Origin of the sequence: Haloterrigena salifodinae (assembly GCF_003977755.1) — an archaeon.
Lineage (GTDB): Archaea > Halobacteriota > Halobacteria > Halobacteriales > Natrialbaceae > Haloterrigena > Haloterrigena salifodinae.
The window spans coordinates 947154-1002319 of sequence record NZ_RQWN01000001.1 but is presented as its reverse complement, the minus strand read 5'-3'; the positions used below and the strand labels follow the sequence as shown (position 1 = coordinate 1002319).

The window sequence follows — 55166 nt, the reverse complement described above, 5'->3', positions numbered from 1 at the left end:
TGGCCAAGCAGTTCGCGGCCATCCAACACGGTCGGCGCAAGCCGACCAACAGCCTCTGGGTCGTCCCACGGGAAGAGATCGGCGAGATCGACTCCGAAGACGTCGCGTTCGGCGGGACGACCGACAAGAGCTACCGGTGGGCGACCGCGTACAACACGACCGGGAAAGACGCGAGCGAGGTCGTCGAGTCCGAAGACGAACAGGCGACCGCCGAACGACAGCGGGGTGACGACTGATGGCGGCGAACCTCGAGAACCCCGACGAACTCGACGAGCGCGAGCGGACGGCTCTCGAGACGCTGCTGAAGCGGCTGGCCGACGACGAGTTCGTGCTGGCCGAGCGCTACACCGAGTGGCAGGTTCGCGCGCCCAGCCTCGAGTCGGACCTCGCGCTGGCGAACAACGCCCAGGACGAACTCGGCCACGCCCGCCTGTGGTACGACGTCCTCGGCGACATCGGCCTCGAGGAGCGAGACCTCGTCTACGAGCGCGATCCCGGCGACTTCCGGCACAGTACGCTGGTCGAACTCCCCTACGAGGAGGGCGACTGGGCCGACGCCGTCCTCCGATCGTACCTCTACGACGTCGCCGAGGACCTCCGGCTCGAGGCGCTCGTCGACTCCGCGCACCCGAAGATCGCCGACCGCGTCGGCAAGATCCGAAGCGAGGAGGAGTACCACCTCGAGCACGCCCAGAACTGGCTGGAGCGGCTCGCCGACGGCGGCGAGGGTCGCGAACGCCTGCAGGACGCGCTTGATCGGCTGTTCCCGTACGCGTTTACGCTCTTCGAACCCGTCGATCCCGACGTCGAAGACGATATCGTCGACCTCGGGCTTCGCGACGCGACCCTCGAGGAACTCGGCGAAGAGTGGCTGTCGATCGTCGTCCCGTACCTCGAGTCGCTCGACCTCGAGCTACCGGTGGACGGGCGCGCGGGCGGCGATACCGACGAGTTCGCGTTCGAAGTGACCGAGGACATGCTCCCCGAGGAGCGCGGTCGCGACGGGACCCACACCGACGCGTGGTTCGACCTCTACGATGAATTCACCCACACCTACCGCGAACTCGGGCGCACCGAGACGACCAGAATCATGGACAAACCAGAGTAATGAGTAGCAATATTCCGGACGACACCGACGCCACGCCCTGTGCCTACACCGACTACCGCGAGGGGGAGTCGACGGCCGACCTCCCCGCGACCGGCGACGACGCGACCGGCCTCGCGGCCGACGTGTGGGACGTCCTCTACGGGATCGAAGACCCCGAGATGCCGATCAGCATCGTCGATCTCGGACTGCTCTACGGCGTCGACGTCGCCGACGGGATCGCGACCGTCGACATGACGCTGACGTACTCGGGTTGTCCCGCTCGAGACATGCTCACAGAGGAGGTCAAAGCCGCGGTCGCCGCCGTCGACGGCGTCGAGGACGTCGAGTTGCGACTCGTCTGGAGTCCGGAGTGGACCGTCGAGATGGTGACCGACCAAGGCAAAAACGACCTCAGGGAGTTCGGACTCAGCATATGAGACGGGATCTCGATCCGAGCGTCACGACCAGCGGAGCGGCGGAGGGCGCCGAGTGTCCCTACTGCGAGTCGACGGATACCATCCGCGAACACCCGAAAGGACCGTCGCTCTGCCGGTCGATGCACTACTGCAACAGTTGCGAGCAACCGTTCGAGAAGTTCGAGTAATCGGTCCTCGAAAGCGTTGGCGAGCGAAGGATTTTGGTATTCGATACCGTGATCAACTGCAAGATCCATGTCAGAGACTATCCAGCACACTCGTCGGGAGGAGCTGCGGGAACTGCAATCCGAACGACTCCGCGACATCGTCGCGTACGTCTACGATAACGTCCCCTTTTACCGAAAGGCCCTGGACCAGGCCGGCGTCGCGCCGTCGGATCTCGAGCAGATCGACGACGTCCGGACGCTCCCGTTCACGACGAAAGAGGACTTCCGCGACGAGTATCCCGACAGCCTCTTCGCCGTCGACGACGCCGACATCCGACGCATTCACGCCTCCTCGGGCACGACGGGCAAACCCAAGATCGTCGCCTACACTGAGAACGACCTCGAGCTATGGGACGAGGTGATGGCGCGGTCGATGGACGCCGCAGGCCTCGATCCGGGCGAGACGTTTCAGAACGCCTACGGCTACGGGCTCTTTACCGGCGGGCTCGGCTTTCACGGCGGCGCCGAAACGTTCGGGGCGACGGTGATCCCCGCAAGCGGCGGGAACACCCAGCGCCAGGTCGAACTCGCGCGCGACCTCGAGAGCGATGCGATCGGCTGTACGCCGTCGTACGCGCTCTACTTCGCTGAGACCGCCGCGGAGATGGGCGTCGATCCGCGCGAACTGCCGCTCTCGACGGTGCTCTACGGCGCCGAACCCTGTACGGAACCGATGCGCGAGGAGATCGAAGAGCGCCTCGATGCGACCGGTATCGAGAACTACGGGCTCTCCGAACTGATCGGTCCGGGCGTCGCCGTCGAGTGCCACGAGGCCCAGGACGGGATGCACATCTGGGAGGATCACTTCTATCCTGAGGTCGTCGATCCCCGCACCGGCGAGGTCCTCCCGGAGGGCGAGGAGGGCGAACTCGTGCTCACGTCGCTCACGAAGGAGGCCCTACCCGTGCTCCGCTACCGCACCGGCGACCTCACCACGCTCACCACCGAGGAGTGTGCGTGTGGACGCACGATGGTTCGAATGGACGGCGTCACCGGCCGCGCAGATGACCTCATCATCGTGCGCGGCGTCAACCTCTACCCGAGTCAGATCGAAGCCGTCGTCCTCGAGTTTGAGGCGGTCGCGCCCTACTACCGCATCGATCTCGATCGCGAAGAGAACCTCGACACCCTCGAGCTCACGATCGAACTGGAAGACGGATTCGACGGCGACCGCGACCGGCTCAGAAGCGAGATCCTCGAGCGACTCCAGAACGCGCTGTCGTTCACTCCCGATGAACTCGAGTTGGTCGAGTCCGGAACCCTCGAGCGAACGGAGGTCGGGAAGGTGAAACGCGTCTACGACCACCGCTGAAGCGGACCGCGTCCGCCGCCGGCGCCGAGCGCGTCCCGATGGACGTCACCGACTCCACTTTTAATACGGTTCGTGAGACAGTACCGTGCATGGATATCGAAGCCTTCTTCGAGGGCATGCCGTTCGCCTCCCTGCTCGGGATCGACGTTACCGATTGCGAGGACGGCCACGCCGAGGGCCGCCTCGAGATGAGCGAGGACCTCTCGTGGAACGAGGATCGGTTGATGGCACACGGCGGCGTCACGTTCACGCTCGCAGACACCGTCGGCGGCGCGGCACTGGTCTCGCTGGTCGAGCAACCCGTCCCGACGATCGATATGCGGATCGACTACCTCAACGCCGGCACCGGCGACCTCTATGCGGAGGCCGACGTCGTGCGCTGCGGGAGCGACGTCGGCGTCGTCGACGTTGACGTCTACGCCGAAGACGACGGGGAGTCTTCCGAAGACGGCGACGCCGTCGGGACGCACATCGCCAACGCGCGCGGGGTCTACAAGACCGGCTGATCGCCGGGCGTTCCCTCCGCACTTCGTTTCGTCACGTCCGGCTGTCGATCCAGCCGGCCGGCCGTTCTACTCGAGTTCCGGAGCGACGTCCTCGCCGAGCCGATGGACACAGTCGATCATCTCGTCGGTGTCGACGCCCGGGTAGTACGTCCGGAGGATGAAGTGAACGTCGTCGCCGAGCCCCTCGCGATACCGCTCGAGTTCCTCGACGACCTGTTCCGGCGTGCCGAAGATGGCCTGCTCTTTCAGTTCCCGCTTGCGCTCGACCTCGAGTTCGTCGACGGACTCGCCGGAGAAGATCTCCGCGTACCGCCGCTGGAGATAGAAGTAGCCGTCCCGCATCGCCTCCCAGGCGTCTTCGCGGGAGTCGCCGACCCAGCCGTGCTGGAGGACGTAGATCGTGAAGTCGTCCTCGAGGCCCTCCTCCTCCTCCCGGACGCGGCGGATGTCCTCGACGCGCTTGCGGACGCCCTCGACCGAGAGCGCTGAGGGGGCACACCACGCGTCGCCGATCCGAGCCGCCCGACGGACGGCCGGCTTCGCGCCGCCGCCGAGCATGATCGGGACCGTTCCGTCGACGGGCTTCGGTGTGACCGAGATGTCCGTCGGCACGTCGTGAAACGTGGAGTCGTAGCCGAGATCGCCCTCGCTCCAGGCGCCCCGGAGGAACGGCACGAGATCGGCGAGGCGCTCGGCCCGTTCGTCCCGCGGGACGTCGAAAACGTCGAACTCGTGCGGGTTCGATCCGATCGCGAGTCCCAGCGTCAGTCGGCCCTCGGAGAGGAGGTCGACGGTCGCGGCGTCCTCCGCGAGCCTGATCGGATCGTACAGCGGCCCGAGCGCGACGCAGCTCCCGATCTCGAGGTCGTCCGTCTCGGCGGCCATCGCCCCGAGCGCGGGCATCGTTCCCGAGAGGTAGCCGTCCTCGGCGAAGTGGTGTTCCGAGACCCACGCGCTGTCGAGTCCCGCGGCCTCGATTTCGCGGGTCAACGCGAGTACCTCGTCGTACAGGTCGCTCGCCTCGCGGTCGTCGTCCGGCCGCTGCTGGGCGGTGAACAGGCCCGTCCCGAGTTTCATATGCCCGATATCACGTGGAATCGGCTTAATTGTTGGTGAGCCAGCAACTGGTTGTGTACCGGTTTGGATTCGTTCGTTGCGTCGCCGATGTGACCACCGCGAAAGCCCCTGGCACGCTCGACCCTCCGGGGCTTGCTGCGGTCCTCGCTTCGCTGTGGTCCTTACTGCGCCCGGGAGGGATCGACCGCGCCAGCCCCTTTCCTTCCCACCCGTATCGACTGGTCGGGCAGGCCACCGCGGATGGGATTGTGGTGTTCTCGAGCCATTCGTTCTCGAAACGAACGACTCACGCTTCTGTTCATAGATCACACGACGAAAACACCCGTTCCGGTGCGACTAGTGATCGATGACGGTGATCTCCTCGACCGGCCACTGGCTCAGGATTTCGACGCCGTTCTCGCGGACGACGACCATCTCCTCGACGCGAACGCCCTGCCGACCGGCCGGCTCCTGGGTTTCGACGGCCATCGTCATCCCCTCCTCGATCTCGATGGGGTAGTCGGGCGAGAGGCCGCGCCAGACCAGCGGCACCTCGTACAGCTGGAGTCCGAGCCCGTGGGCCCAGTGGTTCGTCGTCAGCTGCCAGTGCTCGTCGGCGTCGTAATAGTCGGCGTGCTCGCCCTCCATGTCCGGGAACCCCTCGGCGATCTCGTCGGTCGTCGCGCCGGGTTCGATTCGCTCGAGCACGTCGTAGAGGTTGTCTCGAGCCGTCTCGTACGCCTTCCGCTGCTCGTCGGTCGGCTCGCCTATCGAGAAGGTCCGGTAGTAACACGACCGGTAGCCGAGGTAGCCGATATTATAGAAATCGGCGTAGACGAGATCCCCCGGCCGGATCGCCCGGTCGGTCGTGTTCGCCTGGTGTTTCGGCCACGTGTTCGGCCCGGAGGTGAGGTAGCCGCCGCCGACGAACGCGCCGTGGCGCCACAGTTCGCGGACGGCCTCGCCCCACACTTCTGTCTCGCGCATTCCCGGCTTCGCGGCGTCTTTGATCGTCTGGAATCCCGCTTCGCAGATCGACGCGACCATCCGCAGACACTCGATCTCGTCTTCGGTCTTGACCTTTCGGGCGTCCTCCATGATCGCGTTGCAGGCCTCGACGTCGGTCTCGAGACCGCGATCCTCGAGGGCCTCGAGCAGTCCTCGGTTGCCGACGTCGACGCCAAGTTTCTCGTCGGCGACGCCGTACTCCTCCATGGCCTCGTAGACCGTCTCGGCCATCGTCGAGAGCAGGAACTGCCGAGCCGACGGGCTACCCGAGGCCCGCGGAACGTTCCCGAGTCCCGGACAGGCGTAGCGGACGTCGTGCAGCCAGGGGCAGTTGAACCGCTGATTGCTCGCGTGGTCGGCAGTGTCCCAGTGGACGATGTCGCCGTTCTCGGTCAGGAGCGTGTAGTGGTCTGCGCCGCTGCCGCCGGTCATCGCCAGTCCGGTGACGTACCGGATGTTGGGGTCCGAAACGAGCAGCATCGCGCCGAGATCCGTCTCCCGGAGGCGCTCGAGGGCTCGTTCTTTTCGAGTTTCTCGAAGTCGCTGCGTGTCGATCCGTTGCTCCCAGTCGACGGCCTGCGTGCCGCGCGTTCCCTCCATGAAGTCGCGCTCGTAGAACGTCATGCGGTGACGTATCACTGCGACTCACTAAATCGTACCGCTGGCGGCGATCGGCGACGGCCACCGGGCTATAAGATCAATCGCGTGCTACGAACGAGCATGCCAATCCCCGGCTACGATCCCGAAGACATCGACGAACAGCTCGAGGCGCGTCTCGACGACGGCGAGATCGAGCGCAAACTGAGCGACTCGGAACTCGAAGCGTATCGCGGCGGCGACGCAAACCTGATCGACTTCCTCGACGAGGCGGAGATCGAGCGGGTCCTCGAGCGCGGGGACGGGTCAAACTGAGTCAAAATCGACGAATACGGTGGACTAGACTGGGTCGAGACTCGCTTCGTCGCGCAAGACGTTGATGTACTTCCGGAAGCCCGACTCGAGATCGTACTGGACCTCGTACTCGAGATCCTCTTGAGCTTTCGTCATATCGAGGTTCTGCGTCCAGGGGAGTTCGCCGTCGTCGGAGACGTCGACGTCGGCGTCTGGCACGATCGATTCGACGGTCTCTGCGGCTTCGCGGACCGTCGCGAGCACGCCGCGGACGTTGTAGACTCGCTGCGTCAAGTCGTCTTCGGGCGTGAACGCCGCCTTCCGGAACGCCTGGGCGATGTCCTCGACGTGCTGCCAGTCGATCGCCTGATCACCGTACTCGACGCTGTAGGACTCTCCGAGGGCGGGTTTCTCGATGATGTTTGCGAGAAACGCCGAGCCGCCGGTCTCGCGGTAGGGGCCGTAGGCGACCGTCGGCCGGAGCGCGACGTGGTCGAGGCCGTAGTCCTCGTAGTAGACCCGGGCCTGGTGTTCGTTGTACTCCTTGGTCGCGCCGTAGAGCGTGTCCGGATAGACGAGTTCGTCTTCGTCGATCCACTCCGCGTCGTAGTTGTGCGGCGGGGCGTAGACCGCCGCCGAGGACGCCCACGCGACGCGCTCGATCTGATCGTCCAGCGTGCGTGCGGCCTCGAAGACGTTGTTCGTCCCCATGACGTTCACGTTGGCGGCCGCGCGCGGATTCTCGCGCGCCGTCGTCGTCAGCAGCGCCGCGAGGTGGATGATGTGGGTCGTTCCCGTCTCCTTGACCGCACGGATCACGTCGGTCGACTCGGAGACGTCGCCGCGTCGAACCTCGACGTCGTCGGCGACGCCGAGTTTCTCGAGGATTTCCGTGTCCGTCGAGAGGTCGTACGCGACGACGTCGTGGCCGTGTTCGAGCAGGTCCTGTACTACGTAGGAACCGATGAAGCCGGTTCCGCCGGTTACCAGTACGGTAGCGTCGGTGTCGTTCATGTGTCTGTAATATGTCGATGGTTCACGTATAGGTTGGTGATCGTTCGGGTCGGCCGCGTGGGCAGCCGTTAGGCGTCATCACTCGTGGAGCCCCCCGACCGACTCGTAAAACGAAGAAGCCAGCGTGTCGGCCATGTCCTCCTCGCGGTCGATTCGCACGTCGATGACGTGAGGGACGTCGGCCGCCTTGCCGTCCTCGAGCGCCGCGGCGAACGCCTCGGGGTCGGTCGTGCGCGTCCCGACGGCGCCGAAGGCCTCGGCGGCTTTCACGAAGTCCGTGTCGTGGAATTCGACGCCGGCGATGTCGCCGTCCTCGCTCTGCATCTGTCGGACCATCCCGAGGCTGGTGTCGTTGAGGACGACGAACGTGGGCGCGACGCCGTATTCGACGGCGGTCTCGACGCTGTTCATCGTCATCGAGAAGCCGCCGTCACCGGCGACCGCGACGACGTCCTTGTCCGTCGTCAGCGCCGCCGACACCGCGGCCGGATTCGCCCATCCCATCCCCCCGACGCCGCCGCTCCCGAAGTAGGTGCGGACGGCCGGGGTCTGCAGGTAGTACAACAGCCAGAACCGGTTGTTGCCGGAGTCGGCGGTGACGATCGTCTCCTCGTCGACGACCGCTTCGATCTCCGTGACGGCGCGCTGGGGTTTGATCGGCGTCGAGTCGTCCTCGCACTCGGGGGCGGTAAACCACTCTTCGGCCGTCGCCGCGCGTTCCATCGCCCAGTCGTTCGACGCGTCGCCGGCGTCGGCGAGCGCGGCGAGACTCTCTTTCGCGTCGCCGATGAGGCCGACGTCGGCGGGGTAGACCCAGCCCGCGTTGCGCGCGTCGACGTCCGCGTGGACGATCGTCTGCTCGTCCGGCCGGATGAACTCCGGTGCCTGCCAGTTCGTGTCCATCGGGTTCAGCCGACAGCCGGAGACAAGCAACGTATCGGCCTCGCTGACGACCTGATTCGCACCTTCGTGCCCGAACGACCCTATGACGCCGGCGGCGCGGTCGTCGGTCTCGGGATAGGTCGATTTGCCGAGATACGAGGTGACGACGACGCAGTCGTACGCCTCGGCGACCGCCGCGAGTTCGTCGTAGGCCTGTGCGGCGTGGACGCCGTTGCCCGCGACGATCACCGGCCGCTCCGCTCCCTCGAGCGCGTCGACGGCGTCGGCAACGTCCGACGCGGACGGCGCGGCGTCCCACGTCCGGGTTTGGGAAGCGGCGTCCCACGCGGTCGGCGTGGGATCATCGGGAACGTCGTCGGTGATCGCGTCGCCGTCCAGGATGATCGCGGTCGGACCGGGACGGCCGGCGACGGCGTGTTTGAACGCAAGCTGCGTCGAGCGCAGGGTTTCGACCGGCGTGCGCGGAAACCACCACTCCTTGGATACCCCGTCGAGGATCGAGGGGAGGCTGAACCCGCCGTAATCCCCGCGGGCTTGCTGGTACGGTGCTAGCGTCGAGTACTCGCCGCGCTCGGAAGCTTCGGTGAGCACGACCATCGGCGACGAGGACAGTCGCGCCTCCATCTGACCGATCATCCCGAGGCTGCCGATCCACGGCCCCTGTCCGGCGAGAACGCCCGGCTGTCCCGTGAACCGGCCGTAGGTCTCCGCCATGACGCTCGCCTCGCGCTCGTCGCGCGGTCTGACGAGGTCCACGTCGGATTCGGGAAGGTGATCGAGCAGTTCGATGACTCGGCCGCCCGGATAGCCAAAGACGTACTCGACGCCGAGGTCTTCGAGCGTCTCGACGAGTGCGGACGCGGTCGTCGTCATTCGTCGGCGTCCACGTGCACGGTCTCTTCGACGACCATTCGCGGCCCCGCGCCGGGTGCGGTGAACTCCGCGGCGTCGTCCATGACCTCCTGGCCGACGTCCGACTCGAACGCCTCGTTCATGGCCCGTCCGTCCTCGAACGCGAGCTCGAGGACGCCGTCGTACTCCGCGTCGTCGGGGTCCGTCGGAACGGACGTGCTGTACCGTTTCAGCCCGGGGAGTTCGCTGGCCATCTCAGTGTGGTCGCCCCGCCACCGTTCGACGAATTCGTCGTGGCTGTACTCGTCGTTACGGACAAGAAACTCGACCAATGTTATCATGCATCAATACTGTTGCCGTCCGCCGACTTTGTTCTACCGGTGCGGTATAATCCCGTTGATCACGGTGACCGTCCACACGCACCAAATAACTATGTGCGTCGGCCGTCGTTTCCACCGCATGTCCGAGATGCCAGCGATGCGCGTCGATCACGTCGGGATCGCCGTCGAATCGATCGACGACGCCGAAGCACTGCTGTTCGTCCTCGGCTGCGAGAAGATCCACGAGGAGTCCAGCGAGTACGGTGCGTTCACCTGGGCGACGTACGTCCTCGGCGACGCTTCCCGGCTCGAACTCATCGCCCCCGAGGACGGCTCGGAGTCGTTCCTGACCGACTTCCTCGAGCGACGCGGTTCCGGCCTCCACCACGTCACACTCGAGGTCGGCGACCTCGAGCAGACGGTCGACGTTCTGGAAACGTACGATGTCTCGGTCGTCGATCACGCTGCGTTCGATCACTGGAGCGAGGCGTTCGTCCCGCCGTCGAATCCGACCAGTGCGTTGCTCCAGTTCATGGAGTACCACGATGGCTACGCGGAGCACCGGGAGGCAGGCCACCGGTTGTTCGTCGGCGGCGAGTCGCTCTGAGGAAGCAGTGAGTCCGCGCTCGAGTGGTCGTATTCGACTGCCGCTATCGTGCGTACTGCACACAGCCCACACAATTTATGCCGCTGTACGGAAAACACGCCGGTGATGTACAAACACGTCGCGCTACTGGTTCGCCAGGACGGCCTATCCCACGACGAGTTCGTCGACTACTGGCGGGAGAACCACACCCCGATCGCCCGCGAGATCGAGGGAGTGGTTCGCTACCAGCAGGTGTTGCCGACCGAACCGGACCACGCCGAGTTCGACGGCCTGGCCGAACTCTACTTCGAGGACCTCGAGGCGCTCCACGACGCGCTGGGAAGCGAGGGCTCGCGCGATTACGATCCCGAGAAGGGGAAAGCGAAGGAGGCCCGCGAGGACGTCGACAACTTCCTCGCGGTCGAGGAGCGACCGCGGTTCATCGGCGAGGAGATCGTCCAGAAGGACGAGGTCGACGCCGATACCGACGGGTTCTACAAGCACTCCGCGTTTCTCGTCCGACAGGAGGGAATGAGCCACGAGGAGTTCGTCGATTACTGGCAGGAGAACCACACCCCGATCGCCCGCGAGATCGAGGGCGTCGTGAAGTACAACACGGTGATTCCGACCGATCCCGAGAACGCCGAGTTCGACGGCGTCGCCGAACTCTACTTCGAGGACCTCGAGAAACTGTACGACGCGCTGGGCAGCGAGGGCTCGCGCGACTACGACCCCGAGAACGGGAAGGCGAAGGAAGCCCGCAAGGACGTCGACAACTTCCTCGCGATCGACGAGCGGCCTCGGTTCATCGGCCGCGAGCGCCTCGTTAAGGCCGAGGAGTGATCGCATGTCTAACACCGACCGCGACTTCGAGAGTCAGGTCCGCGACGCGCTTCCCGAACTCGAGCGGATCGACGACGACGACCTGCGCGAACGGGTCGTCGAAGCGTGGGTGCTCGGGTTAGAGCGCGGCGGTTGGCGAGACGTCGAGGACATCCCCTACGCCTGGAACATCCACGAGGTCACGAACGTCGAACACGTTCGCGGCGTCGCGCGTATCGCGCTCGAGACCGCCCGCGAACAGCGGGCGTTCCACGGCGCCGACCCCGACGTCGACGTGATCGTCGCCGCGTGTCTCCTCCACGACGTCGGCAAGTGCTATGAGTACCCCGACTTCGTGGACGACGAACTGCTCGCCGACCCCAATCCGCGATACGTCAGTGAGGAGATCCCCCACTCCATCTCGGGGTACGCCCTCGCCCACGAGGTCGGCTGTCCGCTCGCCGTGCAACGCGCGATCCCGCACTTCCTCGGCGAGGTCCCCACGCGCACGCTCGAGGCCGAACTCGTCAAGAGCGCGAATTCCGCGTCGTCGAACGCCATCACGCAGGCGACGATGGGGATCACGCTCCAGGAGTGGGTCGAGAAGTACTCCCAGACCTCGTAGTCGTTCGACCGCCCCGGCGCGGGTTCGCCGAATCGAACCGGGAGGCGTTCGAACAGCGGGAACAGCTTTTTGCCGATTCATCACGATTGCCAACGCATGGTAAGCGAATCCCAACACAGGCCGGTCGAAACCGTCGAGACGGCCTTCGACATCGTCGACGTGCTCAAACGCGACGACGGCGCCGGGATCACCGACATCGCCGACGAACTCGGCCTCGCGAAGAGTACGGTTCACCGGCACGTGAAAACACTCGAGTCGCGGGGGCTGCTCGTCCGGGAGGGCGATGTCTACCGCATCAGTACGTGGTTCCTCGACTACGGCATTCACGTGCGCAACCGCCACCGGTTGTACGACGTCGCCAGACCCAAAGTCGACGAACTCGCCGCGGAAACCAACGAGAAAGTCTGGTGTGTGATCGAAGAGCGCGGAATGGGCGTCCACATCTACGGCGCCGAAGGACGACACTCCGTCAAGACCCACGCGCGGATCGGACAGCGGACGTATCTCCACCAGTTCGCCGCCGGCAAAGCCATCCTCGCGCACCTGCCCGACGACCGCATCGAGTCGATCCTCGAGGACTACGGCCTCGCCGCACAGACCGACCAGACGATCACCGAGCGCGACACGCTCTACGACCAGCTCGCGACGATCCGCGACAGAGGATACGCGTTCAACCGCGAGGAATCGGTCATCGGCGTCCACGCCGTCGGCGCCCCGATCAGAAACGAGTCGGGGACGGCCATCGGCGCGATCAGCGTCGCCGGCCCCGCGAACCGACTCCGCGACGACCTGATGACCGAGGAACTTCCATCCCTCCTGCTCGGTGCGACCAACGAAGTGGAGATCAACCTCGCCCACTCGTAGCGGCCCATCGTCGCTCGCTCGTCCCAGCGCTCACCCTTACCCACTCGTCTCGTCACCGAACTCGGTCCAATCTCTCGTCACTGAACTCACCGACTCGTCTCCGTCGAACTCGCGCTCTCTCCCGCCGGTTCGACGCCGACTCATCGCTATCGCGTTCGAATCTTTCGAACGGCATTCCGCATACATCGATCTTCGATGTCAGATACTTCTCGTATTCGGCGTCTCGAGTGCTAGTTCCGAGATTCCGCCGTCAATCCCACGATCCAATCAACCTGGACTTACAGCAGTATCGGTGTAATATATTGCTGTGAGAGATGTCGGATTACAGAAGTACCATTGTAATTCAATTGGGCGCGTTCGCGACGGCGGTTGTTTCCGTAATTCGAACGAGAGTGGAGAAGTCGGTTCCCCGAGACCCGAGCAACTCGCTCGGTAGACACGAGTCGATAGGTAGCACTCCGTGGCAAGGCGATCGGATGGCGCGGACTGACGGCCCGCAGACGGCCGACGGACTACAGATCGAGGAACTCCTCGGCGTTCTCCCAGAGGATTTTCCGCTGGATTTCCTCGTCGAAGTCGAGGGCGGCGAACTGCTCGAGCCATGGTTCCGGCTCGAGCATCGGGTAGTCGGTCCCGAACATGACCTTGTCCGCGAGGAGGGACTTGGCGTACTGCAGCACCTGCTCGTCGATGTACCTCGGCATCCACCCCGAGAGATCCATGTAGACGTTGCCCTTCTGCTGGCAGATCGCGAGCTGTTCTTTCTCCCACGGGTAGGCGGGATGTGCGATAAGAATCTGGAGATCCGGGTAATCGGCCGCCACGTCGTCGATCAACATCGGGTTGCCGTACTTGATCTTCAGGCCACGACCGCCCGGAGAACACGCGCCGAGGGTGGAGTTTCCCCCGTGAAAGACGACGGGAACCCCGAGATCCTCGATGGTCGCCCACAGCTCCTCGTGCTCGGGGCCGGATGGGTCGAACCCCTGGGCGATCTGCTGGAACTTGAACCCGGAGAGATTCAGATCCTCGACGCAGCGGATCGCCTCCTCGACGCAATCGTCTTTGAGCGGATCGACGGAGCCGAACCCGATGAAGAAGTCGGAATACTCGTCGCGGACCTCGGCGACGTAGTCGTTCGGCACGGGAGGATTGCCTGTGTTCGTTTCCGCGTCCCAGCCGAGCAACACGGCCCGGCCGACCCCGGCCTCTCGATACTCCTCGATCATGTTTTCGTACGTGTCCGGCTCGAGGTCGGCGCCGAACCGATCGGCCGCGTCCCGCATCATCTGTCCCCCCGCGTCGTGGAGGAACTCGCTGGTCGGCTGGTGAGCGTGTGTGTCGATCGCGCGCGACTCCTCGAGTACGGTGGGAGAACTCATACCACAAGCGACGTGAGGACAACATATGTATTTTCCCACGAAAGACGAATTCAATCGAACACAGGCACCGGCGATCGACGGTCTACTCGCCAGCGACGATTGTCGAATATGTTATGTTAGGGCCCTACGATCATATGGCTGGTATTTCTGGGATAAATTTCCCCATAATTCCCGCAGCGGAGCTAGAGTATCCCTTGGCCTATTTTAGGGCATTTATCCTCTCCAACCACTTTTGGAGAAGACGACGTTAGTTGGACCCCATTCGTCCGGGGTTATCGGGCCCTATATGCCCTCTATTGCGTATTTCACTATATGTCCTCCATAATGAAACCATTCCTATATATTTGAGTACATCTATGAATAGGTGTTTGATGGTAGTTGTAGGGCGTATGTTGTTAGACACTCCTCTCGAAGAGGACCGACCGATAGACGATCAGTTCGACTGAGCATATCGCTCCGGATACGTGACGAGAGTCGACGATTCCGATAGAGTGCGAAACGACTGACGCGCTCGAGCGTCTAGTCCGTAGAGAGTCCGCGAAGCGACTCCTCGCCGATCTCCTCGAGGACGTGCTCGTGAAACGCCTGCAGGGCGGCGCTCTCGTCTTCGGCGAGAACGACGTCGCTGGCCGACAGCGTCGCCAGCCCGAACGCTCGCGGCGTCGGCGAGTCGAGCAGCGTGCGTTCGACCGCGATCTCGCCGGTTGCGATGTCGCCGACGATTTCCTCGATCTCCGTGACGTTGAGTTTGTCCTCGAGGATTTCGCGGTAGGTCTCTTCGATGACCGCAAAGTCCTCGAGGTCCTCGGCAAAACCGAGCAGCATCTCGCTCGAGACCTGCTGTTCGCTCGCCGATTTCTCGTAGCCCTTGTAGCGCTTTAAGATCATCAGCGAGCGGGTCGCGTTGATCCGGAAGTACCGCTGGAGGAGGTCAGTGCCGGAGAGCGCGCTCCGAAGATCCTCGCGGACGTCGTCGGCCTCGAGGTCCTCGAGGATCCCCTCGACGTCGACCTTCCGATTGAGGGGCATCGAGAGGACGAACCCGTTGTCGGCGACGGCGACGCGAACGTTGGCGGTGGCCTCCTGGGCGCATCGGTAGGCAAGCAGCCGCGAGAACCCGTCGTTGAACTTCCGGCCGTAGGCGGAGTGGACGTAATAGTGGCGCTCGTACTCGTCGCGGTCCCGGACGACCTCGATCGCGAGGCGGTCGGTCGTGCTGACGCTCTCGTTCCCCGCGTACCGGAGCTGGTGTTCGAACAGCCGCGCGATCGCACGCACGCTGTCGTCGTCCAGCGGGAACTCACGGAGCCACGCGCGGACTCGCGGCGGACCGCCCGCGTCGTAGCGCTCGAGGAGATTGCCCTGGAACGCGAGGATCTCCCGCCCGAGATCGTAGGAGAGCGGCAGCCGCTCGGAGTACCACGAGGGGACGGTCGGTCGCGCGCTCGTGCGGTCGACGTAGACCTTCGAGCCCCGTCGGTACCGATACTCGAAGTGGTCGCCCCCGAGGACGAAGACGTCCCCTTTCTCGAGCGTGTCGAGGTAGTTCTCGTCTAACTGCCCGACCCACTCGTCGCCGGCGCGGGTCTTGACGTCACAGGTGAAGGAGTCGGGAATCGTCCCGATGTTGGTCATGTAAATGACGCGAGCCAGCCGGCCGCGCTTGCCGATCAGCGGCCGTCCGACGGGGTACTCCTCGTGGTGGTGCTCGCCACTGGGCGGATCGTTCTCGTCGCACCAGATCTTCGCGTAGACGTTCTTGTCCTCGAGGCCCGCGTAGTCGGCGGTGAGGTACCGGGCGAGCGACTCCCACTCCTCGTCGCTGTAATTCCGGTAGGGGTAGGCCCGCCGGAGGATGCCGACCACCTCGCTCTCGGGCCGAATCTCGGCGATGGCCATCCCGTAGACGTGCTGGGCGGCGACGTCCTGTGCGTTCTCCGGGATCGAGACGGAGTCGACGAACCCGTCCTCGGCCTTCTTGAGCATCACGGCGCACTCGAGGAGTTCGTCCCGATCCAGGGCGATGACTCGACCGGTCACCGTCTGGCCGACGCGGTGACCCGCGCGGCCGACGCGCTGGAGCAAGGCGGCGACGGACTTGGGCGAGCCGACCTGCACCACGAGGTCGACGTGGGGCATGTCGATCCCCAACTCCAGCGAGGTCGAGGAGGTCACCACGTCGAGGCTTCCCTCCTTCAGCCGCTTCTCGACGTCGTGGCGGACGTCCTTCGAGAGGCTGCCGTGGTGACAGCCAGAGTTCTCCTCATCGTAGGCGTCGAACCCCTCGCGCAGGTTGTGCAACACCCGTTCGGCGCCCGAGCGGGTGTTCGTAAAGACGATCGTGTTCGTGTGCTCCTGAATGTGCTCGTGGAGCATCCGGTAGAATCGCTCCTGAACGACCTCGCGGGGCGTGTGGATCAGGTCGTCGGTCGGACACTCGAGTTCGATGTCGAACTCGCGGGCGAAGCGGGCGTCGACGATTTCGTAGTCTCTCGATGGCCCGCCGGGTTCGTCCCGTCCGACGAGGAACTCTGCGACCCCCTCGAGCGGTTCGATCGTCGCCGAGCAGCCGATCCTGGTGATGTCGTGGTCGACCATCGCCTCGAGTCGCTCAAGGCTCACCGACAGGTGGGTCCCGCGCTTACCCGCGGCCAGCGAGTGGATCTCGTCGACGATGACGTACTCGACGGTCCGCAGCTTCTCACGGAATTTCGGCGAGTTGAGCAGAATGGCGAGCGTCTCGGGCGTCGTGTTGAGGATGTGGGGCGTCTCCTCGAGCATCTTCTGGCGGTCGCTCGAGGAGGTGTCGCCGTGGCGGATGGCGTGGCGGATCTCGCCCATTTCCGCCCCGTCGTCCCGCTCGGCGACGACGGATTCGATCCCTTCGAGGGGCACCTCGAGATTGCGGTGGATGTCGTTGGCCAGCGATTTGAGGGGTGAAACGTAGAGGCAGTAGACGGAGTTCTCGAGGCCGTCCTCGGTGTCGCGGTCGCGTTCGTACAGGTAGTTGATGATCGAGAGGAACGACGACATCGTTTTCCCGCTCCCGGTCGGCGCACAGACCAGCGTGTTCGTCCCCTCGTGGATCTTCGGGATCGCCCCCTGCTGGGGCGGCGTGAAGAAGCCCTCGTTCTCGGGAACGTACTCGCCGAACTCCTCGAGCCACCACTCCTGGACCGCCGGCTCGAGGAGGTCGAAGACGTCACGGTCCTCGATCGTGACGGCGTCGGGATCGAAGGGGAGGGCGTCGTCGGCGATCGGCAACTCGAGGCCGTCGTTCCCGCTCATTACCGTCGTCTCCGGGGCCGGTATGTAAGAGAGTTTGGACAGCGAGGTGAAAGTGAACGTGTTCGAATGGATCGAGGCCGGCGACGGCGTGGCAGTCGCAGGCCCTGTGTATATATCGTCGATCGGCGACAGACCGAACTGGAGGAAGTGCGACCGTCCTTACGGAACTGCGGAGTTGGACGAGTCGATTAGCCGCCGTATCCCGGCGCTCGAGCCGTGGGGTCGCCACTTCGGACAGCCCGTACTCAACCCATACCATGACTCGACTGACTCGTCGTCGACTGCTCGGCGCGCTCTCGCTTTCGACCGGCGCGGGCGCGCTGTCGATCGCGGCGCGAGAGTACGGTCCGTTCGCGTCGGATTCCGAGCCCGATTCGGACGCCGACGCGGTCGCGTTCGATCCAGCCATCGACGGGTTCGGGTTCGATAACTACGCGACGCCCCCCGAGTCGCCGTCGCCGAGCGAGCTCGTCTCCCGGAGCGACCTCCGAGATCGCCTGGCATCGGTCGTGAGCCCGTCGTTTCTCGACTTGGGCGGGCGCTCGTCGGACGGAGCGCTGCGGTCGGGGATCGGCGCGATCGTCGATCGGCTCCTCTCGAACGCCGACTGGTTGTTCGGAACTAAGGGGTACTGCTACGGCATGGCCGCGGTCGCGCAGTGGTACGCCGAAGTACCGGCCGCCGTTCCCGTCGACCGGGACTCGACCAGCGAGATCACTCAGATCGACGTGCCGGTCGACCGATCCGCGACGCCCGTGCGGGACGATATTGAACGGTTTCACCGAAGCCAGTTCACCGACGTCGACTCGTGGGTACAGCGATTGCCGCTCCTCCGTCCGGAACGGATCGACTACCGGTCGCAGGCGCGCGAGCTCCGCGCCGCGATCGACGAGTACGGATCAGCGGGGGTGACCATCACCGGTGCAAACGTCGTCGAGGGTCACTACGTGCTCCTCTACGCGTACGACAAGGGCGATACCGACGTGACGTTCGCCGCCTACGATCCGAACATCGCCGCGGACGAGTACGCGACGGCCGCGACGTCGCGGACCGTCGGGATCGACACGGCCGCCGGCGAGCCGGTGCTCGGTTCGTACGCGGAGACGTTCGATCGGTTCCTGTTCACCCGCGAGGACCGCGTTACGAACGAGCAGGCCAGAGCGGACAGATCGGAAGAGAGTCGATAACGCCGATCGGATCACGTTCGGGGCGCCGTCGCTTATAGCACCGTCACGGCGTCCACGCCGCGAGTCTCGTAGTTGCTCATCGCCGCTGGTCGATCGGAGACGGCAACGTTTCGTGAGTTACGATATCGGCCCGCATTTTTCGTTTCGAGCTTATAGGCCGTCAAGCGTCCGATTTAGTACTTCGATTACAGTTGTTGCATGTCTAACAAACATGATCAACCATGTATATTTGGAGGCTATATTTCCCATCCCTCTTATAAGAAAGCAACTATTCATATAATGGACAGTTGACACCCGGTCTGTGAATCGACGAAACGCTCTCGCCGCGGGAACGGCGACGATACTGGGAATGGCGGGATGCTTCCATCCGACAGGGTCCAGCAACGGTGATGACGACCCTGAACAGGATTCGAGCCCTGAACGGGAACCGAGAGACGGACGAAACGCTCCTGAACGGACCGGCGACGCGGGGATGGTCGTCTTCACATATGACGATTCGAAGATCGAAGACTACACGATGACGTACCCCGTTCACGAGCGATACGATGTCCCCGCGTGTATCGGCGCCTGTCCCGATCTCGTGCAGTCGTCAGGCAATTTGAATCCGCACCACGTCGGAGAACTGCACGACGCCGGGTGGGAGGTAATGTCACACACGAATAGACATCGATCGGTCGGACGGATTCGCCTCGAGTCCGACGCGGAGGCCGGCCATGACCGAATCTACGTCGAGACGAATCGCCACGGCGATCACGTGGGCGATCCGATCGTACTGTTCGACGGCGAACGTACGGTCGAGGCGACGGTCGCCGGGAAGGGCTCCGACGACAAAGGCCAGTACATCCGCCTCGAGGAGCCGATCGACCAACCGCTCGATGCGACCAACCCCGCGTACGTCCGCTACACCGAATCGTTCCTGCGGACGATCCTCGCCGATTCGAAGCGCCGAATCGAAGACTGGGGGATCGACGTGACCGGGTTCGTCTACCCGTACGGGCGCACCGACGGACTCGTCGAATCCCTCATCCCGGAGTACTACGACGCCGTCCCGAACTACCGGACCGGCGTCGGTGGGCTCAACCCGATCGACGACCTCGAGCCGATGCAATTGCACCGTCGGTACATCGAAACGGATCGATCGACGCCCGAAGAGATCGAGACGTTCATGGCGACCGTCGCGTCCGAGGATGTCCTCGGAATCGTCGGCGGTCACAGCGAGTACGATACGCTCCCCGCCGAGCGGATCGAATTTACCATCGAGACGGCCCTCGATCACGACCTTCGAATCGTCACGCTGCAGGATGCGCTGACCGAACTCGGCTATCTCGACTGACCGCCGGTCGACCCGTCGACCCGCGAGCCGAACGCTGACGCCGCTCGGTCACTCGCTCGCGGACGAAAACGCCGTGACGACTTCGAACCCCTGTGTCTCGTAATCGCTCATCGCCGCGAGCCGATCCGAAACGTCCTCGAGTTCGACGCGCCGCGTGACCAGTTGCTCCGGCTCGAGCCGGCCGCCCTCGATCATCCTGAGCAGTTCGTCGTACCTGGAGGGCGGCATCCCGCGGGAGCCGACGACGGTGACGTCCCAACGGGTCATCTCGTCGACGGGCAGGGCGACTTCCCCCTTCTCGGCGCTGGTCGTCAGCCCGATCTGGACGTGTGTGCCGCGGATGCGGAGGCAGTCGACGCTGTTGCGGCAAGTTTCGGCGCGCCCGAGGGCGTCGACGGAGACGTGGGCACCGCCGTCGGTGATCGCGTCGATAGCGTCCGGGACGTTCTCGCCGTCCTTGAGCGCCGAGGCATTGATCGTCTCCTCGGCGCTCAGATCGGCGGCCATCTCGAGGGGCTCCTCGCGGACGTCGACGGCGATCGCCCGGCCGCCCAGTGCGGTCGCGATCTGGACCGCCGCGAGGCCGAGGCCGCCGCAGCCGTGGACGGCGACCCAGTCGCCCGCGTCGATATCGGCCCGGTGTGCGAGCGCGTGGAACGCCGTGACGTACCGACAGCCGAGCGCGGCGACTGCTTCCGGGGAGACGCCGTCGGGCAGCGTCGTGACGTTGAACTCGGCGTGGGGCACGTGGACCTGCTCGGCGAACGCGCCGGGGACGCTCGACTCGAACCCGAGCGCGTAGCCGTCCTCACAGACGTTGCCGTGGCCGTTGCGACACTGGTAGCACGACCCCTCCCCGAGGTTGAACGGGACGGCGACGCGGTCGCCGACCGCGAGCGCGTCGACGTCGTCGCCGACCCGCGCGACCCGACCCGCGGGCTCGTGGCCGAGGATCTGTCCGAGCGGCACCTGATCGTCGGCCCACTCCCCGTGTCCCTGCCAAGCGTGCCAGTCGCTTCGACAGATGCCACAGGCCTCGACGTCGACGACGACGCCGTGGGGCGCGAGTTCGGGCGGCTCGACCGACTCGATCGACAGTGGTTCGCCGTAGGCCTCGAGTACAGCAGCGCGCATACCGCCGCCAACGAGTGCGGGGGAGGTAATGGCTCCGACAGCGGCGAGTCGGACCCCCTGTCGCGGCGCTCGACTGGGCTGCCCAGAAGACTACGCTTATCGGACAGGCCGTGCGAGAGGATCGTATGCGCGTCACCTTTCTCGGAAGCGGCAGCGCGATGCCGACCGGCGAGCGGTTCCAGACCGGTATTCTGGTCCAGGATGAGGGCCGAACGCTGCTGGTCGACTGCGGATCGGGTGTCCTCCACCGCCTCCAGCAGTCCGGCGTCGGCTACGAGAACGTCTCGACGGTCCTCCTCACGCACCACCACCTCGACCACGTCGCCGACCTGCTCCCGCTCATGAAGGCCCGCTGGCTCGCCGGCGAGGACCACCTCGAGATTGTCGGGCCGCAGGGGACGAAGTCGCTGGTCGACGACCTGCTCGACGTCCACGAGTACATGCAGGGGAAACTCGACCTGCAGGTCCGCGAGGTCGTCGCCGGCGAGTTCTCGGTCGCGGGGTTCGACGTTTCGGCCTACGAGACCCGTCACTCGTTGCCTTGTCTCGCCTACCGGTTCGGCGATCTGTTTACCTTCAGCGGCGACAGCGAGGCCTTCGCGGGGCTGGCAAACTTCGCCGACGGGTCGGCCATCCTGGCCCACGACTGCTCGTTCCCCGACGGCGTCGACGTCTCGAACCACCCCACCCCGGAGACGCTCGGTCAGGCGCTAGCCGGTAACGAGATCGGCCGCGTCTACCTGACCCACCTCTACCCGCACACGGAGGGTCGCCACGACGAGATGCTCGAGTCGATCGGCGCCCGCTACGACGGGGACGTCCGGTTCGCCGAGGACCTGAAGACGATCAGTATCGAGTAGCCGATCGGTCGGTGTCTGTTTTCGACAGGTGCCGGTCAACGAGCAGCCGGATCTCTACGATCTGGGCTGGACGAATGTTCTCTCACACCTCCAAAACGTGGGAGTTGGGACTGCCTCCTCCCTCTCGCTACCCGTTTGTATGCGTTCCCGTTTGCGTGTTGTCAACGCGCAGGTGTTCGCATCCGAATACGTTTATACCCCGAGTTTGTAGGATCATAACAACAGAATGGTTTCCAGACGATTGTCGGACGATATTGGGGGGGAGAACGGATGAACGCGCCGGATCGTATCGCGGACGCAGTAACGAATCATTCCCGGATCGTCATCGTCGTCCTCCTGTTGCTGACGGCGGCCGTCGGCGTCGGGATGCCGATGGTCGACCAATCCTCGTCGCTCGATCAGTTCGAAAGCGAGTCCCAGGAGGCGCAGGCCCTCGAGCGGATTCAGGGCAACTCCGAGGGCGGGACCGACCCCTATTTCGCGACAGAGGGTGAGGAAAATACCACCAGCGTCCAGGTGATCGTTCGCGGCGACGGCGACAACGTCCTTGCGCGGGAGTCGCTGGTCTCCTCGCTCGAGTTCCAACAGGAGCTTCGAAACGACGAGTCGATCAATTCGACGCTGGCGGAGAATCGGTCGATCACCGGCGTCGAAAACCTCGTCGCGTTCACCGCGATCAGCGGCGATCTCGCCGAACGCGAGGCAGTACTCGAGACCGGACTCAACGACACGCTGGAACTGCAACGCGAGTACCTGAACCAGACCGCCGCCGGCAACGAGCAGGCCGCGGCCGAGACCGAAGCCGAAATCAACGCGACGATCGAGCAAACGGCCGAGTCGGCGGCGCTCGGCGACGAACGAGCCGCCGAGTACGAAGAGCTGGTCCAACAGGCTCGAGAGGTCGAATCCGGCCGCTGGGAGATCGAACAGGAGACCGATAACTACGAGGCGAGCGAGGAGTACCGGAACCTGACCGCGACCCTCGAACAGCTTCGCCTCGGCGCGACGACCGGGATCTTCGAAGCCGAGTACACTCAGCTTCAGGAGGGGACGGTACCGCTTGAGGACCAGCTCGAGGCCCTCGAGAGCCTCGACGACGAGGAGTACGAGCGGGTCGTCCAGCAGACGCTCTCCGACGGCGACGGACAGGAGAACGTCGCGCTCGCGCTGATGCCCTCGTCCTACGAACCGGGCAGCACCGAGGCCGAGACGCGGATGACGTCGGTCACGCAATCGACCCAAAGCGACGCGGCCGGCGGCGGAATGGGCGGCGGTGCCGTCAGCGATCGGATCGTCGAGAGCCAACTCGATATCCGCGACCTCGCGAACGCCCAAGACGAGGACTACATCGTCTTCGGCGGCGGAATCATCACCGACGAGATTGACCGGTCGATGGGCGACAGTCTCGCCATCGTCGGTCCGTTCGCCCTGCTGTTCGTCGTCGTCGCTCTGCTGATCGCCTACCGGGACCTGATAGACATCGTCCTGGGCGTCGTCGGAATCGTCGCGGTGCTCGTCTGGACGTTCGGCTTCATGGGCTGGGCCGATATCGCGTTCAACCAGATGTTCGTCGCGGTGCCGGTCCTGTTGATCGGGCTCTCGATCGACTACGCGATCCACGTCTTCATGCGCCACCGCGAGCAACGCGAGGAGGACGGACAGGCCGGTTCCGTCCGCGGCTCGATGAAGGTCGCGCTGGCCGGCGTCGGCGCCGCGCTCATCTGGGTGACGGCGACGACGGTCATCGGCTTCCTCTCGAACCTCGTCAGTCCGATCGGCCCCATTCGGGAGTTCGGGATCGTCAGCTCCATCGGTATCGTCGCCGCGCTGATCATCTTCGGCGCCCTGATCCCCGCGATGAAGGTCGAACTCGACGAGTTCCTCGAGTCCCGCGGCTACGACCGCCGTAAGCGGGCGTTCGGGACCGGCGGCGGCCGCTTCAGCGAGGTGCTGACGGTCGGATCGACAGCCGCTCGGAAGGCGCCGCTGGTCGTTCTCGCCCTCGTGCTCCTGCTCTCGATCGGCGGAGCCTACGGCGCGACCCAGGTCGACACCAGCTTCCAGGAAGAGGACTTCCTCGCGGAGAGCCCGCCGGCGTGGACCGACAACTTGCCGGGCGGAATGAGCCCCGGCGAGTACCAGGCCAAGGACGATCTGAACTTCGTCAATCAGCACTTCCAGCGCGAGGACAGCCAGGCGCAGATCCTCGTTGAAGCGGACGGCGGCGGCGTCGACGACCCCGAACTGCTCGAGCAGCTGAACCGGACGCGCGACGAGGCCGCGGCGAGCGACGTCGTCTACACGATGGCGAACGGCGAGGCCGACGTTCAGGGTCCGCTCTCGACGATGGAATCGGTCGCTGCGCAGAACGAGTCGTTCAACGAGTCGTTCCGGGCGGCCGACACCGACGGCGACGGCGTCCCCGACGAGAACGTCTCGGCGCTATACGACCAGCTGTTCGAGGCGGACGAGGAAGCCGCGAGTCAGGTCCTTCACCGGACCGACGACGGCGAGTACGACGCAACCCGCATGATCGTCGGTATCGACGGCGGTGCCAGCGCCGCCGATACGACCAGCGAGATGCGAACATTCGCCGACGACGTCGAAGACGGCAGCGACGGCCGCTGGAGCGCCATCGCCACCGGCGACCCGGTCGTCAGCCACATCGTCGAACAGGATCTGCTCGACACCGTCCTCGAGAGCCTCATGATCACGCTCGTGGCCGTGTTCGTCTTTCTGTCGGTCGCCTACTGGGCGACCGGCGACAGCGCGGCGCTTGGCGCCGTGACCCTGCTGCCGGTCGCCTTCACCGTCAGCTGGATCCTGGGGACGATGTACCTTATCGGCATGCCCTTCAACGTGCTCACGGGGATGATCACGAGCCTCACGATCGGGCTCGGCGTCGCCTACAGTATTCACGTCAGCGACCGGTACACGCTCGAGCTCGAGCGCCAGGGCAACGTCTGGTCGGCACTGCGGACGACCGTCACTGGCACCGGCGGCGCGCTGCTGGGCAGCGCGGCGACGACCGTCGGCGGCTTCGGGACGCTCGCCTTCGCGATCCTGCCCGCGTTGCGCCAGTTCGGGATCATCACCGGGCTGACGATCACGTACGCGTTCCTCGCGAGCGTGATCGTCCTCCCGTCGCTGCTGGTGCTGTGGACGCGCTATCTCGGCCCCGACGTCTCCTTCGACGGGCCGGGTGCGGCCAGTCCCGCGGCGGCCAGCGACGGCGGCACGCCCGCCGAAACGGACGCCTCGGATACCAACGGAGGGTCCGACGAGTGACGAACGACGAGAACGAGGCCGTCGACGCCTTCGAACGTCTCGGGCTCACCAGCTACGAGGCCAAGGTCTTCATCGCCCTCCACCGGCTGGGGTCCGGCACGGCGCGAGACGTCGCCAGCGTCACCGACGTCCCGCGCTCGCAGGTCTACAGCGTCGCGGAGAGTTTGGAAGACCGCGGGCTGCTCGAGGTCCAGCAGGCGAGTCCGATCCGCTACCGACCGGTCAGTCTCGAGGAGGCCCAGCAGACCCTCGAGGAGCGGTTCGACCGCGAACGGGAACGGGCGTTCGACTACGTGGGCTCGGTCAGAAAGGAAGCGACGACTGAGGAGACCCAGGAGGACATCTGGACCGTCCGGAGCCGCGAGCGCGTCGACGACCGCGTCGTCGACCTCCTCTCGCAGGCGACGGGCAAGATCGTCATCGGGACGCGGCTCCCGGAACTGTTCACGGAGTCGATCGAACGGACGCTCGAGGAACAGGCCGCAGCCGGCGTCTCCGTGCTCACGGTCAGCCGGAACGACGAAATCTGGGAGCGGATCGACGCCATCGACGGCGTCGAAATCGAGACGCCGCCCGCCTATCGCGAGGGGGACCAGCGATCGGGACGGATCGTCATCGTCGACGACGACGGTATCCTGTTGAGCGTTATCGACGACGACGGCAGCGAGACGGCGATCTGGAGTTCGGGTTCGTTGTTCGCCTCCGTGCTGATCCAGTTGATCGAAGCGAGCGACGCGATGCGAGGCGGATCCGAGTGAACGGCGGGTTGACGAACGTCCCGCGCGCGTCGAGATCGAACCGCTACGACGCTCGGTGAGGCCCCTACTTATTGGTATCTGCCGGTGAACGGCACCCATGGGCGAGACCGAACCACCCCGCGATCGGACGGCGGTCGATCCGGAGGAGGCGTTCCAACTCCTCGGTCACGAGATCAGGGTTCAGATTCTGCTCGCGCTCTGGCGGGCATCCGATCACGCCCTCGGATTCTCCGAACTGTACGACGCCGTCGACGTCGACGACAGCGGTCAGTTCACCTACCACCTCTCGAAACTCGAGGGTCGATTCGTCCGCCACGCCGACGAGACGTACGAACTGCTGTACGCGGGGCACCGAGTGATCGACGCGATTCAGAGCGGTGTCTTCCACGAACTCGTCGATCTCGGGCCGGCAGAACTCGAGACGGACTGCATCGAGTGTGGGAGCGTGCTCACGTTCGTCTACCGCGATCACGTCGCCCGCGTCTCCTGTTCGGACTGCGAACGGGTCTGGCTCGAGTACCCGTTCGACCCTGGCGGCGTCGTCGAGCGATCGATCGAGGAAGTCGCAATGGCGTTCGACCGACGGACCCGCTACGTCTGGAATCTCGCTGGGGACGGGATCTGTCCCGTCTGTGCGGGCGACGTGCAGAGTCGATTCCTGACCGACGTGCCACGGGAGGACCACTATGCGGCCGACCACCCCGTCACCGTCCACCTCGACTGTCGACGGTGCAGTTTCTTCAGCTACGTCCCGGTCGGCGGCGCGGTCCTCGACCGGCCCGCGGTCGTCAGTTTCTTCTTCGAACGCGGGCGCTCGCTCCGTGACGCGCCTGTTTGGACCCTCCCATTCGTTGTCGATGGGAGACGCGTCGAACGCCGGTCGATAGATCCGTGGCGAATTCAGGTTACCATTACCGCAGACGACAGCACGATTCGCCTGACGCTTGCCGATCCGGGAACGGTCGAGTCGATAGACGCGGTCGAACCGTGACGCGGGCTATCCGTTTCGCGACGATCGACGACCCGTGGGACCACTACCATCGGCCGGGCGGCGGCTTCGCTCCGTGTGAAACGGATTTCAGTAACGCCACTAACTGAAATATAATTCAGATTATATTTATTGGCGCGCGGCCCGTTGCTTCGGACGTCGACGGACTATCCGATCGATGATCCGAATCATGCAACTCGATTGTGAGCAACCCGAGGAGAACACGGGCACGAGCGACCGTTCCGGACGAGAATCTGCCACCACCACGGCGCGGTACTGGTGTCGGATCCGAAAGCTGGAGTTGACTGCGCTGGCCGCCAGTAGCGTCCCGTAACCGACGCGATCGTTTCGCTGGCTCGGTGCGCGAGGTGTGGCCGCTCGAGGACTACGAGAACGGTTTCGAACTCGTGTATCGCCGAGCCTTACTCGAGTCGGTACCGTAACAACGCCGCGATCCCGCCGAGATTCGATAGCTGTTGACCGGGCGGAAACTCGCTCGAGAAGACGGTCACATCGCCGCCTTTCTGTTCGGTCGTGCGGACGATTTCGTCGACGCTCATGGCCCACTCGCCGTCGGGACCGCGCTCCTTCTGCAATCGGTCGTCGAGGACGAGCAGGCGCTCGATCGCGCCGAACTCGGCGGCCTTTTTCACCTGTTCCGGGCCGTAGGCGGCCTTGGCGCCCTCGGCCATGCGACGGGTGAGCTCGTCGATGTACTCGGCCTCGCTCTCGATGCGGGTCTCCTGTTGGACGTCGGCGACGGCGCCACGTTTGAGCACCTCGTGGACGCCCCGGTCCCCGACGCTGGCCGTGTCGACCATCGTGATCTGCTCGGCGAGTTCCGATTCGTTCTGCTCGATGTGCTTGTAGGCGTCCTGTTTCGTAAAGCCGGGTCCGGCGAGGATGATCGCGTCCGCGTCCTGGCGTTTCAGGACCGTCGCGAGTTCCTCGAACAGCTCCGAGCGTCCGCGGGCGTATTCGCCTTTCCCCGTCGTGCCCGTGATCGTCGCCCGCTCCTCGGTGCCGTACTGGGCGACCGTGTGAACGTGGGCCTGCCCCTCCTCGACGGTCGCGATGGCGACGTCGGGGTTCTCGGTGGCCTCCTCGGCCTCCTCGAGGCGGGCCTCCTGGTCCGGTTTGAAGCGCTTCTCGATCGAGAGCTCGTCGCGCTCCTCGACGTTCAGCGTGTGGTGGAATCCGAGCTGGTCCTCGCGCGAGCAGGCAACGATCTCGCCGCCGACCCGCAGCCGGTTGGCGAACTTGTGGAACTCGACGTCGTCGACGGCGATGGCGACCCACATGTGCTCGCGCTCGCCGCCGGTGTCGCGCATCTGGTCGTCGTTGCGCTGGATCCGTCGGGTCGTATCGCCCGCGACGCGGTCGCCGGGCTCGAGGACGTACTGCAAGTGCCAGAGGTCGTCGACGCTCTCGGGGACGACCGTCACCCGTTCACGCCCGCCCTCGACGTGCTCCCGGTCTTTGATCTGCATGGGCGTGACTTCGCGGGGTGTGGGTAAGTGGGCTGCGATCCTCGAAACGCCGTTGCCGCCCGGGTCGCTCCGTCGAACGGGCGCTCGAGTCCGTGCGACCCTCGACGGAACCGTGTCGCGGCTCGTCGCCTCGGCCCGCTGTACCACCTCTTTTGTATCCGCCGCGCCTCGGAACGAATAAGCGATGACCTCCGAGACCGGGCCGACGCCGCCGTCGGAACGTATCGTCGGCCTCGACGTACTGCGGGGAGTCGCCCTCCTCGGGATTTTGCTGGTCAACATTCGGGTGTTCTCGATGCCGTCGGTGGTGCTGACGAATCCGACGACCTACGGCGACCTGTCCGGGGCCAACTACTGGGTCTGGTTCGCCGGCCACGTCTTCGCCCAGCAGAAGTTCCTCACGATCTTCACGCTCCTGTTCGGCGGCGGCGTCGTGTTGTTCACCCGCAGCGCCGAGCGGCGCGGACGATCCGCGGTCGGCTTGCACGTCCGCCGCTCCGCGTTGCTCGTCGCCGCCGGCCTCGCACACGCCTACCTCCTGTGGTACGGCGACATTCTCGTCGCCTACGGGATCTGTGCGATCGCCGTCGTCATCTTCCGGGACCACGAGCCGCGGGATCTAGCGACCTTCGGCGTCGTCCTGCTGGCGATCCCGTCGCTCATCGAGGTGGCGTCGGGGCTCACCATGGATCCGGCCGCGATCGCAGACTCGTGGCGGCCGGCCAAATCGGTTCTGCAGTCCGAGATCGAGGCCTACCGCGGCGGCTGGATCGCCCAGCTCGACCACCGGGCCCCGACCGCGTTCCAGCGCCAGACGTCGGGCTTTTTCGGCTACAGCGCCTGGCGCGTCGCCGGCTCCATGCTGCTCGGAATGGCGCTGTTCAAGTGGGGCGTCCTGACGAACGACCGCTCGTCGCGGTTCTACCGCCGATTAATCCTCGTCGGGGCCGCAAGCGGGCTCGCCGCGATCCTCGCCGGCGTCTGGTACATCGAGGCCAACGACTGGTCGGCCGGCGCGGCCCTGTTCTGGCGGCAGTTCAACTACTGGGGGAGCGTCCCCCTCGCCGGCGCGTACGTCGGAATCGTGATGTTGTTCTGCCGGTGGCGTCCCGCGGGATTCGCGACCCGGGCGCTGGCCGCCGTCGGCCGGACCGCCTTCAGCAACTACATTCTGCAGACCGTCCTCGCCACGTCGATCTTCTACGGCCACGGGCTCGGGCTGTTCGGCCGGCTGACTCGAGTCGAGGCGCTCGGCGTCGTCCTGCTCGTCTGGGCGGTGCAACTCCCCCTGTCAGTCCTCTGGCTACGGTACTTCCGGTTCGGTCCCCTCGAGTGGCTCTGGCGCGTCCTCACCTACGGGGAACGCCAGCCGCTTTTGAACGACCGACGCGACTCGGGAGCCGACGAGGGGCGATCGAGTACTGATGACTGTGAGTCGACTACGGGGCCGTAGCGGCCGTGAGAACGGTGATGATAGCAGTCCGCCTACCGGTGCGATCGGGATTTCACTGTTAGGGCGCAGTGGTATCTCCTTAGGATGCCAATTGGTACCATGAAGCTCGCACACGTTTCGTTCCTCGAAGACTTCGGCACTCGATCGGTTGCAGTCCACGCGCTCATGGTACTCGCGTTCGCCAACGCAGTGCTCGCGGGACTGTTCCTCACCGGACAGGTCGGCCTCGTCTCGTTCGTCGCGCTGCTCAACTTCACGGCCGGACTGTGGGTCGCCCACTCGGTTCACTCGCTCGGGCACGAGGCTGCCGGCGGCGAGTACGAGGGCGTCCTCAACGAACTGCTCGGCGGCAGTACTGACGAAGCCGTCGACGGCTTCAATACGGGCCGGTTCGGTCGACTGCTCGCGCTCGTCGCGGCCGTGACGGCCATCGCGCTATTGACCTCGGCGCAGGTCCTTCCAGGCGCGGTCTTCCAGATCGCGGTCGTCGCTGTCGGCAGCATCGCCGTCGTGACCGCGATCATCGGGTTCCTGATCGCGCTGGGCGCGTCCTACGACGAGAGTCAACGGCAGACCGTCGAGCGGATCGAACGGAACGCGGAGACCGACGGCGGCAATATCGACGACGAGTGAGCCGGGTGCGAGGTACAACCGGCAATAATATCTCCTACATCGTACTCGGATCTCGAGACGACGCCAACTCCCTCGTGCGGTTTTCGCTCGAGCCGGCGTCGTCGCGCCGGTAAGGCTTGCCCCGGACGACGGATGGAGTCCGCTGGACTGTGAACCGAACGTATGACGATCGCAGTGCGGACGCTCGACGACGGCGCGTGGATCAGCGTCAATGACAGCCGACAAGTAAGCGTCAGCGACGTTTGGACCCTTTCTCAAGGTGTTTTCTGTGACTGTGAGCCGGCGTACGTCCTCCTGGAGGCGTTCGTGGGCGTGAGCGTCGATGGCTCGATCGTGTTCGCGGACGCAGTCGGACAGTGCCTCGAGTGCGGGACTCGCGACCCGATCGACCGGCTCCCCGTCGGCCGCGTCGTCGACGGGGAGTTCCGCCCGTACGATCCGGAGGGCGTCCAGTGGCGCGTCGAGCCCGACGGCGAGTGCGCGAGTCGAGAGTAGCGGTAGTAGATAGTGGCAATGACGACCGGGACCGACGAGACCCGGGCAGTACTGACGACAGACAGCGAGGCTTATACGTGCAGGTCATATAGCGGGATCAATGCCAAGCGACGTCGAGCAGTGGAAGGACGAACTCTACGGTACGGATATTCGCGACGAGATCGAACGCTTCGCCGAGGAGGGATGGGAATCCATCCCCGAGGACGAGCGAGACGCCTGGTTCGAGCGGTTCAAGTGGTTCGGTCTGTACCACCAGCGGGCCGGACAGGAATCGTACTTCATGATGCGGATCGGCCCGTCGGGCGGCGTTCTCGAGCCGGGTCAGTTCCGACGGATCGTCGAGATCGCCGACGAGTTCTCGCGCGGCCCCGCCGCGAACCCCGAGTTCGGGAACGGCTGGATCGACGTGACGACGCGTCAGGCCATTCAACTGCACTGGATCCGCCTCGAGGACGTCCCGGAGATCTACGAACGACTCGAGGACGTCGGTCTCTCGACGGTCCAGGCTTGCGGTGACTCCTGGCGAAACATCGTCGGCTGTCCGGTCGCCGGCAAGGACAAACACGAGCACATCGATGCCGGCGCGCTCGCGAACGAGCTCCACGACACGTACAAGCAAAACGAGGCCCACTCGAACCTCCCCCGCAAGTGGAAGGTCTCGGTGACCGGCTGTGACGAGGGCTGTGGCCAGGGCGACATCAACGATCTGGCGTTCGAGCCCGCCGAAAAGGAGATCGACGGCGAGACCGTCACGGGCTACAACGTCCGCGTCGGCGGCGGCCTCTCGCGCAACGAGCCCCGCTTTGCGCGTAACATTGACGTCTTCGCGACGCCCGAACAGGCCGTCGAGGTCGCCGGCGGGCTCTCCGCGCTGTTCCGCGACCACGGTGACCGCGAGGACCGCTACAACGCGCGCATTAAGTTCCTCGTCGACGAGTGGGGGCCGGAGAAGGTCCGCGAGACCCTGCAGGAGGAGTACGTCGACTTCGAACTCGAGATCGCGGGCGAGGATCTCCGCGAGTCGTACTCGTACAACGCGGGCGAGGCTGACGGCAAACACGACCACGTCGGCGTCCACGAGCAGGTCGACGAGAACTACTACGTCGGTCTGAACGTCCTCGTCGGCCGTATCGGCATCGACGACGCCTACGAACTCGCCGACGCCGCCGAGGAGTACGGCTCCGGCGAAGTTCGCCTGACCCAGCGCCAGAACATCATCTTCACCGACGTCCCCGAAGAGAACCTCGACGATCTGCGCGCCGAACCCGTCCTCGAGGAGTACAGCCCCGATCCTCACCCGTTCCAGCGCGGCTCGATCGCCTGTACCGGCACCGAGTTCTGTTCGCTCTCGATCGTCGAGACGAAGAACCGGCAGGTCCGCTTCGCCCGCTGGCTGAAGGCGAACGTCGAGCTTCCTGACGGCGTCGAGGACTTCCACATCCACCTCTCGGGCTGTACCGCCTCCTGCGCCCAGCCCCAGATCGCCGACGTCTCCCTGCGCGGGATGAAGACGCGTAAGAACGGCGAACCCGTCGAAGCGCTCGACATCGGCCTCGGCGGCGGCCTCGGCGAGGAGCCCCAGTTCGCCTCGTGGGTCACCGAGCGCGTCCCGGCCGACGAGGTCCCCGGCGCGATCGCGAACCTGCTCGAGAACTTCGCCGACGCCCGCGAGAGCGAGGCCCAGAGCTTCCGCGAGTTCGTTGCCGAGCGCGACGACGAGGAACTCGCCGAACTGGTCGAACCCGAGGAGACCAGCTACGAGGACCCGTACATGCACAACACGAAGCGCACCTGGTACCCCTACGCTGAAGACGACGAGCTGGACTCGAGCCCCGCGCCGGCCCGTGCTGACGGGACGCCGATCGCCTCGGACGACTAACGGCTAAGACTCACTGCGCGCTCTCGATCTGCGGCTCTCGTTCCTCAATGCGTTTCTGATTGGACCACCACGAAAGCCCCTGCTGACTCCGGTCAATGGCCTCGTTGCGCTCCTCGGCCTTTGGCCTGCGGTGCTTACGTCGTCCGTCTTCCCGGAGGCAGCGGGAGAGCGAAGCTCCCCCGGACATCGCGGACGCTCCGCGTCCGCTCAACAGCAGCCCCTTTCAGTCCCACCCACGGTTGCTTGACCGGCCAGCGGGTACGGGTGGGACTTTCGTGGTGTTTTCGAAGGACACGGTGATCGTAGCGAGGTCTACAAGCAATTCTGTCATCAATTCTCGAGTGGTCTAAGTGTGCTCGCCCGCTCTACGGCAACATGACCGACCGACTGATGAAGGTCAACGCCTACACGACGCTCGATCTGGTCGACGCCGTCGCGAGGGGCCAGGAGTTCGAGACCGAGGCGTTCGCCGTCGCGAACGCGACCTCGGACAAGGAGAACCCCGACTGCGTCCGACTGCAGTTCGAACTCGACAATATGACCGAGGAACACCTCCCCGCCCACATGGAAGAACTCGAGTTGACGGCCGACCAGGCGCGGACGCTCGCGGCCGACCTCGAGAAGCACGCCGATCGGATCGACGACGCCGAGGAGTAACGGCAGCGACGAGTCGACCGCGCCGTCGAGTCGGGATCAGGAGAGCGCTGCGGTGACGTCGGTCGACGAAACCATGCCGAGGTAATCGTCCTTCTTTACGACCGGGAGGTGACCGATGCCGAGACCGGTCATCATCGCGGCGACCTCCTCGAGGTAGAGGTCCGGCGGCACGGTCTCGACGGATTCCGTCATCACGTCTCTGACCCGCAGTTCGGTCGGGTCTCGTCCCTCAGCGGCAGCGTTCACGAGATCGGTGCTGGTGACGATCGACGGGGGATCCGTCGTCACGACTAGCGCGGTGATCTCCTCGTCGCGCATCGTCGTCGCGGCCTCCTGGATCGTCGCGTTTTTCGAGACGGTCTCGAGTGGCGTCGACATTACCTCATCGACACGGGTACCGTTAGTAGGTGTCATGTGACTACGTACGATCACGTCCACCATGTCTCTTGCGCACGGTTATCACTGGCCTCGGCGTCGAGGTGTCGCCGTCAGATCCGCGACCGACCGCCGTCAGTCCCGGAGTTCCTCGATTTTCCCCTTGGCCTTCTCGATTCCGGACTCGAAGGTTTCCTCGATCTCTTCGACGGAGCGTTCGACGTAGCGGACGCGCTCTTTCGGAACGCGACGAACGACGTTGTTGCCGTCCTCGTCGGTCCCGTACGCGAACAGCCAGTGGTCCTGAAAGTACGCGATGCGGTCGTTGTCGACGGTCGCCCGCTCGAGGTCGCCGGTTGCGGTCTCGTAGACGATCGACGCCTTTCCCAGCTCGAGGTCGGATTCGGTGTCGGTATCGATATCGGCCATGGGCGTGGCGTCCACCGTCGACCGTGTAGGCCTGTACCCGGCAGGTGCAGCCGCGGCGCTCGCCGATCGATCGCTGTCGGGAGAACTCGATGGCGACGCCGATCGCTGCTCCTCGCGAGAGCGGCGGCGACGCGGCCGCTCACTCCTCGCTGATCCGGCTCCCGCCCGGCGGCATGAAGTGCTGGATGCGGTCCGGACTGGCGATCTTCCGGACGAACGACTCGTCCTCGAAGCGCTCACGGAACTGGCGGTAGATCCGCTTTGCCGCGTCGGCTTGTGCGTACCGACCGGGCTCGAGTTCGATCGTCGTCACCGCCTGCCCCTCGATAGCCGACGGCGGACCGCCGATCACGCGCGTGTAGGGCGCACACTGGATGCCGACCGCGACGTCGACCGGCGTGTCCCGGTAATAGGTGCGGTCGCCGCGGATCGCGAACCCGCCTTTCTCCAGGTACTCGCCGCTCTCGGGGGTCTTGGTGACCTGATCGGAGTCGACGGCGTAGACGTCGCCGGCGTAGCGGCCGTCCTTCCAGACCGACGAGTAGGAGACCGCGAACTGCGCGGCCTCCTCGATGCTCGAGTCGGGTAACTCGATGTCCGACGAGGAGGCCTCGCTCGGATCGGTCGCCTTGAGCACGGTGACGGGGCCGCCGTGGGCCTGCGTGTGGAGGACCTTGTCGCCGGGCTCGAGGTACTTTTTCACTAACTCCTCGTTCTGGTCGGCGTTGCGCCCCCCGATCACGAGGTAGCCGTCGCTGGTGTGGAACCAGCGGAAGCGGTCGAACCACGGCTCGTTCTCGCGGATCGGAACGGAGGGTTCCGAGAGCCAGTCGCGCTCCTCGCCCTCGTCGTCCTCGTCGTCCTCGCCCTCGTCGGCGGCGTCCGCTTCCTCCCACCGGTCTCGGCGGGCCTTGGCTTCCTCGAGGTCCTCGCGGGTGTCCTCGATGGCCGCCAGCGCGCCCTCCTTTTTCTCCCCGATGCGCTTGGCCTCGGTGTAGAGGCGGTCGGCGTTCTGTTCGACGCCCTGCTTGGCCACGAGGTCGATGCGCTCGCCGTCGAGTTCGACGGTGACGGTTCCCTCGCTGCCGTCGACGTCGACGACGGCCTCGGCGGCCGCGATGCCGCGGTCTGCTCCTTCGGCGAAGCGCTCCTCGATCTCGTCCCAGGGTCGGTCCTGGGCGCGGGCCTCCTGAACCGTCGAGAGGATGTCGTCGACCAGCCCGTACTCGGCGTACAGCAGTTCGGCCTGCTCGCGGAGGGCGTCGGCCTCCTGCTCGAACCCCTCGATCGCGCCCCGCTGTTGCTCGATGATCCGCTCGTACTTGGCGATCTCCTCCTCGAAGTCGGGTCGCTGCGTGGTCGGATCGGTTTCCTCCTCGTCCTCGGCGAGTTCGAGCCGGTAGAAGTAGTCGTCCAGCGCCGCGAGGAAGGAGTCGTACGGCTCCGAGGCCAGTTCGACGTGCTCTTCGAGCGGGAACGGTGTCGCGTCGACGACCCGGTCGGGACTCGAGTCGTCGTCGTTCTCGTCGCCCGATTCGCTCTCGTTGTCATCGTCGCCGTCGTCGTCCGCGAGGTACAGCCGCGGATCGAAGTTCCCGTTGCGCAGGTCGAGCGCGAGTCGTTCGATGGCGCCGTAGATCCGATCGTAGACGTCCTCGTCGGCCTCGGCGATGTCCATCGCCTTCTCGACGCCGGCGCGGGTACAGATCTCCTCGGCGTAGAGGCCGCCGAAGTTGAGCTGAGTCGCCAGCGTCCGGACGACGTCCGTGTCGGAGTCTTCCATCTCGCGGTCGAACGCCTCCCGGGAGACCGTCAGCGGGTTCGTCCGACTGTCGGGGAACTCGTAGCGCGAGCCCGGCACGACGGTTCGGGACTTGAGGCGGACGGTCTCGAGGCAGTCGATCACCTCGTACTCGCCGTCGGTGACGGCGACGTTCCCCTGACCGAACAGTTCGACGATGATCCGGGTGGTGCCGTCCTCGCGCTCGAAGATGAACTCGAGGATGCGGTCGAACTCGTACTGTTCGACGCCGGCGAAATCGGCCCCGGAGAGTCGATTGCGGAGCATCATCGCGAACTGCGGCGGTCGGCCGGGCGCGTCGGGCACCCGCTCGGGGGCGACCGTGTGGGCCCGCTTGGTCTCGCCGACCTCGAGGAGGAGTTCGACGCGGCCCCGATCGAAGTCCCGCATCTTGAGCCGGACGAGATCGTCGCCGTAGAGGTAGGCCTTGTCGACCTTCGCTCCCTCGTAGGTACCGAGTTCCCCAACGAGGGCGGCGAGGTCGACGCTGGTAAGCTCCCGCTTTGGATCCATACCCCAAACTGCCCGGCGCTGTCAAAAAGGCGTGTCGCTCCGGCGCGGTCGGCTCGCGCCCTCGCTGGGTTGGGACCGTCCCGCGACGTGAGCGGTCAACCGCCGGTCGCCACGTTCTCGAGGGCGGTCGGAAAGCCTAATCCGCGCCGAGGCCCACCGTACGCGTATGTCCAACAGCGTCGACACGAGCCGTCGGGGCCGACGCCCGACCGCCGCAGCCGTTCGGCACCGCAGCGACGACCGAACCGGAACCCAAAGCGGGCGCCGACCCGCCGCCGGAGGCCGCCGATGAGTCAGCCGGGCCCCGACTCGAGCCCCGACCCCGACGACCAACCGTGGGACGAGGTCTCCCGGTTCCCCACGTTCGTCGACCATCTCGAGAACGAGGGGGCGTTCTCCGTCCGGGAGATTATCTCCAATCTGGACGTGGAGATCCCCGTCGACGGGATCGTCTTCCACGACCGGGGCATTCGCGTCCCCGGCTACGACGCGACGTTCATCCACGAACCCTCGCGGGGCCGGCCGGCCTTTAGCCTCGAGGTGGACACGATCGGGCCGCGAAACGCGTGGGCCGTCTTCGACGCCCAGCTCGGCTGGGACCTCTACCTGCTCCGGACCGAGGGCGTGTCGGCTCTGGCCTGGGTCAGCGACGAGGAGTACAAGACCGAGGAGGCGACGCACTTTCAGACGAAACACGACGCGCTGGCCGCGGGCCGGTTCTCCTTCGGCGTCTTCTGTTACTCGGGTAGCGACTGGGACGAACGCGTCGCCCGGATCGAGGGCACGGACGCCCCCGCCTACCTCAAACGCGACGACGGCACGCCGGTGATCCCCCAGAATCCTTCGGAGTTCTACGACTACATCGGCTCGAGCGCCACCGAGTTGCGCCAGACCGGCGGCGGCGCGCCACCCCACCTCGGTATCCTGGAACTCGAGGTTACGATCAACTGATCGAGAGGGTCCGCTCTCGGATCCGACTTCCGTGGTATCACGACTCTCGGAACCCTTATCCGGGGGTCAGCACTACATTTGTTTGTAATGGCAAACGGTAACGTTGATTTCTTCAACGACACAGGCGGCTACGGTTTCATCTCGACTGAGGACGCAGACGATGACGTCTTCTTCCACATGGAAGACGTCGGCGGCCCGGATCTGGAGGAGGGAGAGGAGATCGAATTCGATATCGAACAGGCCCCCAAGGGCCCCCGCGCGACGAACGTCGTCCGCAACAACTGATCGCGACGGCTTCGTCGCCAGCGGGCGACGCTGACTGTTGCTGTGATTTTTCGTGAGTTACGTGCCGAGCCGTCGCTCCGTGCGTTCGGTAGCGCGACCGATACGGAATCGACTAGCAGCGATCGAGACACAGATCTCTCGATCGGAGACGGATTTCGGTATCGAAATAGGCTGCGAAGCGCACATTCAGTGGGGTTGCGAACCGAATATGAGGGTATCCGTCACACTACCAATCAAAGAACGGATGTATTACGGTGGCGAAAAGTATCACCCACATCGATACTATTCCGATTCCCAAGAAGTCCTCAGAGAACGAGAACCCATAGTACATCTCGAGAAGTGGGTCCACGATTCCGAGTCCTGTGAAGAGGATTCCGTACAGTGCAAGACCCAGGATTACGTTTCGGTTCGGAGTGCCACCACCTGCCGGCGTGATGCTGAAATGGCTAGTGACGGCCATGAACGCCAGAACACCCACTACTGGTATAATTACCGTAGCAAATATGATGTGTTTTTCCTCCAGTCCAGAGAAGGGACCGGGATCGCCTCCGATAGTTCCGTCGGTGGTTTTCAGAATATATATGCCATCGTCTGTTTCTATCACATCATAGAAATCTCCGGGATTCGTTGAAGCGTACGTAAAATCGTCCGGTCGTTCAGTTTCGTCACAGACCGGCATCTCTTCACGACAGTATTTCACACTATAGCTCACGCTATCTCGATCACTGTTTCGATAGTCGGTTATCCCGTGCTCTACGACCGCCTGTGCGGCTGGCGAAAGCTCATCGATCGGCGTGGGATCGTCTGTTGAAACGTCGTACACCCCCGTAGATTCGTGCGTGATCGCATGATAGTCGGACGTCTCGTACGGGTCTGCAAATAGCCACGGGATACCAACGACAGCGCCGATCAGAAGACAGCAAACAAGCGCTGCCAGAACTACGGCTGGCGTTACAGAAGTTGACTGCAAACGGAGTTTATTCATGTATGCTGTTATTTTCACAGCTGACAAATGCTTTCTGCTACTACCGACACGCGCGAGCGTATCGGCGGTTGGCCGCCGTATTTGCACCGTCAGAAAGGTGTTGAGCCGAACCAACAAATGGCCGCGACAAGGGTGAACATCATCCCAGCCAGAAAGAGGGGATATCAGAGTTAGGTGACCACTTCGTCTCTCGAGAGACTGCCGGCCATCCCAATACGTCCTGCAACAAGCGTTGCGGCTACGGCCCTCGGCTCTGTACCGATCGTTTTCGACTCGATCTTTCCGCCCATTATCCTCACAATATCGCTGCGAATGCAGCCTTCCTGAAACACGTACAGTCCGTACTATCCATGAGATCCCTTCAGTTCGGGACCGACCTCTCGAGCAGATTCGATTCAGTGCGAGAATAGCGGTACGCGACGCGAACGCCGTCGCTCGAGGGCGGTGTCGGTCGGCGAGAAATGCGGTCAGTTCGAGTTACCGAGGTTCAATCGATATGGCCTTCGCGACGCAGTTGATCTGCGTCCTGGCTGGTGTAGCGCCACTCGATCGTCGCCTTCTCGTCCTGCCAGTCCCAGGGTTCGGCGACGACGATGTCGTCTTGTTCGATCCACGTGCGGTACTTCATCCGGCCGGGGATGCGGCCGAGGCGCTCCTCGCCGTCGGCACAGCGCAGTTGCACGTGGTTGCCACCGAGGTGTTCGGTCACGACGGCGAATACTTCATCGTTGTTGGGCATACGGAGGTTCCGGCGCCCGGATTCTTCTGTCACAACTGTACTACGTGCGGGAGACATTTAAAGGGTTGGAGAGCCGTGGTAACATTTGGCTCGATGCTGACAGTACGTACAGCAGACATGATATCTATTTAACATTCATGCTCGGCGGCCGGCGGGCTACAATTCCCGGTCCGAATCCGGATTCTCGAGTTCCCACAACAGTTCCGGCAGGAACGCCTCGAGGTTCTCAATGACTTTCCGCTCGCTGACGTTCAGCCCCTCGCAGTGTTCGTGGGCCGAGTCGCGGATGTCGACGTGGAGGTCGCCGTCCTCGCGGAAGACGGCCAGCGGAAAGACCGAGCACCGTGTCGGTTTCCAGTCCTCCTCCAAGTGGAGGGTACAGAGGCCGTCGTCCCGGAGGAAGGCGCAGGCGCAGCCGTCGTCGCCGACGTGGTCGTCCCGATCTTTCTCCTCGCGGGTGACGAACTTCTCGCCGCGGAAGTCCGTCGTCGTCTCGGCGAGGTTGGCCCGCTGGGCCAACTCGAGGAGGTCCTTGTCGTAGAGGAGCACGCCGTGGTGACAACACCAGGTGCAGTCCTCGACGCACTCGAAGGTAAGCTCCGGATCGAACTCGACAACGACCTCGCGGTCGGGGTAGACCTCGACGCGTCGCCGCTGGTCAGCGCTCACGGCTCCGGAGAGGGGCGTCGTCCTCAAGTGCCTTTCTTCTCGACGGTCCGGACGTCAGCCGCAGTAACAGTTATCGTCCGGGCAGTACGTCGCCTCCCGTTCGCCGACCTCGAGGCCGAGCTCGGCGAGCGAGCCCCGCAGTCGACGGCTCGTACTCGTCTCCGGCCGAACCGTGCCGCCGACGGCTCCGGTCGGTGATTCACCGGTGTCGACCGTCGCGACGACGTTACGCTCGGCGTGATCGATAACGGCGACGTGGTTGGCCGTCTGAACGGGAACGTACAGCTTCTCTCGGCGCGGACCCCAGGCGCCCGAGATAGCGCTCCCGCCGACGTCGAGCTCCCCGTCGATCGTCCCGTCCTCGAGGTCGAGGACGGTCACGCTGTCCGCTTCGGGTGTAAAGAGATAGCCCGCCTCGCCGTCCGGATCGATCTCGCTGGTGATCGGCGCCGCCGGGAGGCCGTCGTCTCGCGTGATCCGCTCGAGTTCCGCGGGCTCGTCCGGCGTCGAGATGTCCCAAATGCTCTCGGACCCCTCTCGCGGCACCGCTGGGTCGGGGCCGAGCGTCCCCTCGCCGTTTTCGATCAGCAGCAGGTCGCCGGCGAACGAGGCCGTGGCCATGAACGGCAGGACGTTCCCGTCACCGACGGGATCGCCCACGTCGATTTCGGCCGCGGTCTCGAAGGGATCGACGCTGACGACCCTGAGCGTCTCGTCGGCGACGTCGGGGACGAACGCGTACTCGCCCGACGGCGGGAACGTCACGTCACACGGGCCGGTGTAGCCGGTCCGGATCTCGCCGGTTACCTCGCCGAAGGTATCGCTGTCGCGGTCGGCGTCGATCCGAACGATCACGTGGTTATCGGGGTCGTCGGGATCAGGATCGAGCGTCGTCGTTCCGCCTGCGGCCACCAGCAGGTGCTCCTCGTTCGGCGTCAGGTTCGGATAGTTCGGCTCGAACCCGGTCTCGACGCGGGCGACTGCCTCGAGCGTGTGGGCGTCGAGGGCTTTCACGCCGCCGTTGACGTTGAGCCAGAGGATATCGTACGTCGAATCCGCGCCGGTCCCGTACTGGTTGGCCGGGAACGACGCGGTGGTGTCGACGTGTGCGGTCTCGAGCGCCTCGTCGGTCTCGGCGTCGATGACGGTGACCGTTCGGTCGCCGTTGTTGAACACGTAGACCGTAGGGGCGCGCCGGTCAGCGCCGTCGCTCCCGCCGACATAGCCGGCCAGTGCGGCGGTCGCGCCGGCGGCGGCCGACGACCGCATGAGCCGTCGGCGGTCGATCCCCTCGGCGAACGGATCTCGCCGGTTCGGGGGACTCGAGCGCGGGCGGCCGCCGTCCGGCGTCAGTGAGTCTTCAGGCGAATCCATACTGGTGTACTGACGGAGGCTCGAACGAACGGCGAATCTCCGCCGGTTCGAACCGTCGCTTCGCTACCGGAGAGACGGGCTCGGGGAGCAAAAGGGAATGCCAATCTGATGCCGTCGTTACACGACCGACAACCGAAACGGTTGATGGTCGCGCCGGCAGTCACTCGATGCCGGTCCCTTCCGACGCTCCCGACACTTCCGCTATCGAACGCGGTCGGCCCCGCCGTCGCGCCAACGTCTCAGTGGAGCCCGACGCCGCGTCGCTGCCCCTCGGTCGCTCGCTCGCGTCCGCGCTCGCCGTCCGCGTCGACGACAGCGTTTCGGAGTGTCCCGACGCCCTCGTAAGTGGCCTCGACGGCATCGCCAGCTTCGACCGCTCCGGGAGCCGCGGGACTGCCGAGCGAGACGACGTCGCCCGAACGGAGGGTAACCCGACGGGAGAGCGACGAGACGATCTCGAGGGGGTCGAACGGCATCGATTCGACGGTCGCCTCCCGGCGCCGCTCGTCGGTGACGTCGAACCGCACGCCGACGCCGATCGGGTCGACCGCGGTTTCGATCCACGGACCCAGCGAGCCAGAGCCGTCGGACGCGTCCCGGGCGGTGTGACCGTTCGAGTCGACCGCGACGATGTCGTTTCGGATCGTGTACCCGCGGACGACCCCCGGAACCTCGTCTTCGGAGACGTTTCGACAGCGTTCGTCGATGACGGCCGCGAGTTCGCCGACGGCCACGAGTTTGCCGGTGACAAGTTCGTCGGCGGGATCGGGAACCGGAACGGAGGCCCGGTGGCCGACCAGCGACGTCGCCGACTCCGCCACGAAGTCGAATGCGTCTACGCGTTCCCGAGTCGACTGGTAGTCGGTGGCCGCGAGGTCGCCATCGATGCGGTACAGCGCCGAGGGGTTACAGGGCGGCAGGAAGTCGGGGTCGACGCCGACGTCGTAGGCGCCGTCGTCGGCGTGGAGGACGCCGTCTTCGTACCGTCCAGCGACCGGCCCGTCGTCGGTCGCGATCCGCGCGAGTTTCATTACCGCCCGTCGCGGTTCCGGGTTGGTAGTGGTATCGATTCCGTCGTCCGCCGTTCGGACCTGCCGACCGGTTCGCGGACCGACTCGCAGCCGCTGCTCTCGAGGAAATTCCCACTCGCCCGCGACGCTCGAGGCCCGGACACAGGCACATGGAGGGCCGACGTATACCCCGATCCCTCGGCAACGGATGGGTATGTGCGCTAACCTCACCGTCGACGAGGAAGGAAAGCGAGTCGTCAACACGAACGGCAAGGAGATCGGCGTCATCGACGAGGTCGGTGCGGGGGTCGCGTACGTCGAACCCGGGGCGGAGATGAGCGACTCGATCAAGTCGCGACTCCACCGCGACCGGGACGTCGCCGACGGTATGGAACGATTCAAGCTCGACGAGGACTACGTCGACGAGATCACCGGCGACGAAGTTCGATTGCAGCGGTTCTGAGCGCTCGACTGCCGGACGATTGCCGAGCGCTTACGCCTCACCTAATAGCCCCTCGAGGTTCCGGTAGCGAACGTTCGCCCCCGCTTCGGCCGGGAGATCGAACCGATCGAACAGTCCGAGCTGGGGCACCTCGTGACCCGGGTAGAGATAGTCCGTCCCGAAGAGGAGCTGTTCGTGGTGGGTCTCGAGAAACGCCTGTCCGTATTCGGGATCCCGAGTGAGTCCGGTCCAGCCGGAGAGTCCCGAGAGATCGCCGTAAACGTTGTCGTACCGGGCGAGGAGCTCCGGCACCCGGCCGCCGGGTTCGACCGGCCGCTCCGGATATCGACCCAGATCCGATTCTTCGACGTCCGCGGAGATGTGGGCCCACCAGCCGTGGGCGTGGCCGACGAAATCGACGTCGGGGAACGACGCCAGCACGTTTTCGAAGCGCGGCAGTCCGACCGCGTCGAGCATCGCCTTGTCGTCGAGGTGGAGGACCACCGGAAGCCCGTGGTCGGCACACAGTTCGTACAGCCGCTCGTGTCGGGCGTCGTCGATCGGTAACCCAGCCTTCAGTTCGCCGAAGCCCCGCGCGCCCCGCTCGACGTAGCGCTCGAGGAGGTTCGTGACGGCCGAGAAGTCCTCCTCGTAGACCAGCGTCCGCGGATCGACCGTACAGAAGGGGACGAGCCGGTCGGGGTAGGCGGCGACCTGCTCGAGGATCCACCAACTCGGCGCCTGGACCGGATAGCTCTCGGGCGAATCGAGCGCCAGCACGACCGCGCGGTCGATCCCGACCGCGTCCATCCATGACACCAGGTCGTCCGCGTACAGGGGCTCCCTATCGAGGGTCTCCGCGGGGATCAGATGGGTGTGGGCGTCGAACAGCGGCTGGTCGGCGACGGCTCCCTCCTGACTCGACTGTACGCTCGGTTCCGTCCCCGCCGTCGCACTCGTCTCCCTCCCGACGACGCTAGCGGCCCCGAGGAGTCCGGCACTCGCCCTCGAGAGCACGCGTCGCCGAGACGCGCTCGTCGTCGATCGCTCCTGTCCGCTCGCTCGCGCTCGAGACATGCGACGTTCTCCCACGATCCCGACAAAAACGGTACGGGGGACCGATCAGTCGGGCGACGGATCGCGGAGGCTTTTAGTTTCGAGGCGGCCGAACGGTCCGATCACGAACGCCGAAGTACCGATGTCAGATGCGACCAACGCTCTCGTCACCGGCCCGCCCCGCAGCGGCAAGACGACCGCCCTCAAGCGGACCGTCTCGCGCCTGCTCGAGGACGGCTACGCGGTCGGCGGCCTCTCGAGTCCTGAATGCCGCGAGGCGGGCCGGCGCGTGGGGTTCGACATCGTCGATGTCGCGAGCGGCGAGCGCGCGGTAATGGCCCGCGTCGACGGGGTGAGCGAGGCGGACGGCGCCTCGAACGGACGCGACGAGCCCTGCGAGTCGGGAGCGTCCGCCCCCACCATCGGCAAGTACACCGTCGACGCCTCGGTCGTCGACCGCCTCGCCGGGAGGGCGCTGCCATCAGCCGTCGACGACGCCGACTGCGTGGTGATCGACGAGATCGCGCCGATGCAACTCGAGAGCGACCGGTTCGTTCGCGAAGCGACGCGCGCCCTCGAGTTGTCGACGCCGGTGCTGGCCGCGATCACACTGGACGCGACGGACGGATTCCTCGGCGCGGTGAAAAATAGGTCGGACACGGAGCGGTTCGTGATCGAGCCGGACGCGCGAGACGCGCTTCCCGAGACCCTCGCCGAGTGGGTCCGGTCACGAATCCGGCCCCGATAGTCTATCGGTCCCAATCCCGATCCTACTCTCGTATTCTCGTGGCGTGTAACGGCTGGTCCGCCGGAGCGTGACAGGCGTTCCGGCAGAGTACGTGACAGGGTGCCACCGAACCGGGTGACAGGTGATTCGGTGGCGCGTGTGACAGGGAACCGTCGGCGTCTGACAGGGACGCCGGCGGAGCATGTGTGTGTGTGCGGATGCAGCTATCCGACGTTACTCCTCGATGACGAGGTACGTCCGATCGAGACGGTGCTCGAGCGAGACGTCGTCGGCGTCGACACTCGATTCGACGAACTCCTCGATGCCGGCGGCGTGGAGATCGGTGACGTCGATGCGACGCCGCTGAGAGTCGAACTCCAGCGTGGTGCCTTCGTCTCTGGTGGTCGGCTCGGATCGGTCATCGGTTCGGTCGACGATCAGTGCCATACGTATCGATGAGAGGGATAGTACGTTAAACCGATCCACCCGGAGTGAAAGTGAAAGTGCAGGACAGCGGGGGTGTATCGTGGAATCTGTGAATCGACGTCGCGGCGGTGGCGGCGCGAGTCTCCGGCCTATCCAAGGCGCTTGACGTCGACGCGGTGGGGTCCCGCGTCGGTCTCGAGTTCCACCGCGTCGACGATCGCCGCCTCCGCTCGCGCCTGCCAGTCCTCGACGGCCTCGGCGTGGCGCTTGCGGATCCGCTCCGTTTCGGACGGGTCGGCGTCCTCGAGTTCCCCCTCGAGGTCCGGATAGTCGGCGACGACGTCGTCTTCGATGACGTCCTCGGGCGGGACGTGGACTGCCCCAGTCAGTTCGGTATCGTCGCGTCGGTACACGTGGATTCGCGCCCGCATGCGGCCGTGGAACGGCGGCGTCACGCGGAGCACGGCCTCGCCGGGGTTCTCCCGCGTGTACGCGTAGGCGTTGGCCGCGTCCTCGGCCGACAGCGCCAGCGAGCGGACGGTCGTCGGATCGTCGTTCGCGTTCTCTTCCCCCGCCATTGGCCCTCCGTTGGACTCGAGACGGGTAAAGGGTGTATCTTCGATCTTCGGGACCGAACTCGAGGAGTTGTCTTCTCGCTCGATGCGTTCACTCGGGTGAAAATAGTACAGTCGGATCGAAGAGGGTTGAGACGGAAACCAGCGTCCTGCTGGCCCCGACAACGGGGAATTGCCACACCCTCCCCAACCGATTCGCTCGCGAGATTTGGGCCGCGGCTCACGTTCCGTTCGCCGCGGTCCAGCGCACGCCACAGCAAGCGGGGACTCGAGAGCCAGCTATCGGTCCTCGAGCGACGGCCGAAAGACCTCGGCCCGACCGTCGGTCGAGACGCCGTAGGTCGCATCCGCAACCGAGTTCGGGAGATCAGCCTCGGTGTCCGCGTAATGAGCTTTCAGCGACGCGCTGACGGCCTCCCGGACGCAGGCTCGAGTCGCCCTCCCGACGTCGGTGCCGCTACCGGAGAACGCGGCCCGCTCGCCGGTCGGATCGTGGCCGACGACGACGGCGTCCGTCGTAGTGCCCGGCACGCCGGTCTCGGCGAGCAGCGTCGCGGCTTTGGCCTCCGCGGCGACGGCGATCAGATTCGCCAGCGCGCCGGGGGCGAGCGCCCGCGTCGTTCCGACGACGATATTGACGGTGCCGCGGTCCGGTGTCGCGTCGCCGTCCGCCGAGTCAGGGACGCCAGCACTCGAGTCGTCCTCCGGGTCCATCGGTAACGCGGCCGGGTTCGAGATGCCGGCGGTCGCGTAGGCGGTCACGGAACCGCGCCGCGCACCGCGGGCGTCGGTCTGCTCGACGCCGGTCAGGAGGGCCGGTCCGCCGGCGTCGAAGCCCGCACGCTCGAGGCGCTCGTCGACGTACGCCTCGAGATCGGTCCGGTCCCAACCGTCTGGGACGGTGACGTTGTAGGCGCAGTCGGCGGTTCGGCGCCCGCCGTTCCAGCCGGTCGAGAGCCACTCCGTTCCCAGGCGCGCCACCCGAAGGACGCCGTCTCGGCGGACCGCCTCGTACGCGGGATCAGTCGCGGTCATCCACGGCGCTAGTGCTCTCGTCCGGTACTTGAGTCGTCGGATTCCGATCCGTCGGCGACGCCGAGGGCCGCGAGCAGCCGATCGTTCGCCTCGCGGTCCTTGACGGCGACGCGGACGTGCGAGTCGAGGTCGCGGAAGGTCCGCGCGTCGCGGATCGCGACGCCGTCCGCGCGGGCCGCGGCGATCACGCTGTCGACGTCCCGCCCGCCGACGTCACACAGCAGGTAGGGCGCGTCCGACGGCCGGACGTCGAACCGCGAGGTGAGCGCCGCTCGCATTCGCTCGCGCTCGCTGGCGACCCGCTGGCGGGTCTCGCGCACGAACGCGTCCTGTCGAAGACAGGACGCGCCGACCCGAGCGGCCGGCGTTCCCAGCGACCAGGCGCGGCGGGCCGTCTCGAGGGCCTCGTGTCGCTCGCCCGTCGCGACCGCGAACCCGGCCCGCAGCCCCGGCAGGCCGAACAGTTTGGTCAGCGAGCGGGCGACGATCACGTCCGCGGACTCGAGGCGGGCGGCCGACGGCAGGTCGGTAAACCCCAGAAAGGCCTCGTCGACCAGCAGCGTCGTTCCCGCGGCTCCACAGCGGGTTGCGAACTCGGCAAGCGCGTTGGGATCGGCCGCGTCACCGGTCGGATTGTTCGGCGTGCAGACGATCGCCAGCGCGCAGTCCTCGAGCGCGTCGTCGTTCGCCGCCAGGATCTCGTCGTGCGGAACGAACCGCGGCGAGGCCCCCTGCAGGCGGACTTCGCGCGCGTACTCGCCGAAACTCGGGAACGGAACCAGCGCCTCGTCGCCGGGCTCGAGGGTGACCTCCAGCGCCAGCCGAATCGCGGCCAGTCCGCCGGGCGTCGGAATCACCCGATCGGAAGCACAGTCGACGAACTCTCCCGCTGCGGCCCGGAACTCGGGGTAGTCGTCGTCCGGATACCGGCGGGAGTCCTCGAGGGCGTCCGCGTAGACCGCCTCGACGCCATCGGGCGAATAGGGATTGGTGTTGGCCGAGAAATCGAGGATATCCCGGTCGGTCTCGCCGCCGTGGGGGACGCGCTCTCCGGTGCGTATCGCGTCAGGGTCCACCGTCGCCCTCCGTCTTCGGGTTCGTCTCCGCCTTCGGATCCGAGTCCGGTCTGCCATCGGCGTCGATTCCGAGCCGATCGCAGACCGCCTCGAGTCGGTCAAGTACGTCGTCCATCCGGCCGTCGGGGACCAGCGAGAGCGCGCCGCCCATCGCGACGCCCTCCTTGGCCTCGCCCGCACAGTAGCGGGCCATGGCGACGTGATCGCGCGAACCGAAGCCGGGATCCGTGACTGTCAGCTCGCAGTTCAGCCGGTAGCAGGCCTCGCCGAGCCGATCGCCCTGCTCGTCTTCGACGAACGAGGTTGTCGCGATCGACAGCGGCTCGTCGACGTCGGCGTGGCGCAGGGCCGTCGCGACGGCCACCATCTGGGTTCCGCCGGCCAGCGTCACGTCGGCGCCCGACTCGAGCGCACCGGCTGCGGTACCGGCCACCGTCGCCTGAACCGGGTCGCCGACGGCGCGGATCGCCGCGAGCGGGTCGTCCTTGCAGTCGCCGGGCTCGAGGTCGCTCGCCGCCAGCGCCTCGTCGACGACCCGACGTTTGCGTTCGATCGGATTCCGCGGGAGCGAGGAGGAGACGGCGGTCGGTTCACCGAGCGCGGTGAGCACGCCCAGCGCGGTCGTCGTGCCGCCCGGCACGGTCTCGCCGATCAGGAGGTCGTCCTCGGGGAGGCTCGCGCCGAACGAGCGGGCGCGGTCGAAGATCGCCGCCGCGTCGGGGACGGCTTCGCCCTCGCGGACGTCGGTTCCGGGCTCGACACCCAGATCGACCGTCGGCGCGCCCGTCGGCTGGGCGAGGCCGGCGTCGACCACGGTCGCGTCGAAGCCAAGCACTTCCCGGACGGCTCGAGTCACCGCGGCCGGCGTCGGACAGCCGCTCGGGCTCACCGGCGTCACGGGGGCCGTCGTCGGCTTCCCGTACTCGAGGATCTCGACGTCCGCGGAGGGGGTGTGTTCCATCAGCTCCGGGGCGGCGCCGGCAGCGCTGATGCCGTCGATCAGGGCCGTCTCGGTCGTCCCGGCGGGGAGGATCACGCGCATCTCAGCGGTCCTCCGTGGCCGTCGCGGACAGCTGGGCTGTCGCGATGGGGGCGTCTTCGCGTCGGTTCACGTTGATCGCGAGTCGCGGGTCGTAGTGTACGCGTGTCATGGATTCGTTCGAATCGCCGACTACGTTGACCCCGGTCGGCGCGAGGTGGTCGTCCGACTCGAGCGTCGCGTCGACGCTGACGTCGAGCCGGCGCTTGAGTGCGACGGGGACGGCGATGGTCAGTGACGCGGTGGTCTCGCAGTCGCGATAAGTCTCGACGATCCGATCGACGACGGTCACCGCGAGCAGCGGGACGTCGGCGGCGACGGTGAGTATCGGCGGTTCGATCGCGGGCTGCTCGAGCAGGGCCATCAGGTCGGCCACGTAGCCGTCGCCGGCCGTCTCGATCGTCGTTACCCCGTCGGTCGCCTCGAGGTGCGTTTGCGTTTCGGGGGCGTTCGGCGAGACGGCGGCGTACACGGCGTCGACGCGGCTCGCCTCGAGCCCGGCGAGCACGCGGTCGACCATCGCGACCCCGTCGATCGGGTGCAGCGGTTTCTCGCGGGGACTCTCGAGGCGGGTCCCCTTCCCGCCGCACATCACAACAGTGTCCACGCGATCACCCCCAGGTGGACGCCGGCGACGCGGCCGATCTCGTTGGCTGCGCCGAAGATATCGCCGTTGATGCCGCCGAGGTGGCGCGTCGCCCAGTACCAGGGGAGGCCGATCCCCGCGAGGGCGCCGCCGAGGGCGACCGTTGCCGCCGGGTTCGGCCACGTCAGCGCGGCGGTTGGCAGAGCGATCAGTGTGGGTGCGACGAACGAGAGCGGATCGGACGCCGTCGTGAACTGCCGGCCCATCCCCTCGTCGCTCGCCGTCCCGAAACAGGCCATCGCGGCCATCCCGAGTTTCGTCCCGACTTCAGCGGCGACCGCGACGCCGATCGCGCGGCGGGGAGGGAGTCCGGCGAGGGAGAGCCCACCCAGCGCCAGCGCGGCGACGACGAGGGAAACCGCCAGCAGCGCGCCGACGCCGGTCGTCGTGTCCTTCAGGACCTCTCGGCGGCGCTCGCGGTCGCCGTGGACGACGAGCGCGTCGCCCAGATCCGCGACCCCGTCGAGGTGGTGGATCCCGAGAACGGCGTAGACGGCCAGCAGGTAGCCCAGCGCGACGGTCGCGGCCGGGAGCGCCTCGGTCGCGAGCAGGGGGACGGCGGCCAGCGCGCCCGCAACGTAGCCGACGACCGGGAACGTCGCCGGACTCGAGCGAAATGCCGCCCAGTCGCCGTCGCGGTGGCCAACCGGCAGTCGCGTCAGAAAGCCCAGCGCGCCACGGACGGCGGCGATCCCGCCCCCGATCACGCGGGTATCACCTCGAGCCCCGGCAACGTAATCATCGACACAGCGAGTGCGTTGGTGAGGATCTCTGCTTCCGCGCCGAGCGCGGCGCCGATGCCGGCCGTTGGACCCGTCGGGACCGGCTGCGTCCCCTCGAGCGACGGGCTGATCGCGATCACGGCCGCCGCGAGAAGGACGGCGAGGAGGACGCCGACGACGGCCGCCCGGCCGACGACGGTGACGGCCCGCTCGCCGTCCGCGACCGTTGGCAGGTCGGCCTCGGGATTCAGGTCGTACACGCCCGCCTTGCGGAGTCGGACCGAGAGAACGCAGGCGAGGGTGGCCATGGGCCACCCGGAGTTGGGCGAGGGCGGGTCCTGGGCCCACCTCCTGGCCCGCCAGAGCGCGAGCGGGTCGGCGCCGCCGACGGCGATGGTGACCGCGGCCAGCCGCGCGGGGAGACACATCACGAGGTCGTCGAGTCGCGCGCTCGCGGTGCCGTGTGGCTTCGCGGGATAGCCGAGCATCGAGTCGAGCGTGTTGACGCCCTTGACCCACGCCGCGGCGGCTGCGGCGGCCGGCAGCGACAGCGGCGCGAGGAGGGCGAAGGGAAGGAGCGTCGCGACCAGTCCGTCCGCGAGATTCTCGCCAGCGCTCTCGACCGCCGCGCTGCGGATCTCGGCCGCCGAGAGCGTCGACGTGTCGCGACCGACGAGGCCCCGAACCCGCTCGCGGGCCGTCTCGAGGTCCACGTCGGGCTCGGATCCGGCGCCGTCTGTCTCGGCCGTCGCAGCGGTCGCAGGGGCCGCAGTGGCGTCGACGACCGCCCGGGTCAACTCGAGCAGCGAGCGCAGGCTGGTCGTCAGAAAGAGGACGAGGCCGGCGACGACGGCCCCGGCGAGCGGCGACAGGGCGCCGGCCAGCGCGACGGCGCCGCCCGCGACGACCGCGGGACACAGCGGCGCGAGCACCGCGATCCCGACGCCGGCCAGTCGCTGGCCGCGCTCGGTACCGGCCCACTCCCGGTCGAGCGCGCCGACCAGCCGACCGAACCACGCCACCGGATGGAGCGCGTTCGGCGGCTCGCCGACCAGCAGGTCGAGGCTGAAGGCCAGCCCGAACAGCGCAATCGTCGTCAGTAGCACGGTCGTCCCTCCGGCTCCCGCTCGCGAGTACGAGTACGAGTCCGCGTTCCGTTCACGGCCCCTCCCTCACCCCTACCGTCCCGCCGCGGAGTCATGATTGGCGCGACTCCCCGCGGGCCGAGAGGCGTTCCGCAATCGCCTCGAGCGAGCGCTCTTCGAGTAACAGCGCCGTTCCGCCGACGGCTTCGACGCCACCGTCGGCCCGGGGATCGTCGCCGACGTGGACGAGGTCGGCGGGATCGACGCCGAGGCGATCGGCGGTCAGTTCGAAGATCTGAGGCGCGGGTTTGCGCCAGCCGCAGCCGACACTGGTCACGATCGCGTCGAAGTCGTCACGCTCGAAGGCCGAGCGGACGAGGGTGCGACCGACCAGTTCGGGGACGCTGCAGTTCGAACAGATCGCGACCGGCCCCGTTTCGCGGGCGGCCGCGACGGCCTCGACGGCGCCCGGTCTGGTCTCAACCGTCGGATCGAACGCCGCGACGACCGCTCGCCGGGCCGCATTGCGCTCGTAGCTGACGTCGCGGCTCGCGAGCGCGCGCGAGACGTGGGCCGGCAGCGGCACCTCGGCGCCTTCGGGGGCGTCGACGTGGGTCTCGGCGTAGGCCTCGCTCCAGTCGTCTGGGACCGCGACGCCGCGGTCCGCGAGTTCCTCGGCTACGGCTGCGGCCGGGTCGGACGGTCTCTCGGCGGTCACGAGCGTCCCGAAGAGGTCGAACGATACTCCCATGAGTGTGTAACTAGCACAAACTGACTTTAATTTCGCGGTCGGAACGCAATCGATCGGCGGCGGGAAAAGATTTGTAACGACCACGGCCAGGATAGTGATCGAGGCTTCCCCGATGTCCCGACGATTCCCCTCCACCTCCCGATTCGTCCGCCGCGTTCGGCGTACCGTCCAAGCGAGTCTCGAAACGGTCAAATCACTGGTTCGTGTCGGCTCCAGTTCCGATACCGCCGTCGACGAGCCGACGCCCGTAGACGATCCGCACCACAATCGTCACGACCGACTCGACTCGACGGGCTGGGACCGCGCTGATCACTACAGCGGGCCCAATCGAAACGACCAATCCGATCGCGACCACGACGACGGCACGCGACTCGAGTCCGGTTCGGATCCGAGTCCGAAATCGTCTCCGGGGTCGAGAGCCGCCCTGCTCGACCCTACAACCGGTCCCACGAGTCAGAGCGAGATCCTCGAGCACGGTTGCGTGCCGGCTCAGTACGTCCGCGTCGTTCTGACCGAACACGGCGGCCGACTCAAGCAACGGCGCTTCGTCGACGAGTACGGCTGGTCGCCGTCGACGATCAGCGAACTCCTCTCGTCGCTCGAGGACGACGGCGTGATCGAGCGCTACCGGATCGGCCGCGAGAAGGTGATTCGTCTCCCCGACGGGGAGCAGCGGCTGGCGCCGACGGCGGGACGGTCGCAAAACGAGCGCAGCCGCTGAGCATCATCGCGTCTCTGATCGCACGATACCGTCGCGATCGGCGTGTAAATCGGTTCGGCGGCTGCGATAGCGTTCCAGAGAGCGGACGACCGGCCTCAGTCGAGGCGGGCGAACGCGAGGTTGCCGGAGATGTTCTTGATGTAGATGTCGACGACGTCGCCCTCCTCGGCGCCGGGGACGAAGATCGTGTACTCGCCCTTCTCGGCGACACCGTCGCCCTTGCGTCCGGTGCCGGTGATCTCGACGGTGTAGGTATTGCCCTCCTCGACGGCGTCCTGCTGTTGTTGCTGCTGGCTGCTGGTCGAGCGCTTGGTGACGGGGCGGAACGCACCGCAGGCGTCACAGCGAAGCATCGGGGTGCGGTCCTCGCGGACGAGGCGGGTGTCCGGCAGGCCACACTCCGAACAGAGGACGTACTCGTCGACGTAGGCGTCGATGGCCGCGTTGAAGTCCTGCTCGGAGAAGGTACCGTTGTACCGACCGCGGCCGTCCTCGAGTTTGCCGCTGGTACCCAGTTCGCGCTGGACAAACCGGTGGAGGTGTTCGTCATCGCGCGAGAGCACGTCGGCGATTTCGCCGAGGTTTGTAAAGCGCGTGAACGCGCCGTCCTTCTGGGGGACGGCGTCGGGGATCTGCAGTCGCTCCTCGTCGCCGCCGATGTCCGGTACGTCGTCCATCGCCCGGTCGAGACTCGCTTCGTAATCCATACGCGAGAACAGGGGACCGGGACGTAAATCCGTTCTGCTATCACAATCGAGAGCGGGCGGCCGACCGCGTCACGGCCGGCGAGGGCTCACAGCGAGTCGCCGCCGCTCTCGCCGAGCGACCCCTGCTTCTCCTCGTCGAGACTCGAGAGGTCTCGCTCGGCGTTGGCCTCGTTGGGGCTGCCGGCCTCGCCGGTGACCTCGCCGTAGACCGCCTCCCGGACCTCCTCGGGGGTGTCGAACTGCTCGCCGGTCAGGCGGTCGAAGACGCTGCCCAGCGACTCCGTCTCGTTCGGCATGTCGATCGCCTCGTTGGCGTACTCCGAGGCGAGCTCCTCGCTCGTGACGGGGTACTCGAGTTCGCCGAGGTCGCGGCCGACCTCCTCGAGGATCGACTCGGTCGTCTCGGCCCGCTCGGACTTCCGCTGTTCGGCGCTGTCCTGTGCCCGGTCGCGGCTGGGACCGTCCTCGCTCATACGCCGTGCTACCGTCGGCCGAGTGAAAAACGGCCGGCCAGCGATCGCCTGTGGTCGTCGGGATTGCCCCGTTGTTACAGCCGTGACAACAGTGCTGTCGTTACGATTGTCCTCGCAGAGGATACTTTGTGCCCCTCTCGAGAGAGATGACGCATGCCTGAGGAGAATCGACGAACGATTGCAATGTGCGAAGAGTGCGGCGCCCTCTATGCGGCATTCGAGATCACCGCCGGCGAGTTTCGACCGATCGGGCAACGGGACGGCTGCCAGTGCGGATCCACGGAATTCACCCCCGTCGACGACGACGCCTCGGGACTCTCGCTCGACTGACGGGCGGTGCGAGCCGAAGCGATCGAATGATCGAATACCCCTTCTACCTTCCGAGTGCCCTCGAGCGTACGTGGAACTTTTCTGATCAGGGGTCTCTACTGGGTGTATGAGTGAACGAGCGGGGGAACGCGGCGGGGACTTCTGGGACGACGCGGACGAGACCACCGCTCTCCAGCGCTACCGGACGCTGGTGAACACGATCGACGACGGCCTCTACCAACTCGACGCCGACGGCACCGTCGTTGCGGTCAACGACGTGATCGTCGACCGGACGGGCTACGCGCGCGACGAGCTGATCGGCCACCACGTCTCCCGGATCCTCGACGCGGACGACGTCAAGCGTATCGAACGCGGGATCCGGGAGGAACTGTTGGCCGACCGAGACGCCGCCGGCGTCTTCGAGGTCGCAATCGAGACGGCCGACGGCGATCGCATCCCGACCGAGCTTCGAGTGAACCCACTGCTCGAGGACGGCGAGTTCCGCGGGACGGTCGGCGTCGCCCGCGACGTCACCGATTTGGAACGCAGCCGAGAGCGTGCCGAGACGGCCATGGAGTCCTACGAGACGATCACCACAGTTCTCGACGAGGCCGACGTGGGCGTCTTCATCCTCGACGACTCCTTCGACGTCGCCTGGGCCGATGAGACCGCGGGCGAGTACTTCGGGTTCGACCGGGACGCGGTCATCGGTCGCGACAAGCGCGAACTGATCGACGAGACGATCCGCCACCGCGTCGCCGACGGCGACGCCTTCGCCGACACGGTCCTCGCGACCTACGAGGACAACAGCTACGACGAGCGTTTCGACTGTCACGTCACGGCCGATTCCGACGGGGAGGAACGCTGGCTCGAGCACCGGAGCCGACCGATCGAGTCGGGCCGGTACGCCGGCGGGCGGATCGAACTCTAC

Annotated in this window: 58 protein-coding genes (2 of these 58 cut by a window edge); 29 read left to right on the top strand and 29 right to left on the bottom strand. The window is 65.8% G+C overall.

Features of this window, described 5'->3' with window-relative positions; all coding sequences use genetic code 11:
- The 6 genes from paaB to EH209_RS05090 form a co-directional block, all read left to right on the top strand.
- Window positions 1–236: the 3' portion of a 1,2-phenylacetyl-CoA epoxidase subunit PaaB gene (paaB, locus tag EH209_RS05110; RefSeq protein WP_126661839.1), read on the top strand. 82 nt of this gene lie to the left of the window's left edge; 236 of the gene's 318 nt are visible here — the last part of the coding sequence; its start codon lies beyond the left edge, outside the window; it ends in the stop codon at window positions 234–236.
- Complete coding sequence (paaC, locus tag EH209_RS05105) at window positions 236–1108, top strand: 1,2-phenylacetyl-CoA epoxidase subunit PaaC (protein ID WP_126661838.1); 873 nt, start codon at window positions 236–238, stop codon at window positions 1106–1108. Before paaB ends, paaC begins: the two co-directional genes overlap by 1 nt.
- The gene (gene paaD, locus EH209_RS05100) at window positions 1108–1524 is read left to right on the top strand and encodes a 1,2-phenylacetyl-CoA epoxidase subunit PaaD (protein ID WP_126661837.1); all 417 of its coding nucleotides are present in this window, start codon (window positions 1108–1110) and stop codon (window positions 1522–1524) included. Before paaC ends, paaD begins: the two co-directional genes overlap by 1 nt.
- The gene (gene paaE / locus EH209_RS23905) at window positions 1521–1691 is read left to right on the top strand and encodes a 1,2-phenylacetyl-CoA epoxidase subunit PaaE (RefSeq protein WP_164721998.1); all 171 of its coding nucleotides are present in this window, start codon (window positions 1521–1523) and stop codon (window positions 1689–1691) included. Before paaD ends, paaE begins: the two co-directional genes overlap by 4 nt.
- Window positions 1692–1758: 67 nt before the next feature.
- Window positions 1759–3042, top strand: a complete 1284-nt coding sequence (gene paaK, locus EH209_RS05095) for a phenylacetate--CoA ligase PaaK (RefSeq protein WP_126661836.1) — start codon at window positions 1759–1761, stop codon at window positions 3040–3042.
- A gap of 89 nt (window positions 3043–3131) precedes the next feature.
- The gene (locus EH209_RS05090; RefSeq protein ID WP_126661835.1) at window positions 3132–3548 is read left to right on the top strand and encodes a PaaI family thioesterase; all 417 of its coding nucleotides are present in this window, start codon (window positions 3132–3134) and stop codon (window positions 3546–3548) included.
- A gap of 66 nt (window positions 3549–3614) precedes the next feature.
- On the opposite strand, the gene EH209_RS05085 is transcribed toward EH209_RS05090, so the two are convergent.
- Both EH209_RS05085 and EH209_RS05080 read right to left on the bottom strand, forming a co-directional pair.
- A complete protein-coding gene (locus tag EH209_RS05085) occupies window positions 3615–4625 on the bottom strand; it encodes an LLM class flavin-dependent oxidoreductase (protein WP_126661834.1) in 1011 nt (336 codons plus the stop codon).
- A gap of 336 nt (window positions 4626–4961) precedes the next feature.
- Window positions 4962–6236 (bottom strand): M24 family metallopeptidase, encoded by a 1275-nt coding sequence (locus EH209_RS05080; RefSeq protein WP_126661833.1) that lies wholly within the window; start codon window positions 6234–6236, stop codon window positions 4962–4964.
- Window positions 6237–6332: 96 nt separating this feature from the next.
- Between EH209_RS05080 and EH209_RS05075 the strand changes: the two genes are divergently transcribed.
- Window positions 6333–6524, top strand: a complete 192-nt coding sequence (locus tag EH209_RS05075; RefSeq protein ID WP_126661832.1) for a hypothetical protein — start codon at window positions 6333–6335, stop codon at window positions 6522–6524.
- A 24-nt stretch (window positions 6525–6548) separates the two neighbouring features.
- On the opposite strand, the gene EH209_RS05070 is transcribed toward EH209_RS05075, so the two are convergent.
- From EH209_RS05070 to EH209_RS05060, 3 genes are all read right to left on the bottom strand, one after another.
- The gene (locus tag EH209_RS05070) at window positions 6549–7517 is read right to left on the bottom strand and encodes an NAD-dependent epimerase/dehydratase family protein (protein WP_126661831.1); all 969 of its coding nucleotides are present in this window, start codon (window positions 7515–7517) and stop codon (window positions 6549–6551) included.
- A gap of 78 nt (window positions 7518–7595) precedes the next feature.
- A complete protein-coding gene (locus tag EH209_RS05065) occupies window positions 7596–9293 on the bottom strand; it encodes a thiamine pyrophosphate-binding protein (protein WP_126661830.1) in 1698 nt (565 codons plus the stop codon).
- A complete protein-coding gene (locus EH209_RS05060) occupies window positions 9290–9613 on the bottom strand; it encodes an EthD family reductase (protein ID WP_126661829.1) in 324 nt (107 codons plus the stop codon). Before EH209_RS05060 ends, EH209_RS05065 begins: the two co-directional genes overlap by 4 nt.
- Before the next feature lie 118 nt (window positions 9614–9731).
- On the opposite strand from EH209_RS05060, the gene EH209_RS05055 reads away from it, so the two are divergent.
- The 4 genes from EH209_RS05055 to EH209_RS05040 all read left to right on the top strand — a co-directional run bounded on the left by EH209_RS05055 (window position 9732) and on the right by EH209_RS05040 (window position 12489).
- Window positions 9732–10199 carry a VOC family protein gene (locus EH209_RS05055; RefSeq protein WP_126661828.1) on the top strand — a complete coding sequence of 156 codons (468 nt, stop codon included), beginning with the start codon at window positions 9732–9734 and terminating at the stop codon, window positions 10197–10199.
- Between the two features lie 105 nt (window positions 10200–10304).
- Entirely contained in the window at window positions 10305–11021 is a 717-nt protein-coding gene (locus tag EH209_RS05050) for an EthD domain-containing protein (protein WP_126661827.1), read from the top strand.
- 4 nt (window positions 11022–11025) lie between these two features.
- Complete coding sequence (locus EH209_RS05045; RefSeq protein WP_126661826.1) at window positions 11026–11625, top strand: HD domain-containing protein; 600 nt, start codon at window positions 11026–11028, stop codon at window positions 11623–11625.
- 96 nt (window positions 11626–11721) lie between these two features.
- Complete coding sequence (locus tag EH209_RS05040) at window positions 11722–12489, top strand: IclR family transcriptional regulator (RefSeq protein WP_126661825.1); 768 nt, start codon at window positions 11722–11724, stop codon at window positions 12487–12489.
- A 512-nt stretch (window positions 12490–13001) separates the two neighbouring features.
- On the opposite strand, the gene EH209_RS05035 is transcribed toward EH209_RS05040, so the two are convergent.
- Together EH209_RS05035 and EH209_RS05030 are read right to left on the bottom strand one after the other, a co-directional pair.
- Window positions 13002–13871, bottom strand: a complete 870-nt coding sequence (locus tag EH209_RS05035; protein ID WP_126661824.1) for an amidohydrolase family protein — start codon at window positions 13869–13871, stop codon at window positions 13002–13004.
- Window positions 13872–14390: 519 nt separating this feature from the next.
- On the bottom strand, window positions 14391–17159 hold the full coding sequence (locus tag EH209_RS05030; protein ID WP_126661823.1) for an ATP-dependent helicase: 2769 nt from the start codon (window positions 17157–17159) through the stop codon (window positions 14391–14393).
- Between the two features lie 257 nt (window positions 17160–17416).
- On the opposite strand from EH209_RS05030, the gene EH209_RS05025 reads away from it, so the two are divergent.
- Together EH209_RS05025 and EH209_RS05020 are read left to right on the top strand one after the other, a co-directional pair.
- Window positions 17417–18346, top strand: a complete 930-nt coding sequence (locus EH209_RS05025; RefSeq protein WP_126661822.1) for a hypothetical protein — start codon at window positions 17417–17419, stop codon at window positions 18344–18346.
- Between the two features lie 349 nt (window positions 18347–18695).
- Window positions 18696–19679: a polysaccharide deacetylase family protein gene (locus EH209_RS05020; RefSeq protein WP_343132683.1), complete on the top strand. Its 984-nt coding sequence runs from the start codon at window positions 18696–18698 to the stop codon at window positions 19677–19679.
- Between the two features lie 48 nt (window positions 19680–19727).
- Here EH209_RS05020 and EH209_RS05015 read toward each other — a convergent pair whose 3' ends face one another.
- The gene (locus EH209_RS05015; protein ID WP_126661820.1) at window positions 19728–20813 is read right to left on the bottom strand and encodes a zinc-dependent alcohol dehydrogenase family protein; all 1086 of its coding nucleotides are present in this window, start codon (window positions 20811–20813) and stop codon (window positions 19728–19730) included.
- A gap of 125 nt (window positions 20814–20938) precedes the next feature.
- On the opposite strand from EH209_RS05015, the gene EH209_RS05010 reads away from it, so the two are divergent.
- The 4 genes from EH209_RS05010 to EH209_RS04995 all read left to right on the top strand — a co-directional run bounded on the left by EH209_RS05010 (window position 20939) and on the right by EH209_RS04995 (window position 26710).
- Complete coding sequence (locus tag EH209_RS05010) at window positions 20939–21673, top strand: MBL fold metallo-hydrolase (RefSeq protein WP_008894222.1); 735 nt, start codon at window positions 20939–20941, stop codon at window positions 21671–21673.
- A 270-nt stretch (window positions 21674–21943) separates the two neighbouring features.
- Window positions 21944–24961 carry an MMPL family transporter gene (locus EH209_RS05005; RefSeq protein ID WP_126661819.1) on the top strand — a complete coding sequence of 1006 codons (3018 nt, stop codon included), beginning with the start codon at window positions 21944–21946 and terminating at the stop codon, window positions 24959–24961.
- A complete protein-coding gene (locus tag EH209_RS05000) occupies window positions 24958–25719 on the top strand; it encodes a TrmB family transcriptional regulator (RefSeq protein WP_126661818.1) in 762 nt (253 codons plus the stop codon). Before EH209_RS05005 ends, EH209_RS05000 begins: the two co-directional genes overlap by 4 nt.
- Before the next feature lie 97 nt (window positions 25720–25816).
- Entirely contained in the window at window positions 25817–26710 is an 894-nt protein-coding gene (locus tag EH209_RS04995) for a winged helix-turn-helix domain-containing protein (RefSeq protein WP_126661817.1), read from the top strand.
- Between the two features lie 419 nt (window positions 26711–27129).
- Here EH209_RS04995 and EH209_RS04990 read toward each other — a convergent pair whose 3' ends face one another.
- Window positions 27130–28197, bottom strand: a complete 1068-nt coding sequence (locus tag EH209_RS04990) for an mRNA surveillance protein pelota (RefSeq protein ID WP_126661816.1) — start codon at window positions 28195–28197, stop codon at window positions 27130–27132.
- 184 nt (window positions 28198–28381) lie between these two features.
- Here EH209_RS04990 and EH209_RS04985 point away from each other — a divergent pair, with 184 nt between their 5' ends.
- The 5 genes from EH209_RS04985 (at window position 28382) to EH209_RS04965 (ending at window position 33314) form a co-directional block, all read left to right on the top strand.
- On the top strand, window positions 28382–29650 hold the full coding sequence (locus tag EH209_RS04985; protein ID WP_126661815.1) for a DUF418 domain-containing protein: 1269 nt from the start codon (window positions 28382–28384) through the stop codon (window positions 29648–29650).
- A gap of 99 nt (window positions 29651–29749) precedes the next feature.
- Window positions 29750–30283, top strand: coding sequence for a hypothetical protein (locus EH209_RS04980; RefSeq protein WP_126661814.1), 534 nt, complete (start codon window positions 29750–29752; stop codon window positions 30281–30283).
- Between the two features lie 162 nt (window positions 30284–30445).
- Entirely contained in the window at window positions 30446–30778 is a 333-nt protein-coding gene (locus tag EH209_RS04975) for a hypothetical protein (RefSeq protein WP_126661813.1), read from the top strand.
- Window positions 30779–30878: 100 nt separating this feature from the next.
- A complete protein-coding gene (locus EH209_RS04970; protein ID WP_126661812.1) occupies window positions 30879–32657 on the top strand; it encodes a nitrite/sulfite reductase in 1779 nt (592 codons plus the stop codon).
- Between the two features lie 375 nt (window positions 32658–33032).
- The gene (locus EH209_RS04965) at window positions 33033–33314 is read left to right on the top strand and encodes a DUF6360 family protein (protein ID WP_211338321.1); all 282 of its coding nucleotides are present in this window, start codon (window positions 33033–33035) and stop codon (window positions 33312–33314) included.
- 36 nt (window positions 33315–33350) lie between these two features.
- On the opposite strand, the gene EH209_RS04960 is transcribed toward EH209_RS04965, so the two are convergent.
- The 3 genes from EH209_RS04960 to rqcH all read right to left on the bottom strand — a co-directional run bounded on the left by EH209_RS04960 (window position 33351) and on the right by rqcH (window position 36432).
- Window positions 33351–33692: a CBS domain-containing protein gene (locus tag EH209_RS04960; protein WP_126661811.1), complete on the bottom strand. Its 342-nt coding sequence runs from the start codon at window positions 33690–33692 to the stop codon at window positions 33351–33353.
- 132 nt (window positions 33693–33824) lie between these two features.
- On the bottom strand, window positions 33825–34118 hold the full coding sequence (locus tag EH209_RS04955; RefSeq protein WP_126661810.1) for a hypothetical protein: 294 nt from the start codon (window positions 34116–34118) through the stop codon (window positions 33825–33827).
- A gap of 139 nt (window positions 34119–34257) precedes the next feature.
- Window positions 34258–36432 (bottom strand): ribosome rescue protein RqcH, encoded by a 2175-nt coding sequence (rqcH, locus tag EH209_RS04950; RefSeq protein ID WP_126661809.1) that lies wholly within the window; start codon window positions 36430–36432, stop codon window positions 34258–34260.
- Window positions 36433–36720: 288 nt separating this feature from the next.
- Here rqcH and EH209_RS04945 point away from each other — a divergent pair, with 288 nt between their 5' ends.
- Together EH209_RS04945 and EH209_RS04940 are read left to right on the top strand one after the other, a co-directional pair.
- Complete coding sequence (locus EH209_RS04945) at window positions 36721–37383, top strand: hypothetical protein (RefSeq protein ID WP_126661808.1); 663 nt, start codon at window positions 36721–36723, stop codon at window positions 37381–37383.
- A gap of 87 nt (window positions 37384–37470) precedes the next feature.
- A complete protein-coding gene (locus EH209_RS04940) occupies window positions 37471–37668 on the top strand; it encodes a cold-shock protein (protein ID WP_008894235.1) in 198 nt (65 codons plus the stop codon).
- 226 nt (window positions 37669–37894) lie between these two features.
- Here the strand turns inward: EH209_RS04940 and EH209_RS04935 are convergent, their stop codons facing one another.
- The 5 genes from EH209_RS04935 to EH209_RS04915 all read right to left on the bottom strand — a co-directional run bounded on the left by EH209_RS04935 (window position 37895) and on the right by EH209_RS04915 (window position 42466).
- The gene (locus tag EH209_RS04935) at window positions 37895–38653 is read right to left on the bottom strand and encodes a hypothetical protein (RefSeq protein WP_126661807.1); all 759 of its coding nucleotides are present in this window, start codon (window positions 38651–38653) and stop codon (window positions 37895–37897) included.
- Window positions 38654–39140: 487 nt separating this feature from the next.
- Window positions 39141–39449, bottom strand: coding sequence for a translation initiation factor eIF-1A (locus EH209_RS04930; RefSeq protein ID WP_083870274.1), 309 nt, complete (start codon window positions 39447–39449; stop codon window positions 39141–39143).
- Between the two features lie 99 nt (window positions 39450–39548).
- A complete protein-coding gene (locus EH209_RS04925; protein WP_126661806.1) occupies window positions 39549–40061 on the bottom strand; it encodes a hypothetical protein in 513 nt (170 codons plus the stop codon).
- Between the two features lie 54 nt (window positions 40062–40115).
- Window positions 40116–41435, bottom strand: a complete 1320-nt coding sequence (locus EH209_RS04920) for a YncE family protein (protein WP_249038749.1) — start codon at window positions 41433–41435, stop codon at window positions 40116–40118.
- 239 nt (window positions 41436–41674) lie between these two features.
- Window positions 41675–42466, bottom strand: a complete 792-nt coding sequence (locus EH209_RS04915; RefSeq protein WP_126661805.1) for a fumarylacetoacetate hydrolase family protein — start codon at window positions 42464–42466, stop codon at window positions 41675–41677.
- Between the two features lie 193 nt (window positions 42467–42659).
- Here EH209_RS04915 and EH209_RS04910 point away from each other — a divergent pair, with 193 nt between their 5' ends.
- Complete coding sequence (locus EH209_RS04910; protein WP_126661804.1) at window positions 42660–42908, top strand: hypothetical protein; 249 nt, start codon at window positions 42660–42662, stop codon at window positions 42906–42908.
- 30 nt (window positions 42909–42938) lie between these two features.
- Here EH209_RS04910 and EH209_RS04905 read toward each other — a convergent pair whose 3' ends face one another.
- Entirely contained in the window at window positions 42939–43964 is a 1026-nt protein-coding gene (locus tag EH209_RS04905) for an amidohydrolase family protein (RefSeq protein ID WP_126661803.1), read from the bottom strand.
- A 121-nt stretch (window positions 43965–44085) separates the two neighbouring features.
- Here EH209_RS04905 and EH209_RS04900 point away from each other — a divergent pair, with 121 nt between their 5' ends.
- Window positions 44086–44691, top strand: coding sequence for a nucleoside-triphosphatase (locus tag EH209_RS04900; RefSeq protein WP_126661802.1), 606 nt, complete (start codon window positions 44086–44088; stop codon window positions 44689–44691).
- Window positions 44692–44904: 213 nt separating this feature from the next.
- On the opposite strand, the gene EH209_RS04895 is transcribed toward EH209_RS04900, so the two are convergent.
- The 9 genes from EH209_RS04895 to EH209_RS04855 all read right to left on the bottom strand — a co-directional run bounded on the left by EH209_RS04895 (window position 44905) and on the right by EH209_RS04855 (window position 52025).
- Window positions 44905–45117 (bottom strand): hypothetical protein, encoded by a 213-nt coding sequence (locus tag EH209_RS04895; protein ID WP_126661801.1) that lies wholly within the window; start codon window positions 45115–45117, stop codon window positions 44905–44907.
- Between the two features lie 128 nt (window positions 45118–45245).
- Window positions 45246–45674, bottom strand: coding sequence for a hypothetical protein (locus EH209_RS04890; RefSeq protein ID WP_126661800.1), 429 nt, complete (start codon window positions 45672–45674; stop codon window positions 45246–45248).
- A gap of 276 nt (window positions 45675–45950) precedes the next feature.
- Window positions 45951–46706, bottom strand: a complete 756-nt coding sequence (locus EH209_RS04885; protein WP_126661799.1) for an adenosylcobinamide amidohydrolase — start codon at window positions 46704–46706, stop codon at window positions 45951–45953.
- Window positions 46707–46714: 8 nt separating this feature from the next.
- The gene (locus EH209_RS04880; protein WP_126661798.1) at window positions 46715–47782 is read right to left on the bottom strand and encodes a threonine-phosphate decarboxylase; all 1068 of its coding nucleotides are present in this window, start codon (window positions 47780–47782) and stop codon (window positions 46715–46717) included.
- The gene (cobT, locus tag EH209_RS04875) at window positions 47772–48824 is read right to left on the bottom strand and encodes a nicotinate mononucleotide-dependent phosphoribosyltransferase CobT (protein WP_126661797.1); all 1053 of its coding nucleotides are present in this window, start codon (window positions 48822–48824) and stop codon (window positions 47772–47774) included. Before cobT ends, EH209_RS04880 begins: the two co-directional genes overlap by 11 nt.
- A gap of 1 nt (window position 48825) precedes the next feature.
- The gene (locus EH209_RS04870) at window positions 48826–49413 is read right to left on the bottom strand and encodes an NTP transferase domain-containing protein (protein WP_126662523.1); all 588 of its coding nucleotides are present in this window, start codon (window positions 49411–49413) and stop codon (window positions 48826–48828) included.
- Complete coding sequence (cobS, locus tag EH209_RS04865; RefSeq protein WP_126661796.1) at window positions 49413–50174, bottom strand: adenosylcobinamide-GDP ribazoletransferase; 762 nt, start codon at window positions 50172–50174, stop codon at window positions 49413–49415. Before cobS ends, EH209_RS04870 begins: the two co-directional genes overlap by 1 nt.
- Window positions 50171–51295, bottom strand: coding sequence for a CobD/CbiB family cobalamin biosynthesis protein (locus EH209_RS04860; protein WP_126661795.1), 1125 nt, complete (start codon window positions 51293–51295; stop codon window positions 50171–50173). The genes cobS and EH209_RS04860 overlap by 4 nt, the downstream gene beginning before the upstream one ends.
- Window positions 51296–51386: 91 nt before the next feature.
- Complete coding sequence (locus tag EH209_RS04855; protein ID WP_126661794.1) at window positions 51387–52025, bottom strand: HAD family hydrolase; 639 nt, start codon at window positions 52023–52025, stop codon at window positions 51387–51389.
- A gap of 112 nt (window positions 52026–52137) precedes the next feature.
- Here EH209_RS04855 and EH209_RS04850 point away from each other — a divergent pair, with 112 nt between their 5' ends.
- Window positions 52138–52746, top strand: coding sequence for a helix-turn-helix transcriptional regulator (locus EH209_RS04850; protein ID WP_126661793.1), 609 nt, complete (start codon window positions 52138–52140; stop codon window positions 52744–52746).
- 95 nt (window positions 52747–52841) lie between these two features.
- Here the strand turns inward: EH209_RS04850 and EH209_RS04845 are convergent, their stop codons facing one another.
- On the bottom strand, window positions 52842–53453 hold the full coding sequence (locus EH209_RS04845; RefSeq protein WP_126661792.1) for a translation initiation factor IF-2 subunit beta: 612 nt from the start codon (window positions 53451–53453) through the stop codon (window positions 52842–52844).
- 86 nt (window positions 53454–53539) lie between these two features.
- The gene (locus tag EH209_RS04840; RefSeq protein ID WP_126661791.1) at window positions 53540–53926 is read right to left on the bottom strand and encodes a DUF5789 family protein; all 387 of its coding nucleotides are present in this window, start codon (window positions 53924–53926) and stop codon (window positions 53540–53542) included.
- A gap of 183 nt (window positions 53927–54109) precedes the next feature.
- Here EH209_RS04840 and EH209_RS23900 point away from each other — a divergent pair, with 183 nt between their 5' ends.
- Complete coding sequence (locus EH209_RS23900) at window positions 54110–54256, top strand: hypothetical protein (RefSeq protein WP_164721971.1); 147 nt, start codon at window positions 54110–54112, stop codon at window positions 54254–54256.
- Window positions 54257–54362: 106 nt separating this feature from the next.
- Window positions 54363–55166: the start of a PAS domain S-box protein gene (locus tag EH209_RS04835; protein WP_126661790.1), read on the top strand. It continues 2394 nt past the right edge of the window; 804 of the gene's 3198 nt are visible here — the first part of the coding sequence; the start codon lies at window positions 54363–54365; its stop codon lies beyond the right edge, outside the window.

Bases quoted from the DNA above. Each gene is read 5' to 3' on its own strand.
- paaC (WP_126661838.1), top strand. From the start codon at position 236: ATGGCGGCGAACCTCGAGAACCCCGACGAACTCGACGAGCGCGAGCGG.
- paaD (WP_126661837.1), top strand. From the start codon at position 1,108: ATGAGTAGCAATATTCCGGACGACACCGACGCCACGCCCTGTGCCTAC.
- paaE (WP_164721998.1), top strand. From the start codon at position 1,521: ATGAGACGGGATCTCGATCCGAGCGTCACGACCAGCGGAGCGGCGGAG.
- paaK (WP_126661836.1), top strand. From the start codon at position 1,759: ATGTCAGAGACTATCCAGCACACTCGTCGGGAGGAGCTGCGGGAACTG.
- EH209_RS05090 (WP_126661835.1), top strand. From the start codon at position 3,132: ATGGATATCGAAGCCTTCTTCGAGGGCATGCCGTTCGCCTCCCTGCTC.
- EH209_RS05085 (WP_126661834.1), bottom strand. From the start codon at position 4,625: ATGAAACTCGGGACGGGCCTGTTCACCGCCCAGCAGCGGCCGGACGAC.
- EH209_RS05080 (WP_126661833.1), bottom strand. From the start codon at position 6,236: ATGACGTTCTACGAGCGCGACTTCATGGAGGGAACGCGCGGCACGCAG.
- EH209_RS05075 (WP_126661832.1), top strand. From the start codon at position 6,333: ATGCCAATCCCCGGCTACGATCCCGAAGACATCGACGAACAGCTCGAG.
- EH209_RS05070 (WP_126661831.1), bottom strand. From the start codon at position 7,517: ATGAACGACACCGACGCTACCGTACTGGTAACCGGCGGAACCGGCTTC.
- EH209_RS05065 (WP_126661830.1), bottom strand. From the start codon at position 9,293: ATGACGACGACCGCGTCCGCACTCGTCGAGACGCTCGAAGACCTCGGC.
- EH209_RS05060 (WP_126661829.1), bottom strand. From the start codon at position 9,613: ATGATAACATTGGTCGAGTTTCTTGTCCGTAACGACGAGTACAGCCAC.
- EH209_RS05055 (WP_126661828.1), top strand. From the start codon at position 9,732: ATGTCCGAGATGCCAGCGATGCGCGTCGATCACGTCGGGATCGCCGTC.
- EH209_RS05050 (WP_126661827.1), top strand. From the start codon at position 10,305: ATGTACAAACACGTCGCGCTACTGGTTCGCCAGGACGGCCTATCCCAC.
- EH209_RS05045 (WP_126661826.1), top strand. From the start codon at position 11,026: ATGTCTAACACCGACCGCGACTTCGAGAGTCAGGTCCGCGACGCGCTT.
- EH209_RS05040 (WP_126661825.1), top strand. From the start codon at position 11,722: ATGGTAAGCGAATCCCAACACAGGCCGGTCGAAACCGTCGAGACGGCC.
- EH209_RS05035 (WP_126661824.1), bottom strand. From the start codon at position 13,871: ATGAGTTCTCCCACCGTACTCGAGGAGTCGCGCGCGATCGACACACAC.
- EH209_RS05030 (WP_126661823.1), bottom strand. From the start codon at position 17,159: ATGAGCGGGAACGACGGCCTCGAGTTGCCGATCGCCGACGACGCCCTC.
- EH209_RS05025 (WP_126661822.1), top strand. From the start codon at position 17,417: ATGACTCGACTGACTCGTCGTCGACTGCTCGGCGCGCTCTCGCTTTCG.
- EH209_RS05020 (WP_343132683.1), top strand. From the start codon at position 18,696: ATGGCGGGATGCTTCCATCCGACAGGGTCCAGCAACGGTGATGACGAC.
- EH209_RS05015 (WP_126661820.1), bottom strand. From the start codon at position 20,813: ATGCGCGCTGCTGTACTCGAGGCCTACGGCGAACCACTGTCGATCGAG.
- EH209_RS05010 (WP_008894222.1), top strand. From the start codon at position 20,939: ATGCGCGTCACCTTTCTCGGAAGCGGCAGCGCGATGCCGACCGGCGAG.
- EH209_RS05005 (WP_126661819.1), top strand. From the start codon at position 21,944: ATGAACGCGCCGGATCGTATCGCGGACGCAGTAACGAATCATTCCCGG.
- EH209_RS04995 (WP_126661817.1), top strand. From the start codon at position 25,817: ATGGGCGAGACCGAACCACCCCGCGATCGGACGGCGGTCGATCCGGAG.
- EH209_RS04990 (WP_126661816.1), bottom strand. From the start codon at position 28,197: ATGCAGATCAAAGACCGGGAGCACGTCGAGGGCGGGCGTGAACGGGTG.
- EH209_RS04985 (WP_126661815.1), top strand. From the start codon at position 28,382: ATGACCTCCGAGACCGGGCCGACGCCGCCGTCGGAACGTATCGTCGGC.
- EH209_RS04980 (WP_126661814.1), top strand. From the start codon at position 29,750: ATGAAGCTCGCACACGTTTCGTTCCTCGAAGACTTCGGCACTCGATCG.
- EH209_RS04975 (WP_126661813.1), top strand. From the start codon at position 30,446: ATGACGATCGCAGTGCGGACGCTCGACGACGGCGCGTGGATCAGCGTC.
- EH209_RS04970 (WP_126661812.1), top strand. From the start codon at position 30,879: ATGCCAAGCGACGTCGAGCAGTGGAAGGACGAACTCTACGGTACGGAT.
- EH209_RS04965 (WP_211338321.1), top strand. From the start codon at position 33,033: ATGACCGACCGACTGATGAAGGTCAACGCCTACACGACGCTCGATCTG.
- EH209_RS04960 (WP_126661811.1), bottom strand. From the start codon at position 33,692: ATGTCGACGCCACTCGAGACCGTCTCGAAAAACGCGACGATCCAGGAG.
- EH209_RS04955 (WP_126661810.1), bottom strand. From the start codon at position 34,118: ATGGCCGATATCGATACCGACACCGAATCCGACCTCGAGCTGGGAAAG.
- rqcH (WP_126661809.1), bottom strand. From the start codon at position 36,432: ATGGATCCAAAGCGGGAGCTTACCAGCGTCGACCTCGCCGCCCTCGTT.
- EH209_RS04945 (WP_126661808.1), top strand. From the start codon at position 36,721: ATGAGTCAGCCGGGCCCCGACTCGAGCCCCGACCCCGACGACCAACCG.
- EH209_RS04940 (WP_008894235.1), top strand. From the start codon at position 37,471: ATGGCAAACGGTAACGTTGATTTCTTCAACGACACAGGCGGCTACGGT.
- EH209_RS04935 (WP_126661807.1), bottom strand. From the start codon at position 38,653: ATGAATAAACTCCGTTTGCAGTCAACTTCTGTAACGCCAGCCGTAGTT.
- EH209_RS04930 (WP_083870274.1), bottom strand. From the start codon at position 39,449: ATGTCTCCCGCACGTAGTACAGTTGTGACAGAAGAATCCGGGCGCCGG.
- EH209_RS04920 (WP_249038749.1), bottom strand. From the start codon at position 41,435: ATGGATTCGCCTGAAGACTCACTGACGCCGGACGGCGGCCGCCCGCGC.
- EH209_RS04915 (WP_126661805.1), bottom strand. From the start codon at position 42,466: ATGAAACTCGCGCGGATCGCGACCGACGACGGGCCGGTCGCTGGACGG.
- EH209_RS04910 (WP_126661804.1), top strand. From the start codon at position 42,660: ATGTGCGCTAACCTCACCGTCGACGAGGAAGGAAAGCGAGTCGTCAAC.
- EH209_RS04905 (WP_126661803.1), bottom strand. From the start codon at position 43,964: ATGTCTCGAGCGCGAGCGAGCGGACAGGAGCGATCGACGACGAGCGCG.
- EH209_RS04900 (WP_126661802.1), top strand. From the start codon at position 44,086: ATGTCAGATGCGACCAACGCTCTCGTCACCGGCCCGCCCCGCAGCGGC.
- EH209_RS04895 (WP_126661801.1), bottom strand. From the start codon at position 45,117: ATGGCACTGATCGTCGACCGAACCGATGACCGATCCGAGCCGACCACC.
- EH209_RS04890 (WP_126661800.1), bottom strand. From the start codon at position 45,674: ATGGCGGGGGAAGAGAACGCGAACGACGATCCGACGACCGTCCGCTCG.
- EH209_RS04885 (WP_126661799.1), bottom strand. From the start codon at position 46,706: ATGACCGCGACTGATCCCGCGTACGAGGCGGTCCGCCGAGACGGCGTC.
- cobT (WP_126661797.1), bottom strand. From the start codon at position 48,824: ATGCGCGTGATCCTCCCCGCCGGGACGACCGAGACGGCCCTGATCGAC.
- EH209_RS04870 (WP_126662523.1), bottom strand. From the start codon at position 49,413: ATGTGCGGCGGGAAGGGGACCCGCCTCGAGAGTCCCCGCGAGAAACCG.
- EH209_RS04855 (WP_126661794.1), bottom strand. From the start codon at position 52,025: ATGGGAGTATCGTTCGACCTCTTCGGGACGCTCGTGACCGCCGAGAGA.
- EH209_RS04850 (WP_126661793.1), top strand. From the start codon at position 52,138: ATGTCCCGACGATTCCCCTCCACCTCCCGATTCGTCCGCCGCGTTCGG.
- EH209_RS04845 (WP_126661792.1), bottom strand. From the start codon at position 53,453: ATGGATTACGAAGCGAGTCTCGACCGGGCGATGGACGACGTACCGGAC.
- EH209_RS04840 (WP_126661791.1), bottom strand. From the start codon at position 53,926: ATGAGCGAGGACGGTCCCAGCCGCGACCGGGCACAGGACAGCGCCGAA.
- EH209_RS23900 (WP_164721971.1), top strand. From the start codon at position 54,110: ATGTGCGAAGAGTGCGGCGCCCTCTATGCGGCATTCGAGATCACCGCC.